We start from the raw sequence: 53,989 nt of genomic DNA, 5'->3' as shown, positions 1-53,989 counted from the left end.
CCAGGCGGTCTGGTTCCGCTCCATCGGCGCCCTGCCGGACGACCCGAACCTGCATCGCGCCGCGCTCGTGTACGCGAGCGACTACTCGATCCTCGAGTCCATCCTGCGGCGGCACGGGCTCACCTGGGGCACTCCCGGCATCAAGGTGGCGAGCCTCGACCACGCCATGTGGTGGCACCGCTTCGCGCGCGTCGACGACTGGCTGCTCTACGTGCAGGAGTCGCCGAGCGCCACGGGTGGCCGCGGCCTTGCGCAGGGAAGAATTTTCACCAGGGACGGGATCCTGGTGGCTAGTGTGGCGCAGGAGGGAATGGTGCGCGCCCCGCGCGCCGAAGAGGCTCCGCAGACGACATAGAGCCCTCCGGATGGTCGGCCCTCAGGAGGAGGATCCGCCATGAGCATCGACGACATCCGCACCGGCCCCACCAGCGCTCCAGACACCGTCCGGAGCGAACCGGCCCCCACCAGTGGGGTCAGCCGCCGCGTGGTCTCGCTCGGCGGCATCGGCCTCGCGGCGGTGAGCGTCGGCCTTGCCGCCTGCTCCTCCCCGGCCACGCAGCCGGCCGAAAGTCCCAGCGCGGACGACGGCGCTGCCACCGGGTCCGACCCCTCCGGCGCGGCGCCGATCCTCGCGCTGGCCGACGTGCCCGTGGGTGGCGCCGTCGCCGTGGACATCGAGGGCGCGCCGTCCATCGTGGCGCAGCCCGAGGCGGGCACCGTCGTGGCGTTCACGGCCATCTGCACCCATCAGGGCTGCAAGGTGACCCCCGCGGACGCGAAGCTCGACTGCCCGTGCCACGGCTCGCAGTTCGACGCCTTCACCGGCGAGGTGCTGCGAGGACCCGCCGAGGCGCCGCTGGCCGCTGTGGCCGTCGCCGTCGAGGGCGACAACGTCGTCAAGGCGTAGGCCGGTCAGCCCCGCTTCGTGAAGGCCACCGGCTGCTCGAGATAGGGCGACCACGCCGCCCGCTCGAGGTCGCTGATCCGGCGCGGCCGCTCGGTCACCGCGTCCACGAGCACCAGGGTGGTCGCGGCGCGGGCGAACAGCACGTTCGGCTCGACGCCGACCGGCGACCGCACCTCGTAGCAGATCTCGAGACTGGCTCCCCCGAGCCGGCCGACCCAGAGCTGCACGTCGAGCGGCCGGCGCAGGTACGGGACCGGCGCGAGGTACTCGACCTCCTGCCGGGCGATCAGCGACAGCGTCGCGGCGCCCGGCCGCCCGTCGAGCACGGCTGGACCGCGCCCGCCGATGGCCTCGCCCTCGATGCCGAGGTCGAAGTCGTCCTCCGCTACCCAGAACGCCTGGATGCGCGCCTCCTCGAGGAGGCGCAGCATCTCGGCGTTGTTCACGTGGCCGTACGCATCCAGGTCCGACCAGCGGAGCCGGATGGGGACGTGGATGCGCGCCACGGCCTAGTCCCGGGTGAGCTTGCGGTACGCGGAGCGGTGCGGCTTCGCCGCGTCCGGACCGAGGCGCTGGATCTTGTTCTCCTCGTAGGCCTCGAAGTTGCCCTCGAACCAGTACCAGTTCGCCGGGTCCTCCTCGGTGCCCTCGTAGGCCAGGATGTGCGTCGCGATCCGGTCGAGGAACCACCGGTCGTGGGTGATGACCACGGCGCAGCCGGGGAACTCGAGCAGGGCGTTCTCAAGGCTGCCGAGGGTCTCGACGTCGAGGTCGTTGGTGGGCTCATCGAGCAGCAGGAGGTTTCCGCCCTGCTTGAGCGTGAGGGCGAGGTTCAGGCGGTTGCGCTCACCGCCGGAGAGCACGCCGGCCCGCTTCTGCTGGTCCGGCCCCTTGAAGCCGAAGGTCGACACGTACGCGCGCGCCGGCACCTCGGTCTTGCCGACCTGGATGTAGTCGCGGCCGTCCGAGACGACCTCGAAGAGCGTCTTGTTCGGGTCGATGCCGCCGCGGCTCTGGTCGACGTATGAGATGTCGACCGTCTCGCCGATGCGCAGGTCGCCGCCGTCGAGGGGCTCGAAGCCCACGATCGTCTTGAACAGCGTAGTCTTGCCGACGCCGTTCGGGCCGATGACGCCGACGATGCCGTTGCGGGGCAGTGTGAACGTGAGGTTGTCGATGAGCACGCGCTCACCGAAGCTCTTGTGCAGCTTCTTGGCCTCGATGACCTGGGCGCCGAGTCGGGGACCGACCGGGATCTGGATCTCCTCGAAGTCCAGCTTCCTCGTGCGCTCGGCCTCGGTCACCATCTCCTCGTAACGGGCGAGGCGCGCCTTGGACTTCGCCTGGCGGCCCTTCGCGTTGGAGCGCACCCACTCCAGCTCCTCGGAGAGGCGCTTGGCGAGCTTCGCGTCCTTGCGGCCCTGCACGTTCATGCGCTCGGCCTTCTTCTCCAGGTAGGTGGAGTAGTTGCCCTCGTACGGGTAGAGCTTGCCGCGGTCGACCTCGGCGATCCACTCGGCCACGTGGTCGAGGAAGTACCGGTCGTGGGTCACGGCGAGCACGGCGCCGGGGTACTTGGCGAGGTGCTGCTCGAGCCACAGGACGCTCTCGGCATCCAGGTGGTTGGTGGGCTCGTCGAGCAGCAGGAGGTCGGGCTTCTGCAGCAGGAGGCGGCACAGCGCGACGCGACGCTTCTCACCACCGGAGAGGTTCGCGACGGCCGCGTCGCCCGGGGGCGTGCGCAGTGCGTCCATGGCCTGTTCGAGCTGCGAGTCGAGGTCCCACGCGTCGGCGGCGTCGATGGCCTCCTGCAGGGTGCCCATCTCGGCGAGAAGGGCGTCGAAGTCCGCGTCGGGCTCGGCCATCGCGGCGGAGATCTCGTTGAAGCGGTCGATCTGCGCCTTGATCGGGCCGACGCCCTCCTGCACGTTCTCGAGGACGGTCTTCGACTCGTCCAGCTCCGGCTCCTGCATGAGGATGCCCACGGAGTACCCGGGCGAGAGCTTCGCCTCGCCGTTGCTCGGGGTGTCAAGCCCGGCCATGATCTTGAGGATGGTGGACTTGCCCGCGCCGTTCGGCCCCACGACGCCGATCTTCGCTCCAGGGAGGAAGGACATCGTGACGTCGTCGAGGATCAGCTTGTCGCCCACGGCCTTGCGGGCGCGCACCATCGAGTAAATGTATTCGGCCATGCCCCCAGTCTATTTGGCCGCGAACCCGGCCTGGACGCACTCCGCCCTCAGCGCAGGAGTGCGCTGAGGGCGGAGTGCGGTGATCGCGTGTCTCAGCCGACCTTCACCCAGTCATTGCATCGGCTTGTCTCGAAGGCAACGTCCGAGGACGTGATCGTCACGTAAGCGCTGCCATTACCGATGTAGTTGTCGATGATGTCCTCGAATCCGCCGAAGCCCGACAGGCGAGCCCAATAGCAGAAGTCCTCATTGCCGGTCGATCGATAGGTACCCGGCTCAACGTCCACTCCGACGCGCAGAACGCCAGCGTCGCCGTCGAAGCGCGGCGACCGAATCCTGGGCTGCGGGGATCCGGCAGCCTTCCATTCCGCATAAGTCACCGGGCGATTCATGGCCGGCCCTGCGTACCAGACGGTGTTCTGGCCTGCGAACCGGTAGAACTGGTCGCCGGGAATCCGTTGGCGAACCTGCGGCGCCGGGTACGCCTCCTCCCGCCATTCGCCGCCACCGATGCGGTAGCCGTGTCCTGCTCCGATGTTCGTCATGCGCACGATGTCGCTGGTCCAGGACAGCTTCATGAAGCCCTCGTTGCTGCGATCGGCGAACGGACGATAGCCGGAGTCACGCCACTCCCGGGCCGTCAGCTTGTGGTTGACGCCGTCAGCGCCCTCCACGAACAGCTCCGGCGAGGTCCCCCACTTGTAGTAGTAGCTCCCCTTGATCCACCCGGCGTTGCGCGCGCCGGGCTGACCGGCGCTGCGCCACTGGTTGTAGTCCAGGCGGTCCCACTGCCACGCGTTCTCATCCCCGGGCCAGAAGGTCACGGCGTAGATGGTGGGCGACCAGGGGTACTTCACGTAATCCGTGGCCGTTCTCTCGGGAGCACGGAAGCCGTACTCGTCGCGCCACCGCTCGTAGGACAGCGGCATCGGAGTCACGAAGTCGACGAGCTCGTAGATGGTTCCCGCGTAGGCGGTCTTGTAGAGAGGCCAACCGATCGGCGCGGGCTCAGGCTCGGGCTCAGGCTCAGGCTCAGCGACGGGCTCGGGCTCAGCGACGGGCTCGGGCTCAGCGACGGGCTCGACTTCGGCGGCGGGCTGAACCGGCTCTTCGGCCGTCGTCGTCGCTTCGACATTCGCCACGTTGTCCGGGTCGATCTCCTCGACGGCCGCGAAAGCGGCCTGACCACCAGTGAAGGCGAGCACGGCTGCGGTCATCACCCCTACGACGCTGACGACCGTTCTATGGCGGCGGCTTCTCGGGTTCGCCTCGTCGGCGGTGGACGTCGGTGTCACAGGTACTCCTTCTCGGTGGACGTTGCTCATACTCGCGCGCATGCGGAGAGCACGGTAGGAGTGACCCTATGGCGAATTACTCGATTGAGGAATAGCCGTAGTCACCTCGATGCAAGGTGCGAACCCGGCTACCAGTCGATCGCGCGGGTCTCCCCCACGAGGCATCGGCCGGTACCGAGGACGGGGGCAATGAGGCTCGCGTAGCCGGAGGCGCTGCGTTCGCCGATGATGCAGCCGTCGCTCGTGCGCACCGCGAACTGCACGGCGTCGGCGTCACGGCCGATGGCCGTCGTGTCGTCCGTGACCTCCATCGTGGCCCTGTCGAACCCGGCCGCGACGAGCGCGTCGACGAGGGACCGCCCGTCAGCGCCCGGATCAGCGGCGACAACCGCGGCGCTCACCGAGTCGAACAGGGGACGGTTCTCCTCCGCGGTTCCGCCGGGGACCAACGTCGGGGACGCCGCAGCGGATCCGGTCGGCGACGCCGCCGGGCTGAGCGTCGAGGGTCCAGCGGCACCGCCCGGAGCCCCGATCAGAGAGCAACCGGCGAGCGGCGCGACGAGCAACACGACGGAAGCGAGCCGCAGGATGCGTCGACGTGGATTGCCCCGCCGCGAGCGAAGCACCACGCCGGAGCGGCTTCCCTCGCCGGAGGTACTGAGGCTCGCGCGCCACTTCCGCACCCGGCCCTCGCAATCGCTCTCGCGGCCGTGCGCCGCCCCCCGATTCTAGAGTCAGGAGCCGCCCTCCCCCGGCGTCCCCCGCTCCGCGGGCGCCGTCGGATCCACCCCCGCATCGGCGCTCTCGACGGCTCCATTGCTGGTGGGAGCGGCCGACCTGCCGGCGGTTGCCGTGTCGCCCCCTGCTGTCGCACCTCCACGCAGCACTGCCGACGGCGCGGCCCGGGTGAACGCGGCCGTACCCCAGGAGAGGTCGTGACCGAGCGCCTCGGCCTCGACCTCGATCGTCGTGCCCGATCGCTCCCCGCTGCTCCAGTCGCGGATGCGCAGCCGCCCGGTGACGATGACTCGATCACCCTTGGCGACGGACGCCGCGGTGTGGACGGCGAGCTGCCGGAAGCCCGTGACGGTGTACCAGTTCGTCTCGCCGTCCACCCACTCCGCGGCGCGACGGTCGTACCGCCGCTGCGTCGAGGCGAGGCGGAAGCTCGTGATGGGCAGGCCCTCTCCGGTGACGAGGTGGCGTGGCGCCGTCGCCACGAATCCGGTCAGTGTGATGGTGTCCGTCATGACCGCTCCCGTCCGATTCGCTCATCGCCGATGGGCGGACCGGGGAGCAACGCTCGTGCCAGTCGGCCGCTCCCCGGTCCGTGCGGCCCATGGTTGCGGAGCGCGGGACGCGCCCGGCGGGAGCGCCCGAGTCGGTGGACCGACCCGTGCGCCGCCGACGGTGTGAGGGGACGGCGCATCCCTTCGACGGGCTCAGGGACCGATTCGACCGGCTCACGGACCGAGGCGCGGGCTCAGGGAGCGTGCCGGCAGGAAGACGCGCCCTTCTGCCCAGGCAGGGGCGCCGTGCGCAGCTTAAAGCTGGGCAGGAACCTCCTGCCTAGGCAGGAGCGTCGGTGGCAGCGGGATGACCGCACGCCGCTCAGTTGCGTGGCGACCGGCAGCAGAGCCGGGTCAGTGCTCGCGGAACTCCAGGTCGCCCGCCATGCCCTGCAGTGCGGACTTCGCGATCTCCAGCGTGGGGTAGACGCCGTGCTCCTGATCGCGCTTGAGAAGCCGGACGACGTAGCCGTCCTCGCGGGAGTGAATGGACCCGACGGCGCCCGCCGGTCCGAATGCCACCCAGGTCTTGCCCGACACGTGCGTGCTCATCGTCATTCCACAGCCCTCCATTGGTCCCGTGTTACCGACAGATTACGCCCACCTGTGATCGGGCTGAGCGAAGCGGAGGCGTTTCGCAGAAACGCCTCCGCTCGCATGCGGACTACGAGGCCAGCACGTACTGCGCGAAGGACTTGCGCACCTTGTTGACCTTCGGCACGGCCACGGCCATGCAGTAGCCCTGGCCGGGGTTCTTCGCGAAGAAGTCCTGGTGGTAGTCCTCGGCGTCGAACCACTCACCCAGCGGCTCGAGCGTGGTGACGACGGTGCCGTCCCACATGTCGGCGGCCTTCTCGATGGCCTCCGCGAACAGGGCCTTCTGCTCCTCGTCCGTGTAGAACATCGCCGACCGGTACTGGGTGCCGACATCGGCGCCCTGGCGGTTCAGCTGGCGCGGGTCGTGCAGCGTGAAGAACACGTCCAGGATCACCTGGGCGGGGATGACGGTCTCATCGAAGACGACCTTCACGGCCTCCGCGTGCCCCGTGCGGCCGGTGCACACGTCCTCGTAGGAGGGATGCGCCGTCGCGCCGCCCGTGTAGCCGGAGATCACGTCCTTGACGCCGTCGAGGGTGCGGTACACCGCATCCAGACACCAGAAACATCCACCCGCGAGCACAAAGGTCTGCATGGAATCAGCCTACTTTCGTCTATTCCGGCGGGATTTCCCGCCTTGGTAATCAACGCGAGAACGGGGGCTCGCATTCCGTCCCGACGCCGCCGACATGGATGCCGTCGGGCCGGGCAATAGGGTTACAGGTATGACCTATGTCGCAGCTGACAACCGCTACGAAGCCATGCCCTACCGCCGCTCCGGGAAGACCGGACTGCAGTTGCCCGAGGTTTCCCTCGGTCTGTGGCACAACTTCGGATTCGACCGCCCCATCGACACCCAGCGCGCGATCCTGCGCCGGGCGTTCGACCTCGGGGTCAACCACTTCGACCTCGCCAACAACTACGGCCCGCCCGCCGGCTCCGCCGAGACGAACTTCGGGCGCATCTACGCCGACGACTTCCGCCCGTACCGCGACGAGCTCGTCATCTCCACCAAGGCCGGCTACTACATGTGGGAGGGTCCCTACGGCGAGTGGGGCTCCCGCAAGTACATGCTCGCGTCCCTCGACCAGAGCCTCGGCCGGATGGGTCTCGACTACGTCGACATCTTCTACTCGCACCGGCCCGACCCGAACACCCCGATCGAGGAGACGGTGGGCGCGCTTGCCACCGCCGTGCAGCAGGGCAAGGCCCTCTACGCCGGCATCTCGAGCTACAGCCCCGAGCAGACCCGGGCGGCGGTCGCCGCCATCGCGGAGCACAAGGTGCCGATCGTCATCCACCAGCCGCGCTACAACATGTTCGACCGTCGGGTGGAAAATGGCCTCCTCGAGGCGCTCGACGAGACCGGGATGGGCAGCATCGTCTTCTCCCCGCTCGCCCAGGGACTGCTGACCGACCGCTACCTCGACGGCAACGTGCCCGCCGACTCCCGCGCAGCGCAGAACCACTTCCTGTCGAGCACCTCGATCAGCGACGCGTACCTCGAGAAGGCGCGCGCGCTCAACGAGGTCGCGCGCCAGCGCGGCCAGTCCCTCGCCCAGCTCGCCCTCTCGTGGGTGCTCCGCCACCCGCAGGTGACGAGCGCGCTGATCGGGGCGTCGAGCGTGCAGCAGCTGGAGCAGAACATCGCGGCCGTCGAAGCGCCGCCGCTGTCCGCCGAGGAGCTCGCGGCCATCGAGCCGAACGCGGTGGACGGCACCAGCCTGTAACCCCTCCTCCGCCCGTTCACTGAGCGACGCCGCCGGCCCCTCCCAGGGGGGCCGGCGGCGTTTCTCGTGTCACTCAGGACCCGGCGCTCACCGGGCTGGAATGTCGGTGGTGGCTCGTACCGTTGAGTCATCACCACGACACCGCCGGGCCGGCGGCACGAACGGAGGACCCATGGCAACACTCACCCTGCCGCCCCGCGTCTCGTCCGCGCCGACCCTGGTGCAGCTGCACAACGGCCTGTGGCGGGTGCTCCGCTCGTCCGGCAGCGTGCTCGGCTACATCGAGAGCGTGCCCGACGAGCGCGGCGAGCGATTCCGAGCCAAGCGGCTCACCGCCGACAAGCGCGGCTTCGTGCCGCTCGGCGAGTTCTGGCGCCTGCAGGACGCGATCGACTGCCTGCGCTTCGCCTGACGCCACACCGCGCCGCCTTCCCGGGGAACCGCTGGCCCGCACGTAATCTGCGGGCATGGAGTGGTGGAACAATCTCGTGAACTGGGTGACCTCGGAGCCGGGCTCGACGATCATGACGAGCGCGGTTCTTCCCTTCGTCGCCATCGTGCTGGCCGGCGTCATCGCCGCCCTGATCGCCCGCGGTGCCATCAAGCGCCTGCTCGCGCGGCAGGACCGTGAGCTGAAGGCCGCGGCCATCGGCACGCTGGTGGGCGCGGCACGTCAGGCGGCCGTCTGGCACTCGCTGTCGCCGCAGGAGCAGCTGCTCGCGGACCGGGCCGCGGGGGACGCGGACATCCAGGTGCGCATGCTGCCCATCCGCGGTGCGGACGTGGCGGCCGACTGGGCCGAGCACGAGATCGCCGAGTTCAAGCGCGGCAGCGCCACCTTCGCCTACCAGTTCGACACGCTGCTCACGGAGTTCCGCAACCGGCTCGTGGAGTGGCAGCACCGCCCGGGTCGCGCCCGGAAGATCTTCCAGAGCGACATCGCCCGCTGGTCGATCGAGGTGAGCGACACCGAGAGGGAGCTGCAGAGCCGCCAGGACGCGTGGGTCGCGCAGCAGCAGGCCGAGCGCTACGAGTCGCAGCACCGCGGCGGCCGGACCGCCTCACCCGTCGTGTCCGCCGACTCCCGGCCCGCCGCGCAGCCGGCCGCCCAGCAGCAGAACGAGACGGAGACGATGACCCTGCCGGTCTCGCCCATCCCCCGTTCGCAGTCCGGCTCCCGCGAGGTCGAGGCGCCGGTCGCGGACTACGACCTGCAGCCGGTGCCCGCGTCCTCCCCTGACTCCTCGTCGCGGGATGCGGACGGGTCGCATAGCTAGCACCGCCGTTTCCCGCCAACCCGGCGCATGAGAAGGGGCCGCTTCCGATCCGGAAGCGGCCCCCTCTCACTGTCAGCGCTACCCGGGTCAGCGCCACCACTCGTCGAACATCGAGGCGGGAACGCGCCGCTTGTGCTCCGTCGCGAGATACCGGGCACCGATCGCCTCGGCGACGTCGTCGGGGACATCCTTGCCCTCGAGGTAGTCGTCGATGTCCGCGTACCGGAGTCCGAGGTTGGCCTCGTCCGTCTGTCCCGGGGTGTCGTCGAGCAGGTCGGCGGTCGGGGCCTTCAGGTACAGCCGCTCGGGCGCGCCGAGGTGCTCGAGCAGGGCCCGGCCCTGTCGCTTGGTCAGTCCGGTCAGGGGCAGCAGGTCGGCACCGCCGTCGCCGTACTTGGTGAAGAAGCCGGTGACGGCCTCGGCGGCGTGGTCGGTGCCGATGACCAGCAGACCTTCCTGACCGGCGATCGCGTACTGGGCGATCATGCGGGCGCGCGCCTTGACGTTGCCCTTGGTGAAGTCCGTCATCTCCGCGCCCACGGCATCCGCGTACTCGGCCTCGAAGCCGTCGACGGCCCGGTGGATGTTGAAGGCCACGGAGCGCTGCGGCCGGATGAAGGTGAGCGCGAGCTGCGCGTCGTCCTCGTCGGCCTGCACGTTGTAGGGCAGCCGCGCCGCGATGAACGTGGCCTGCACGCCCTCCTCGGCCAGCTCCTCGACGGCGAGCTGGGCGAGCCGGCCGGCGAGCGAGGAGTCCTGGCCACCGCTGATGCCGAGCACGAAGCCCGCGGCACCCGTGTGGCGCAGGTAGTCCTTCAGGAAGGTGACGCGCTTGCGCACCTCCTCGGCAGGATCGATCCGGGGCACGACGTCGAGGTCGGCGATGATACGGGTCTGCAGTTCACGCATATCGGTCACGTGCCCTCGGCAGGAATCGAACCTGCGACCAAGAGATTAGAAGGCTCCTGCTCTATCCGCTGAGCTACGAGGGCGTTGCGTCGCTACAACGATACCGCGGCCGTGTTTCGCGCCGATGTCACGCGTAGGTGCCGCGGACCAGGCCGACGATGCCGAAGATCGCGAGCCCGAGGGCGAGCAGCAGCGACACGGTCACGAGGATCTGGTGGACCCGGAGGAACCGGGTCGCCGCACCCGTGGACGTGCGGGCGCGCGGGTCGCGGGCGACGCGGCGGAGGAACGCGGGCCAGACGAAGAAGCTCCAGGCGGCGTTGACGAGCAGGAACAGGGCGAGGGCGATGGTCACCGACCGAGTGTACGCAGGCGCCGGGGGGCGCCGATCACGCTCGGTAGACTCGAGGGATGGCCAACAACGCTGAGCATCTCGTCTGGATCGACTGCGAGATGACAGGACTCGACATCGCTATCGACGAGTTGGTCGAGGTGGCCGTCGTGATCACCGACTGGGAGCTGCAGCCCGTGCACCCCGGCTTCAGCATCGTCATCAAGCCGGACGACGCCGCCCTCGCGAACATGGGCGAGTTCGTCACGAAGATGCACAGCGATTCCGGACTCCTCGAGGAGATCCCGGGCGGCGTCAGCCTGGCCGACGCAGAGTACGCGGTGCTCGAGTACATCCTCAAATACGTGCCGGTCGGCCAGCAGGCGCCCATCGCCGGCAACACGATCGGCACCGACCGCACCTTCCTCGCGAAGTACATGCCGCGCGTCGACAGCCACCTCCACTACCGCAGCGTCGACGTCTCCTCCATCAAGGAGCTCGCCCGCCGCTGGTACCCCCGCATCTACTTCAACTCCCCCGAGAAGAACGGCGGCCACCGGGCGCTCGCCGACATCCTGGAGTCCATCCGGGAGCTCGACTACTACCGTTCCTCGCTGTTCGTTGCCGCCCCCGGACCGACGACGGAGGACGTCCAGGCGATTTCCTCCGCCACGGTGAACAAGTGGGGCTCTCGGTTGTAATAGACTCTTCCAGTCGCGATGCTCGGCCCTCGGGTCGGGAGCGCACATGGTGGGCGTAGCTCAGTTGGCAGAGCGCTGGCTTGTGGAGCCGGATGTCGCGGGTTCGAGCCCCGTCGTCCACCCCATAGCCCGGTCCGACCTCGTGTCGGACCGGGCCTTTCTCTTTCCCGAGGTCGCGCTTCGGCTCCCGGCGGCGGTGCCGTCCGGAGCCGCTCAGGCTGGCTGTGCCAGGCTGAACCAATGCGCGAGGTGGACCGGGACGAGTTCGAGCGGTTGGTCGTCGCCGAGCTGGACGAGCTGCCCGACGACATGGTCGACGGGCTGGACAATGTCGTCTTCGTGGTCGAGGACCGTCCGGAGGACGGAACGCTCGACCTGCTCGGCCTCTACGACGGCGTGTCGCTGACGGAGCGCGGCCAGTACGGCTTCGGCGAGATGCCGGACCGCATCATCCTCTACCGCGAACCGCTGCTCGCCGTCAGCGAGGACGAGGAGCAGCTGCGCGACGAGATCCACGTCACGCTTGTGCACGAGATCGCGCACTTCTACGGCATCGACGACGACAGGCTGCACGAGCTCGGGTGGGACTGACGGCCCGTTCGTTAGCCTGACGGGATGGGGCGTGGCACGAACGAGGACCGGCGGGCGCGGCGGGTCGTGAGCGGTGCGCTGGGCGCCCTCGTGATCCTGGCGGTGGGACTCTACGGACCCGTCACGCTGCTCCCCCCGCTGCCCGCGGCCGAACCCGTGCTCGTCGACCTCGCCGCTCCGGCGGCCGATCCCGCCGAGGCGCCCGTGCTCCCCGCGGAGGGCGCGAGCGCGGCACTGCTCGCCGGCAGCACGACGCTGCTCGGCACCTCGGGCACGACAGAGCCGGTACCGATGGCCGGCGTCGCAAAGCTCGTCGCGGCGCTCGTGACCTTGGACGAGCATCCGCTTGAGCCGGGCCGGAACGGTGACAGCATCCCCGTCACGGCGGACGACTACCAGTCCTACCTCGACTACCGGGACGCCGGCGCGCGGGCCATAGCCGTCGTCGAGGGCGACACCTGGACCCAGCGCGAGATGCTGCAGGCCGTGCTGCTCGGCTCGAGCAACAACCACGCGGACGCCCTTGTGCGCTGGGCGTTCGGCTCGCTGGAGGCCTATCCGGCCGCGGCGGAGCGCTGGTTGCGCTCGCATGGGCTGCGGGACACGGTCGTCACCGACGCGACGGGTCTGGATGAGAGCAGCGTCGGCACGGCCGCCGACCTCGCCCGCCTGGCCGAGATCGCCGACAACACGCCGTTCCTCGGCGAGGTCCTGCCCGCCCCGTCGGTCACGACGTCGCGAGGGGTGGTCATCGCGAACGAGGCCGAGTACCGGGCGGCCGACGGCATCCGGGGCCTCAGCCGAAGCTTCACGGACGCGGCGGGGGTCTGCCTGCTGTTCGCCGTGCCCCTGCCCCTCGGCGAAAGCACGACGACGGTGTACGGCGCGTTCCTGCGCCAGCCCTCGTACGAGCGGCTGAACGCGGACATGGACGCGTTCCTCACGGATGCCCGCGCCAGCCTCGGCGAGGTGGTGCTCGCTGCCGCGGGCGCCGAGGCCGTCGCCTACCAGACGGCCTGGGGCGACCGGACCACCGCCGTCGTGGGCGAGGAGCTGCGCGCGGTGAGCTGGTCCGGGGCGCCGCCCACCGGCCGCGTCGACGCCGAGGAGATCCGCACGGTGCGCAAGGGCGACCGGGTCGGCGTGCTGGCCTTCGAACTGGACGGGAAGGCGGTCGAGTTGCCGCTCGTCGCCACCGCGTCGGTACCGGATCCGGGGCCGGGGTGGCGGCTGCTCCATCCCATCCCGATGCTCGCCAGCTTCTGGGAGTGGGTCTTCGGCCCGGGCGGGGTGCTGGCCCGCTGAACAACGAACCGCCCCTCCGCCGACCGGAACGGCCGAGCGAAGGGGCGGTGACGTGTGGGCCTAGAAGGCGTGCGAGTTGACCTCGTCGTTCGTCTCGAGCGAGTCGCTGCCCTCGGGATCGAAGACGTAGGTCACGTGCTGCTCGCCCTGGATCTCGCGGCTCTCCGTCGCGCGGTACCAGAAGATGGCATCGACGTTCTGCAGGAGGACGACGCGGCTGAGGCGCTCCTCGTACTTGCCGTCCTCGAGCTGGCGGGTCTCGGTCGTTCCGCCCACCGGGCCGTCGGCGAAGACGGCGAGGTACTTGTTGGTGTGATCGGTGCTGTCAGTCATACCGTCAACGCTACTCCGCGGCTCCGGTGAATCCCCCGGCCAGCACGACGTCGGCGAGCTCTCGCGGGTGCTCACGCTCGGCGAACCGGCGCTCCTGGATCGCCCAGCGCTCCCAGTACGGTGCGTACAGGTCCCCGTCCCGGGCCAGCGCCCGCCGCCTGCGCTCCGCCGCGTCCAGCTCCAGCCAGACGCCGAGGGTGGCGAGCGCGCGGTTGGCGCGGCTGAGGCTGCCGCAGCCCTCGACGATCAGCGGCAGGGCGGGATCGAGGTCGTGCCACTCCCCCGGGCGCTCCGCCTGCCAGTCCCAGCGCCGCCAGCGCGGATGCCGTCCCGTGAGGGTGTGCTCGCGCACGTGCTCCGACGCCGCCGCGAGGCCGTCCCAGCCCGGGTACACGTCGTCCAGCCGCACCAGCGACACCGCGCCGGGCCACGCCGCGACCAGGGCGGTCGCCAGCGTGCTCTTGCCGGAACCCGACCCTCCGTCGATGAGCACGACCGGCCGCACCGAGCCGGCCAGCGCTGCCGCGAGGACCCGCTCCACCGCCCCGCCCATCCGAAGCTCGGCCCGCGCGTCAGCGGCCAAGGAAGTTCCACGTCCCGGCGGCGACGGCCGCGGCGATGGCACCACCGGCGATGACGAGGGTCCAGGCGAGGAGCACGGCGTCGCCCCGCCCGAGGGTGGACGGTCGCGCCCAGGTGCGCTGGTTCGACGCGCCGAAGCCGCGCGCCTCCATGGCGGTCGCGAGCTTGCTCCCGCGCCGGATGGAGAGCACGAGCAGGGCGAACGCCTGCCCGGCGAAGCGGCGCAGCCGCCCCTGATCCGCGACCCCGCGCGCGCGGCGCGCCAGCTCGAGCGAGCGCCAGTCCTGCACGAACAGCCCCACGAGTCGGAGTCCGGCGAGCGCGCCGAGGACGAAGCGGCTGGGCAGGTGGGCGATCTGACCGAGACCGTCGGCGAGATCGGTCGGGTCGACGGTGACGAAGAGCACGATGGCCGGCAGGCCGATCGCGAGCACGCGCAGGAGCGTCGCGAGGGCGAGCTCGAGCGAGCCGTCGGACACCGTCGCGAGCGCGAACGTGAAGTGGATCTCGCCGCCGACCCTGCCGTAGAGCGCAATGGTCGCCGCGGCACCGGGGGCGGCGATCCACACCGGAAGGGTGCGCAGCAGGAAGGTCCGGGGCCGGAGCCCGGCCGCGAGGAACAGCGGGATCTCGAGCAGCAGCGCGACGGTCGCGGAGACCCAGTCGAGTGATAGCACGAGCGCAATGCTGAGCACGAGCGCACAGCCGAGCTTCGTGACGGGGTTGATCCGGGCGGCGCCCGCCCCGACCCTTCCGCTGGCGAGGGCGGTCATCGCCGTCGCCCCTGTGAAACCGCGGTAGGAGAAGCAGCGGTGGCAGCAGGTACCGCGGGTGCCGCCGTCAACCGCAGCTCGTGGTCCGCGAGGGCCTTCACGAGGAGGTGGTCGTGGGTCACGGCAACGACGGCCGACCCGTCGTCGAGGAGCTCGGCGAGGATGCCGACGAGCTCCCGCCAGGTCCGCGAGTCCTGCCCGAACGTCGGCTCGTCGAGCACGAGGACGTCCGGGCGGGTGGCGAGCACGGTGGCGACCGACAGCCGGCGCTTCTCGCCCCCGGAGAGCGTGAACGGGTTGGCGTCCGCCAGCCCGGCGAGGCGCAGCCGGTCGAGCAGCGCGTCCACCCGCTCGGCGATCTCCGACGCGGGCAGGCGCAGGGCGGCCGGCCCGACCTCCAGCTCCCGCCGCACGGTGGGCGCGAGGAACTGATGCTCGGGGTCCTGGAACACCGTGCCGATGCGGGTCAGCAGTTCCCGGGATCGCCACGCGTGCGGAGCGACTCCCGCACCGCGGGCGAGGGCGGCGGTCGCGCGCAGGCTCCCGCCGGCGGGCTTCAGCAGCCCGGCTAGCGTGAGGCCGAGGGTGGACTTCCCCGCGCCGTTCGGGCCGGTGACGGCGAGCGCGGTGCCCGCCGCGAGCGCGAAATCGATGCCCGACGCGACGGCACGGCCGGGGACGCGGGCGACCGCGAGCCCGTCCGCTCCGAGGAGGGCGTCCCCCGTCCGGATGCCGGGACGCCGCGGCATCCCGGGCAGCTCGTCCGTCACCCAGACGCCGGACTCCGCGAGCCGCGCCCCCTCCCGGCCGAGGACGTCGTCGGGCCGGCCGTCGGCGAGCACCCCGCCGCCGGGCTCCAGCACGACGACCCGATCCACGAGGCCGCGCCAGACGTCGACGCGGTGCTCGACGACGATCAGCGTCGCGCCCGTCGTCTCGGTCACCCGGCCGACGGCGTCACGGACCTCGCGCACGCCGTCCGGGTCGAGGTTGGCCGTCGGCTCGTCCAGCAGCAGCAGCCCCGGGCGCATCGCCAGCACCCCCGCGAGGGCGAGGCGCTGCTTCTGACCGCCGGACAGCTCGGCGGTGGGGTGGCCGAGCGGCAGGTCGAGCCCGACGTCGGCGAGGGCACGGGGCACGCGACGCCAGATCTCGTCCCGCGGCACGCGCAGGTTCTCGCAGCCGAAGGCGACGTCGTCACCGACCCGGGACAGGATCACCTGCGAGTCGGGGTCCTGCAGCAGGAGTCCCGCCCGCCCGCGGGCCGCCTCGGGAGGGCCGCCGTCGAGGACGAGGGAGCCCGCGGTCTCCCCCTCGTCCTCGCCGCCCAGCACACCGGCGAGAGCGTGCAGCAGAGTCGACTTGCCGGCGCCGCTCGCTCCGAGCAGGAGGATGCGCTCCCCCGGCTGGACGTCGAGGTCGAGGCCGCGCACCGCCCAGCTCGAGCGTCCCGCGTGCCGCCAGCCCCAGCCGCGCGCGCGTACCGCCGCCCCGATGGTTCCCATGGTTGCTCGCTCCTGCCCGCGTCAGCGCCGGGCGGACGCCTCGCGACCGGAGGCGAAGCGGTTGAGCGCCCCTGTCCTCGCAAGTCCCCGCGCGGCCAGCCAGGACAGCAGCCCGGCGATGAGGGCTCCCGAGATCAGCGCGGCGACCACGTAGATGACGGCGAAGGTGCCGCTCGCACCGGCGTAGTAGAAGATCAGGTCGTTGACGGCCAGGGCGAGGCCCGCTCCCATGCCGGCGAGCACGGCGACGTAGAGCCGCCAGTTCGCGTACAGGAACAGGGCGAACACGATCTCCGCGCCGAGCCCCTGAACGAGGCCGGAGAGCAGGGTCGACGCGCCCCACTGGTTGCCGACCAGAGCCGACACCGCCGCGGCGAGCAGTTCGCCGTACAGGGCGGCGCCGGGCTTGCGGATGACGAGGCCGGTCAGCACCCCGGCGAAGAGCCAGCCGCCGCCGAGAAGGGCCTGGAGGCCGGGGAGCGCGAGCTCCAGCGGGGCGCTCAGCGGGTTGTACGCCGCGTTCCAGACCAGGAAGAGCAGCCCGGAGGCGACGCCGAGCACGCTGGCCACGACGATGTCGACGACGCGCCAGCGTCGGCGACCGCGCGAGGAGGCGGTGGTGGCGGGGGGAAGGACGGTGGTGTCGTGCACGATTCGTGCCCCTTTCGAAAGAAAAAGCGGGCACGGGTACAGTCGCCGGCATCGGACCGGCAACTGGTCAGAGAATCATCTCCCTGCGCTGGCATGATCCAGATCAGGTTCGACGGTCGAAGATTGGGTATCTTCCTCTCAGCCCGGCTCACCGGACTCCCGTGTTCGGCACCAGTGTACGCGCCCGGCGCCCCCGCGGGTCGCGGCCGGACGGCCCGTCCGCCGACGCGGTCGCTGAGCCCACACGGTCGCTGAGCCCGCCGAAGCGGCGCGAGGCGGGTTCCGTCCCTTCGACGAGCTCAGGGACAGTGGACGCCGAAGCGACGAGAGGCACACGACGTCCCTTGCACGAGCTCAGGGACCGTGGGCTCGGGTCAGGCGCTCTTGCGGCGCGTCGGCTTCTTCGTCGGCTCCGCCTCGTCCGCGGACTCGTCCTTCGTAGCCGGGGTCTTCTTCGCGGCGGCCGTCGGCTTCTTCGCCGGGGCGCGCTTCTTCGGCGCGGGCTTCTCGGCCGGCTTCTCGTCGGCATCCGCGTCGTCAGCGTCGTCCGCAGCCTTCGCCGTGGATCCCCGGGTCGACTTCGCGGCCGGGGTGGCGCGGTTGCTCTCCACGCTCCGGCGCAGGGCCTCCATGAGGTCGAGCACCTCGCCGCCCTGGTCGGACTCTGTCTCGCCGAAGGTCGCCTCGGTGTCGTACGCGTCGCCCTCGGCGAGCTTCGCGTCGATGAGCTGCCGCAGCTGCGCCTGGTACTCGTCGGTGAACTTCCCGGGCTCGAAGTCGCTCTCGAAGCTCTTCACGAGCTGGGACGACATCTCGAGCTCACGCGACGAGGTCTTTACCTTCTCGTCGAGCGACGGGAACTTGGCCTCGCGCACCTCGTCCTCCCAGAGCAGGGTCTGCAGCACGAGCACGTCGCCGCGTACGCGCAGGGCGGCGAGCCTGGTCTTCTGCCGCAGCGCGAACTGAACGATCGCCGTGCGGTCGGTGCGGGCGAGCGTGTCGCGCAGCAGCACGTAGGCCTTCGGTGACTTCGAGTCCGGCTCCAGGTAGTAGCTCCGGTCGAACATGATGGGGTCCACCTGTTCGGTGGGCACGAACTCGACGACGTCGATCTCGCGGCTGCGCTCCTCGGGCAGCGACTTGAGGTCCTCGGGCGTGAGCACGACCGTGCGGTCGCCGTCGTCGTACGCCTTGGCGATGTGCTCGTAGTCCACGACGTTGCCGCAGATCTCGCAGCGCCGCTGGTAGCGGATCCGCCCGCCGTCCTGGTCGTGCACCTGGTGCAGGCTCACGTCGTGATCCTCGGTCGCGCTGTACAGCTTCACCGGCACGTTCACGAGGCCGAACGTCACCGCGCCCTTCCAGATGGATCTCATACGTCCAATGATGGAGTGTTATGGCGGGAAAAGACGAGCAGGTCGTGACGATCGACGGCCACCGTCTGACCCTCACGAACCTGAGCAAGGTCCTCTATCCGGAGACCGGCACCACCAAGCGTGACGTCATCGCCTACTACGCCGCCATCGCACCGCACCTCATCCCGCATGCTCGCAACCGCCCGGTGACGCGGAAGCGCTGGGTGCACGGGGTGGGCAGCGAGCGCGAGCCCGGACAGGTCTTCTTCCAGAAGAACCTCGACAACTCCGCGCCGGACTGGGTGCCGCGCGCATCCCTGCAGCACAGCAAGGGCACCTACGACTACCCCCTCGTCAACGACCTCGCCACGCTGACCTGGCTCGCGCAGATCGCGTCGCTCGAGATCCACGTACCCCAGTGGCAGTTCGGCCGCACCGGCGCCCCGCGTAATCCCGACCGCATGGTGCTCGACCTCGACCCGGGCGAGGGCGCCGGGCTGCCCGAGTGCGTCGAGGTCGCCAGGCTGGCGAGGCGCATCCTCACCACCATGGGGCTCGACCCCTACCCGGTCACGAGCGGCAGTAAGGGCATCCACCTGTACGTGGCCCTCGACGGTCGCCAGACCTCCGACCAGGTGTCCGCCGTCGCCCACGAGCTGGCCCGGGCGCTCGAAGCCGACCACCCCGACCTCATCGTCAGCGACATGAAGAAGACGCTGCGCGCCGGCAAGGTGCTGGTGGACTGGAGCCAGAACAACGGCAAGAAGACGACCATCGCGCCGTACTCCCTGCGCGGTCGGCACCGGCCCACGGCCGCGGTGCCGCGCACCTGGGAGGAGCTCGACGACCCGGACCTCCGGCACCTCGACTACCGGGAGGTCATGGCCCGGATGGAGGGGCGGGAGGACCCGATGGCCGCCGTCGAGTCTGGCGGGCTAGCCGCGCTCGAGCCGACCCGGGAGCACCTCGACCGCTTCGACGCGACCACGGAGTCCCGCGATCGCCTCGCGAAGTACCGCAGCATGCGGGACAAGAACCGCACGGCCGAGCCCGTGCCGGACGAGGCGCCCGGTCCGTCCTCGGGTCACTCGTTCGTCGTGCAGGAGCACCACGCCCGCCGGCTGCACTACGACTTCCGGCTGGAGCACGACGGGGTGCTCGTGAGCTGGGCCGTGCCGAAGGGCCTGCCCACCGACCCGAAGCAGAACCACCTGGCGGTGCAGACCGAGGACCACCCGCTCGAGTACGGCACGTTCGAGGGCAGCATCCCCGAGGGCGAGTACGGCGCGGGCGAGGTGACCATCTGGGAGGCCGGCGAGTACGAGGAGGAGAAGTGGCGCGACGGCCGTGAGGTCATCGTGACGCTGCACGGCACGAAGGGCGAGTCCGGCATCGGCACCGAACCGCGCCGGTACGCGCTCATCCACACGAACGGCACCGGTGGGCCGAACAACTGGCTCATGCACCTCATGGAACCCGCGGGCACCACGGCGCACGGTGGCCGGTCCTCCTTCGGGCACGCCACGTCGCGATCCGAGGCAGCACCGGAGCCGTCGGAGCGGGAGAAGCGACCGGAGCCGCTGGAGCGGACGGAGCCGCCGGAGCCGCAGAAGCGGCCGACGCCTGCACCGGCCCGGGTCCGCGACCTGACCCCGATGTCGGCGTCGCTCGGCTCGCTCGCCGACGTCACGGACGACGAGGAGTGGGCATTCGAGATGAAGTGGGACGGCATCCGCGCCCTCGCCTACGTCGAGGACGGCCGAGTGCGCCTGGTCAGCCGCAACGGCAACGACCTGACGGCCGCCTATCCGGAGCTGGCCGAGCTCGGCGCCCTGCTGCCCGGCCGCAGCGCGGTGCTCGACGGCGAGATCGTCGCCCTGCATCAGGGGCGGCCCGACTTCGGCAGGCTGCAGCTGCGGATGAATCTCACCCGCGCCGCGGACATCGAGCGCGCGCGGTCGCAGCAACCCGTGCACTTCCTGCTCTTCGACCTGCTCGAGGAGGACGGGGAGTCGCTCCTCGATCGCGGCTACGACGAGCGGCGGGAGGCCCTGTTCGCGCTGCTCTCGCCGCCGCCGCGCTCCGTCGTGCAGATCCCGCCCGCCTTCGAGGGCGACCTCGACGCGGCGATGGCGAGCAGCCGGGCGCTGCGGCTGGAGGGGATCATGGCGAAGAAGCGCCACAGCACCTACGCCGCCGGGCGGCGCTCGCGCGCGTGGGTGAAGCTCAAGCACAGCAGTCACCAGGAGGTCGTGATCGCCGGCTGGAAGCCGGGAAAGGGCCGCCGGGCGAGCAGCGTCGGCTCTCTCCTCCTCGGGGTGCCGAGCGACGACGGGTTGCGGTACGTCGGCCGGGTGGGCACCGGCTTCCGCGAGGCGGAGCTCGAGGACCTCGTGCCGCGCCTGACCCGGATGGAACAGGAGTCGTCCCCGCTGTCCGATGTGCCGAGGGTGGACGCGGCCGGTGCCCGCTGGGTCACACCGACGCTCGTCGGTGAGGTGGAGTTCGCGGAGTGGACGTCGACGGGACGGCTGCGGCAGCCGAGCTGGCGCGGCTGGCGGCCGGACAAGGACCCGGCAGACGTGGTCGAGGAGCGCCTTCCGGGCTGAGCGGCAGCCCGGTTGGCACCGCGGCCGAGTTGAGCAGTGCGAGCACGTGCCTGCCGAGCCGGGCCGCGGCCCTGAGAACACCGTGACCCCGGCTGCCGCCCGCCCTGATTCTTTCGGGCCTGATCACTGTGCTGAGGGCCGCCCTCTTGTGGGGGCATCCCGCCGTGGATACCCTGACCCCACAAACGAAGTCCGGCGCGCGGAGGGTTCTCAACGCATTATTGGAGAGTGCCAGCGGAACGGACCGCACGTCACGACTTCGGGGGGGACGATCGTGAGCCGGCACATCGGACCCCAGCACGAAGCGAGCGGGTTTGCCTGTCCCACCCCAAAGTGGAGCGGCGGGTAAGTGTCAATGTCGACAGACGAACCCGCTCGTCGTGCTGATTCCGCTGTCCCTTCGAACGCGCCCCGCCCATGGTGGGACCGTTTTCGTTACCCCTGTACCCTCGAATCGTGAGATTCGCGCACCTCGTCGCCGGAAACGGCGCCCCTCCCCGTCTGGCCGTGCTCATCGACGAGGAGTCGGCGGTCTTCCTCGACGAGATCCTCGAGGACGCGCCGCGTGACCTGCAGGACCTCATCGAGCGGGGCCCCGCCGAGGTGGACCGCGTGCGTGCGTTCGCCGACCGTGCCCGCGGTTCCGGGATGAGCGCCACAGCCACCGCCGAGGTGGAATTCGCGTCCGCCGTGCTCCGGCCGCCCGCGATCTACGCCGTGGGCCTCAACTACCGGGCGCACGCGGACGAGCTGAACATCGTCTCGACGTCCGCGCCCACCGTCTTCGCGCTCTGGCCGAACTCCCTCGCCGGGCACGAGGGCGTCACCGAGTGGCCGCGCTCCCTGAGCACCGAGGTCGACTACGAGGTGGAGCTCGGCGTTCTCATCGGCACGCCGGCCTGCAACGTGAGCGTCGACGACGCCCTCTCCCACGTGTTCGGCTACACCGTGGTCAACGACATGACCGCACGCGACCTGCAGTTCTCCGAGCAGCAGTGGAGCCGGTGCAAGAGCTTCGACGGCTTCACCCCCACCGGGCCCGTCGTGGTCACAGCGGACGAGGTCCCCGACCCGCAGAACCTGCGCATCAGCACCGACCTCGACGGCGAGCGGATGCAGGACGGCAACACCGCTGAGATGGTGCGCACGGTGGCGCAGCTCATCTCGTTCCTCTCCCGCTCCGCGACCCTGCAGCCGGGCACGCTCATCTCGACGGGCACCACGAGCGGCGCGGGCTACTCGCGCGACCCGCAGGTGTTCCTCGTCGACGGCTCCACGGTCACGGTGACGGTCGAGGGCATCGGCGAGCTGACCACTCACACCCGGGTGACCCGGGCGTAGGGTCGGACGATGAGCGACGCCTCGAACATCGACCCCATCCACGACCACTCCATCCCCGGTGACGCGGACTTCACCGCGGAGGACGACGCCAACGAGGACACCGCTGTCGGCCGATCCGGATCCGACTCCGAGGAGAAGGACGGCGGCGTCTCCTAGGCTTGTCGGCAGTACTCGTTCGACACGATCGGAGCATCGCATGACTCGATTCCTCTTCCTTCTCGGCGCCGCGATCGGGTACGTCCTGGGCGCCCGCGCCGGCCGCTCCCGCTACGAGCGCATCCGGCACACCGCCGAGGACCTCTGGGAGGACCCCCGCGTGCAGAAGGGTGTCTCCGACGCTCAGCGCTTCGTCACCGAGAACGCCCCCGTCGTGCAGGAGCGGGTGACCGAGGTCGCGAAGGACGTGTCGGCGAAGGTTGCCGAGACCGCCAAGGACGTGGGTGAGCGGGTGAGCGAGACCGCGAAGGACGTGGGCGAGCGCGTCGCGGAGAGCACGAAGGACGTGTCGTCGCGACTGAGCGACACCGCCCGCGAGGTGAGCGAGCTGCTCGCCGGTCGCGCGCGATCGGTGGCGGACACCGTGAGCCACACCGCCGAGGACCTGCGGGACCGGGTCGTCGAGACGACGACGGACGCCCGCACGAAGGTGACGGAGACGGCCGAGGACCTGCGCCAGCGCAGCAGCGACGCCGGCGCGAAGGCCGTGCTCTCGGCCAGCGAGCGACGCGACGACGCCCTCGCCGAGCTCGACGACGACCTCGACGAGGATCTCGCGAAGGACGACGACGTGAACACGGACGCGGTGTTCGTCGCGGACGAGGACGGCACCGTGGTGATCGACCACGACGACCGCCCCGCCTCCTGACCCGGAACCCCTCCCGGTCCCGTCCCTCCCTGCACGTCCCGGATCCCTCCTGGGCCGTGCCCGCTCCTGGCCCGTTCCGAATTCAGGTTCAGTTGCGACACGCCGCGTTTGAGCCGGTCCCGAACGCGGCGTGTCGCAGCACAGCCTGAATCGTGAACCCTGCGGATTCGGAACCCGGCGGGGCGGAGCGCGGCGGATGCTGAACCCGGCCGACGCTGGACCCGGCGGGGCGGAGTGCGCCGCGGCTACTCGTCGCCGCTGCTGAACTCGATGTCGCCGGACGGGGCCGTGCCCGCCGCCTCCCCTGCGCTGGCGTCGCCCCGCGCTGCTGTCGGACTCGCGCCGCCCGCCGAGGCGCCACTCAAAGCCGCGTCACCCGAGGCCGCAGCGGCGGACGCCTTCTCCGCGTGCCGGGCGTTGTACTCGTCCAGCATGGCGGGAGTGATGACTGTGATCGCCGCCGTGACGGGCTCGAGGCCGGCGAGTCGGTCGGTCGCCAGCAGCTTGTCCGCCTGCTCCCGCGACATGAGCCCGGAGTCGACGACGAGCTCGCTGATGCTCGCGTTCGTCAGCAGCGCCTTCTTCGCCAGCGCGGACGCCTCGGCGTAGCCGATGTACGGCGCGAGGGCCGTCACGACACCGACCGACGTCTCCACCTGGGCGGCGAGACGCTCCGTGTTGGCCGTGATCCCGTCGATGCAGTTCACCCGGAGCGTGCGCATCGCGTGCCGCAGCCAGGACACGGACTGCAGCAGGCTGTGCCCGATCACGGGCTCGAACGCGTTCAGCTGCAACTGCCCCGCCTCCGCCGCCATGGTGACGGTGACATCGGTGCCCGCGATGGCGAAGGCCACCTGGTTCACCGCCTCCGGAATGACGGGGTTCACCTTGCCCGGCATGATGCTCGAGCCGGCCTGCCGCGGCGGCAGGTTGATCTCGCCGAGACCCGCCTGGGGTCCCGACGAGAGCAGCCGCAGGTCGTTGCAGATCTTCGACAGCTTCATCGCGGAGCGCTTGAGGGCGCCGCTCACCGTCATGAACACGCCGGCGTCGCTCGTGGCCTCGATGAGGTCGGACGCGGTGACCAGCCGGAAGCCGCTGATCTCGCCGAGGTGGCCGCGCACCGCCGCAGCGTAGTTGGGGTCGGCGGTGATGCCGGTGCCGATGGCCGTGGCACCGAGGTTGATCTCGCCGAGCAGAGGCAGGGTCTCGGAGAGCCTGGCGTGGTCCTCGCCGAGCGTCGTGCTGAAGCCGCGGAACTCCTGGCCCAGCGTCATCGGCACGGCGTCCTGCAGCTGCGTGCGACCGATCTTGAGGATCGACGCGAACTCGACGCCTTTGGCCGCGAAGCTCTGGCGCAGGAGGTCCAGCTCGACCAGCAGGGTCTGCAGCGACAGGCACAGCGCGATCTTCAGCGCCGTCGGGTAGGTGTCGTTCGTCGACTGGCTGCGGTTGACGTCGTCGAGCGGATGCAGGTGGCGGTACTCGCCCCTGCCGTGCCCGAGCAGTTCGAGGCCGCGATTGGCGATCACCTCGTTGGCGTTCATGTTGGTGCTCGTGCCCGCGCCGCCCTGGATCACCCCCACCACGAACTGGTCGTGCAGTTCGCCGGCGAGGATCTCTTCGCACACGTCGTCGATCACCTGCGCCTTCTCCCGGCTCAGAACGCCGATCTCGGCGTTGGCCCGGGCCGCCGCCTGCTTCACCATGGCGAGGCTCCGCACCAGCTCGGGGTAGACGCTGATCGGGCGCCGGGCGATCGGGAAGTTGTCGAGGGCCCGGGCGGTGTGGATGCCCCAGTACGCGTCGGCGGGCACCTCGAGACTGCCCAGCGAATCCGTCTCGGTGCGGGTGCGACCGTGGTCCGCCGCCTGCGTCGGAGAGGGGGAAGGGGGAAGGCTCACGCACGCTCCGATGCTCGAAGATCCTGCCGGTCGGCGCCTCCGACTGTACTCGCCGCAGGGCGGTCGCCCACCGGCGGGGATGCCCCCGAGAGGCCCCGGCAACCGGCCCTGCCCCGGACGGGACGGCGGGGATACCCTGAGGGCATGGAGAGAGAATTCGATCCGGACGCCAACGAGGAACGCCCCGTGCCGCTCGTCGAGGACGAGGAACTTCCCGTGGCTCCCGCAACCGTCGATCCTGACGAGCGCATCGAGGACGACCCCGACGTCGACCCCGAGGCCCCGCTGTCCGCCACCCTGCCCGACTGACCGCCCGCGCCCCGCGACGCCCACGCCGCTCGCCCCCAGCCGTGTCCCTCGCCGCCGAGGTCCTGCTTCTCGAGTGGGAGGCGTCCGCCCAGCGCCTCGACGAGCGATGTCGAGGGCTGACCGACGCCGAGTACCTCTGGTGCCCCGTGCCCGGGTGCTGGAACGTCGAGCCGGACCCGGAGGGCTCGGGACGATGGACCTACCCCTACGAGTTCGCCCCCGCCCCGACCGCTCCCCTGACGACCATCGCGTGGCGGCTCGTGCACGTCACCGCGGGGAACTGGATCTACTGGGAGCACGCCTTCGGCCCCGGCACCCGGACCTTCCCGGACCTCGACGTGCCGTCCACCGCACGGGCCGCACTGGCCGACTGGCGGTCGAGCCGCGCGCCCGTGACCCGCTGGCTGTCGGGAGCGGATGACTCCGCGCTGCTGCAGCCGCGCCCGTCGCACCTCGGAGATCCGCTGCCCGCGGTCGAGGTCGTCCGCATCCTGATCGACGAGCAGGTGCACCACGGCGCCGAGGTGGCCCTGCTGCGTGACCTGTACCTGCGCCGGGACGAGCTCCGCGGTCCGGGCGTGAAGAAGGATCAACCCGAACGATAGGACGCCGCATGGCCGTGGCGTAGCGTTGACGGACTTCTCGACCTAGCGAATGGAGCCCCGGCATGAAAAGACTCATCCTCCTCATCGGACTCGGCATCGGATACGTCCTCGGCAGCAAGGCCGGCCGCGAGCAGTACCGCAAGATCAAGACGACCGCGAGCAAGACCTGGCAGAGCCCCGCCGTGCGCAGCGCTGCGGAGAAGGTCGAGGCTTTCGTGGGTGAGAAGGCGCCGGCCCTCGGCGGCGTCGCGCACACCGTACTCGGCGGTGGCGGCAGCAGCAGCACGAGCGGCAACGGAAGCAGCACCTCGGCATCCGGCGGGTCGTACACGGCTCCCGGCGCCGGCAGCACCGACACGGGCTTCAGCGAGACCGGATCGAACACGGCCGGCTCGACCCTGGGCGACCCGGTGTCCGACGCCGACCTCAAGTTCGACACCGACCTCGGCACCGAGGGCGAGCGCCCCGCCTAGCCGATCGTCAGCGCCGCGCCATCCTCGTGACGATCGCCCCGTCCGTTCTCGGACGGGGCGATGGTCATGAGATCTGGTGAATGGTGAAGCTCGTGAGGAAACCGATGGTGGCGAGCAGGCCGGTGAGCGCCCGCGCCCTGTCGAACGCCTCCGGGATCATGGTGTCGCAGATCATGGCGAGGATGGCGCCGGCCGCGATGGCGTTGATGACGGCCGTCAGGTCCGGGCTCGCCGTGTCGAGCAGGGCGAAGCCGAGCAGCGAGGCCACCGCGCAAGCGAGGGCAATGCCCGCCCAGAGCAGCACGACGTACCGCAGGCCGCGTTTGTCGCGCTTGAGGTCGGCCGTGCTCGCGAGCCCCTCCGGGATGTTCGAGATGAAGATCGCCGCGAGGATCGGCACGCTCACCCCGCCACCGCCGACCATGCTGAGCCCCAGCACCGCGCTCTCCGGCACCCCGTCGAGCAGGGCGCCGACCGCGATGCCCGTTCCGGACCCGGACGACCCCTCGCCCGTGCGCTCGCGCTTGCGCGCGCCGATGCGATCCAGCGCGATGTTCGCCGACACGTACGCCACGGCGCCGGCCAGGAAGCCGACGACGGTGGGGGTGGTGCCGCCGGTCTCCTCCGCCTCGAGCACGAGGTCGAAGGCGAGCGCGGAGATGAGCACGCCGGAGCCGAAGGCCATGATGCCCGCGACGACGCCCCGTGGAACGTGCACGAACCACGCGATCGCCGCGCCGATCAGCAGCGCGCCCCCTGCAAGGGCTCCGGCGCCGAAGGCGCTCAGCCATTCCGTCACGCGATCCTTCTTCCCTTCGAGGCGGGCAGCGGTGAACCACCGGTGCCCGAGCCGACCGATCCGCCCCGGTCGTCCGGGGCGGCGCGAACGCGCGAGCTAGCCGATCAGGCTCTCGATGGGCCCACGGGCGAAGTACACGAGGAAGCCGGCGGCGACCACCCAGAGCAGCGGCGAGATGTGCCGCGCACGACCCGACAGGGCCCGCACGATCACCCAGGAGATGAAGCCGACGCCGATGCCGTTCGCGATCGAGTAGGTCAGCGGCATGACGATGATCGTGAGGAACACGGGCAGCGAGACCGAGAAGTCCGTCCACTGCACGTGCTGGATCTGGGACACCATCAGGGCGCCGACCACGACGAGGGCCGCGGCCGCGATTTCGAGCGGCACGACCTGGGTCAGCGGCGTGAAGAACATCGCGGCGAGGAACAGCAGGCCGGTGATGAGCGACGCGAGTCCCGTGCGGGCACCCTCGCCGATGCCGGCCGCGGAGTCGATGAAGATCGTGTTCGACGACGACGACGTGCCGCCGCCCGCCACCGCGCCGACGCCCTCGATGATGAGGCCGGAGCGCAGGCCCGGGAAGTTGCCGTTCTGGTCCGACAGGTCGGCGCCGCGGGCGAGTCCGGTCATGGTGCCCATGGCGTCGAAGAAGTTGGTGAAGACGAGGGTGAAGACGAGCATGATCGCGGCGAGGGCGCCGATCCGCTCGAACGCCCCGAAGCTGAAGGCGCCGACCAGCGACAGGTCGGGCAGCGACACGACGGCGTCCGGCAGCACGGGGGCGTTGAGGTTCCAGCCCGCGGGGTTCGTGCCCTGCGACGGCCCGACCCGGAAGATCGCCTCGGCGATGATGGCGATGACCGTGCTGACGAGGATCCCGATGAGCAGCGCACCCTTGACCCGGCGCGCCATGAGCACGCCCATGATGACCAGCGCGATCAGGAAGACCACGGTCGGCAGCGTCGCGATCGAGCCCTGGTCGCCGAGCTGCACGGGCGGCGACGCCACGCCGCTCGGACGCACGAAGCCGGCGTCGACGAGGCCGATGAACGCGATGAACAGGCCGATGCCCACGGTGATCGCCGTCTTCAGCTCCGCGGGGACGGCGTTGAAGATGAGCACCCGGAGGCCGGTGGATGCCAGGAGCACGATGATGAGGCCGTTGATGACCACGAGGCCCATGGCCTCGGGCCAGGTCACCTGGCCGACGACGCTCACGGCGAGGAACGAGTTGATGCCGAGTCCGGCGGCGATGCCGAACGGCAGGTTCGAGATCACCCCGATGAGGATCGTCATGACGCCCGCGGTGAGGGCCGTGACCGCGCTGACCGCACTCGCGGCGAGGTATCCGCCCTCGACGTCGGTCGCCGCCTGGTCGGGGCTGAAGCCGCCGATGATCAGCGGGTTGAGGATGACGATGTACGCCATCGTGACGAAGGTGACGAGACCTCCGCGCACCTCCCGGCTGAGGGTCGACCCGCGCTCCGTGTAGCGGAAGCGGCGGTCGAGGGCATCGGCAAGGGTGCGGCGCGGCCGCTCAGTCGTCGAGATGATCTGCTCCAACGGGAAGAGGGCGGAGGGGATTCGCGGGCGGAGGCGCCTGCGGCAAGCCTATTCCGGGCGTGCTCGGGTTTACGCCACCGGGGGCGGGGGCGCGAGTGCGGCGGGGATCAGCCGCCGTGCAGCGCGGGGACGATGAGGTACACCCCGTACAGCACGGCCAGCCCGCAGAGGCCGAAGCAGATCGAGCCGGCGATCGTCGCCGCCTGGGGCCGGATGCCCGTGACGGAGACCTTGCGGCCCTCCTCGTCGTACTCCGTGCCTACGGCGAGCAGGCGCACGCCGAGCGCGAAGAGCGCCGAGATGAGGCAGGCGGCCAGCAGCGAGGCGCCCGCGACGATGAGAAAAGCCATCCAGTCGATCATGCGTTCTGCTTGGCCTTCCGTGCCTTTGCCGTGGCCTTGCGCCCACGCACCGCCTTGCCGGCCTGATCGATCTCGATGGCGTTACCCGCGCCGACGCGGTGACGGCGGGACCACACGTAGATGAAGATGATGACGCCCGCGCCCAGGAACGCGTCGATGATGACGCCGGTCGGCCCGATCGAGGCGATGAGGGCCGCGACACCGCCGACGGCGGCGGCCGCCGGAAGGGTCAGCAGCCAGCCGATCATGATCTTGCCGACCATGTTCCAGCGCACGGACGAGCCGCGGCGGCCGAGGCCAGAGCCGATGACGGAGCCGGATGCCACCTGCGTCGTGGAGAGCGCGAAGCCCAGATGCGAAGACGCGAGGATCGTGGAGGCCGTCGACGACTCGGCGGCGAAGCCCTGGGCCGGCTTGACCTCGGTGAGGCCGGAGCCCATGGTGCGGATGATGCGCCAGCCGCCCATGTAGGTGCCGAAGGCGATGGCGAACGCGCACACCGCGATCACCCAGAACTGCGGGCCGGTGCCCACCGTCTGGAAGCCGCCGGAGATCAGCACGAGCGTGATGACGCCCATGGTCTTCTGCGCGTCGTTCGTGCCGTGCGCGAGCGCGACGAGGGACGACGTGAAGATCTGGCCGGTGCGGAAGCCGCCGCGCTCGTTGGGGCCGACGGAACGGCGCGTGATGGCGTAGGCGATCTTCGTGGCGGTGAAGGCCACGACGCCGGCGATCACGGGAGCGAGGAGGGCCGGGAGGATGACCTTCGACATCACGACGGCGAAGTCAATGGACTGCGTGCCGATGCCGACCAGGGCCGCGCCGATGAGCCCGCCGAACAGCGCGTGGCTGGAGCTGGACGGGAGCCCGCGCAGCCAGGTGATGAGGTTCCAGGTGATGGCGCCGATCAGGCCGGCGAAGATGACCTCGGGCGTGATCTGCACGCCGCCCTCGCCCTCGCGGATGATCCCGCCCGAGACGGTCTTGGCGACCTCGGTGCTCAGGAACGCGCCGACGAGGTTCAGGATCGCAGCGACCGTGACGGCCACCTTGGGCTTCATGGCTCCCGTGGCGATCGGGGTGGCCATGGCATTCGCCGTGTCGTGGAAGCCGTTGGTGAAATCGAACACCAGGGCCAGCAGAACGACCAGCACGACGATGAACGCGAAGTCCATTACGTGGTCTCAGACTGTGAATACATCGTGGCCGATACTAGTGCCGCGTGAACTGCCGGTGAACCTTCGGGGGCGACGGGCGGGGGCCGTGCAGACTTGAGGTGCGCGCGCGGACGGTCCGGCGGAAGGGGACGGCATGGCGGAGAACCACCGCAAGAAGGACGGCAAGAAGCAGAAGAAGAACGCCGGGAAGGGCGCGCGGCCCGAGCGGACCACGGGCAGGCAGGGCGTGTTCGCCGTTGCCGACGAGGTGCGCCCGGAGTCCGTCGAGGAGCTGCGCGCCCGGGCGCGTCGGCTGGGCCTCACCGGCTACTACCGGCTTCGCAAGGCGGACCTGCTCGAGCGCATCCAGGAGGGTGAGACGCTCACCCGCGTGTGAGTCCCGCAGGGCCGACCCCGCCGGCGACCGTGTCCGCCGTGCGGTCGCGAACGCGAGCGGGTCAGGCGGGGAGGACCACCGAGGAGTTGTCGGGCCCGAAGGAGAAGCTGGCCTCCACGTACTCGCCGGCCAGGGCCGCGGGCAGCCAGTGCTTCGCGTCGTCCCACATCGACCCGAGCGGGATCTCGTCGATGGCGAACCACTCCGGTGCCAGCTCGTCCGACTCCCGTTCGACCCCGGCCCAGCTGCGGGTCACGAACACCGACGACTGCTGACTCCAGGCGGGCCGGTGCGGGAACAGGTAGGTCAGCACGCCGCGGGCGGCCAGGTCGGCGACCTCGACGGCGAGACCCACCTCCTCGAGCACCTCCCGCGTCATAGCCTCCCGGATGCCCTCGCCGGGCTCGACCTTGCCGCCGGGCGCCACGTACTTGCCGAGGCCGAGGCCCTTCTTCTTCCGGCCGAGCAGCACCTCGTCGCGCCCATCGGCCCGACGACGGATCAGGTAGCAGACGCAGACCTGCGGCAGACTCACGGGCGGGGACTCACAGGTGCGGGACGAACCGCTGCCATGCCCTGCGACGGCCCGACCGCGGATCCGACTCGACGCGGTCGACGGTGTCGATGATGAGCGTGCTTCGCGCCTCCGGCTCGTAGGCCGGCCAGCTCTCGTCCACCGTGCCGTCGTGGGCGAAGGACAGCCAGGCGCGCCGCATCCGCTCCCCCGCCGCGACGAAGGCCCGGCGACCGCCGAGCGTCGTGATCGCCCGGCCGAACCACTCGTCCATCCGGTCGAACAGCGCGAAGAGCTCGAGCCCGTGCGTCGCGTCGTACCCCGCGAGGCGCAGCAGCCGCGGCGCGATGTCGAAGCGGTAGAAGTACACGGGGGCGAAGCGGGCGTGCCGCTCCGCAACCTTGACGCTGGGGAACCAGAAGGCGTAGTCGCCGCCGAAGTCCAGGGCGGCGCGCCGGCGCGGGAGGCCGGGGTACTGCGCCTCGATCTCCCGTCGCGCGTCCGGGTCGGTGCGCGCGAACACCGCGGCGATGCGCTTCGGCGTGGTTGCGAGGATGTCGAGTCGCTTGCGGAACAACGATCCCTCGCGGTCGTTGGTGCCGATGATGAGCGGGACGGGCGCGGCACGCCCCGCCTTGAACGCGTCGAGCGGTCGTTCGGGCAGGAAGTCCCCGTCGATGACCGGGCAGAGGCTAATCGTGCCCGGGTACTCGTCCGGCGTGCGCAGCATGATCGCGTCCGTGACCTCGACGAGCCGGGACCACGGGGAGCCGGTGAGGAGCTCGACGGCACGAGCGGTGTCGGTCTCCTCCTCCCCCGGCTTCGCGCCGTCGAGCGCGGCGACGAACTCGCCGGCCCAGTGCGCGGTGAGCTCGGCCGGGTAGACGGCGTTCGGCGGGGGGCTCTGCGCGATGGCTCGCGCGAACAGGCCGCCCGCGGCGGGAACCGCGAGCAGGGTCGTCACGGCGTTGCCGCCCGCGGACTCGCCGAAGATCGTCACGTTGTCCGGGTCGCCGCCGAAGGCGCGGATGTTGTCCCGCACCCACTCGAGCGCGGCCACCTGGTCGCGGAGCCCGAGGTTGCTCTCGATGGGCCGCTCCTGGGTGGAGTACCTGCTGAAGTCGAGGTAGCCGAGCGCCCCGATGCGGTAGTTGAAGCTGACGTAGAGCACGCCGCCCTGCCGGACGAGGGCCTCGCCCTGCTGGGGGAACTCCCGGGAGGAACCGACGCTGTAGGCGCCGCCGTGGATGAACACCATGACCGGCCGCAACTGCGCCGCGCGCACGGCCGCGGAGGCGCTCGGCGACACACCGGCCGGGGCGATCACGTTGATGGTGAGGCAGTCCTCCCCCATGGGCGTGCCCTCCGGGGCACCCAGGAAGGCGCCCTTTCGCGACTGGGGCGCGACCTTGCCGAAGGAGTCGCCGAAGCGCGCGCCCACCCAGGGCACGACGGGCTGCGGCGCGCGGAAGCGCAGGTCCCCCACCGGCGGTGCCGCATAGGGGATGCCCCGCCAGGCGTCGACGGCCCGCTCCCGGACGCCGCGCACAACCCCGCCGGTCACCTCGACATCCAGCTCCGACGGGAGGTAGCTCATGGCGAGAGAAGTCACCGTCCGATGGTAACGGCCGTTAACCGGGGAGTCGGCTGCAGGCCTCCTCCCGGACACGTGAGGGTCAGGAGGGCCCCATGTCCCGCGCGTGATCGACGGCGGCCTCGATGCCTCCGCGCCACGGCTCGCCGTGCCCGGGCAGCACGACGGACGCATCCGTCGCCGCCAGCGCGTCCAGCGTCATCAGCGCCTCGACGCTGTCGGCCGTCGCGGCGCCCGACACGATCTGCGGCCCCGTAACGCCCGTGTACGGATCGAGGGTCACGAGGGCATCCCCGCTGATCAGCGTGTCGCGGTCGGGGAAGTGCAGTGCACAGTGCCCGAAGGTGTGCCCCGGCGTGAACACGACGCGCGGGCGGCCGGGTACGTCGGCCGTCGCCCCGGGTTCCCAGGTGCGCAGTCCCGTGATCCCCTCGACGTTGAGAGCGCCGGCCACGGCCATCCGGCCGAGGATGGGGATCGAGCCCGGGTGCAGGATCGGGTAGAGGAAGCGATTGTTCTCGTGCGCGTAGCGGTACGGGTGCTCCGCGATGTACTCCTCCTTCGCGTGCGCCCACACCGGCACGCCGAGCTCGCTCTGCGCCCGCCGCGCGAAGCCCAGGTGATCGAAGTGGGCGTGCGTCAGCGCGATGGCCGTGATGTCGGCCGGGTGCCGCTCGAGCACCGCAAGTGCCCGGAGCAACAGGGGCCAGGTGGTGGGCAGCCCGGTGTCGACGAGCGTGAGGGCGTCCCCGTCCTCGACCAGATACAGGTTGACGAACGCGTGCTCCAGCCGGTGGATGCCGGGAGCCACGTTCTTCGTGAAGACCGGCTGTCCGCGCCTCGGCCGGCCCGCTCGGCCGCTCGCCGCACCCCCGGCCCGTCCGCCGTCGTTCGATGCGCTGCCCGCCGTGTCGCCGCCGTTGTCCCAAGCCATGAGCTCTGCCTTCCGCGTGTGGTGTCGAGTTGGCGTCAACGCTACGCGCGTGCTCGCCGCGGGTCGCGGGCGTGGCGTCTCCACGGAGGCCGGGTCAGGGTGACCCCTAGGCTTGAGGCATGTCGAACACGCAGGACAACGGCAAGGACGAGCGCGAGGCCGAGCAGCACGCCGCACAGGGCGAGGGCTCCACCGCGTATGCCGAGCGGATCACGGGCGAGCGCGACGAGAAGGATCCGGACGGGCTGGTCACGCTGGACCAGGTGCCCGCGGGCGAGGACCTGGGCGAGGCCGGCGACGCTCCCCTGGCCGACCTCAACCGGCCCGGGAACCTGTACGGCACCCAGGAGTAGACCGCCCTAGGCGGCGCGCCGCCGAAGGCCGGTCCTGGCAGTTTCCCCACCCGGGGCTATTGGGGCATCCGACGCTCTACCGGGGCCGCTGGCGTGGGCGTAGTGTGCCGCCATGACCAACAACGAACCGCTTAGCGGAAACCTCAATGATGATGGACACGCGAACGGCACCGCTTCATCGGCGGCCCACCCGGTAGACGCCCAGGATCTCAAGACCAGCGGCGAATCCACCGGCCAGTACGACGACGTCGACTTCACCGGCAGCGGCGGCCACCATGCTGGAGCGGACACCGCTGGAGCAGACACCGCGGGGGCGGGCACCGATGCGTTCGGCGCCGGAACTGCGGGTGTCGGCGACGGTACGACCGGACTGACCACCGGAGCGGCCGGAGTCGGCAGCACTACCGGCGCCACGCACGACGCGACCGTCGGCTCCACCGGAAGCATCGGAAGCACCGGAGGCAGCAACCTCGGCGACCTCGGCGACCCGGCGCATCCCTTCGATCAGACGAACGGGATCGTCGAGGGGCTCGAGGGCAACTCCGACGAGGCGGACACCGGCGACACCACCCTTCCCTGACCCCGATTGCACGCGAAAGCGGCGCCCGTCCTTTCGAGGGACGGGCGCCGCTTCCGTTGTTCCGGGTCGCGGTGCGGCTCGCTAGAGCTCGACGGTCTCGTTCTCGCCGCCCTCGAAGCGCTCGCCCTTGTTCTTCGCCTTCACGAAGCTCAGCGCGGTCGCGATCTTGCCGGGCGTGTCCCAGTACTCGGCGGAGTCGGCGGACACCTTCAGCAGGCGCAGGCCGGGCGACTCGGGTCCGTCCGGGAACCAAGCCTCGAGCGCGGGGTTCCACAGCTCCTTGGCCTTCGCACGGTCGTCGAGCACCTCAGCGTGGCCGGAGACCGACACCCAAGCGCCCGACGAGCTGAAGGAGACGTTCACCTTGGTGGTGGCGCCGATCTCGGCGGTCTTGTGCGAGTCCGCGTCGGTCGCGAACCACAGGTCGCCGTCGAACTCGACCTCCTGCACCGCCATGGGCCGGCTCACCAGCGAGCCGTCGGGCTCCACCGTGGTCAGCATGGCCGTGCGGATGTCCTTGATCAGTTCCCCGACCTTCTTCACCGCGTCGTCGTGAGAGATCATGTCGTCGTTGCTCATCTGGCTCCTCCTCGCTTGGTCGTTCGTGTGCGTTCCGTTCGACGCTACGCCGATGCGCCACGGCCCCCAGCGACCCCACAGCGATCCCTCAGGAGGGAGAGCCCGCGGGGCGTATCGGCCACTGTCACGACACACTCCATCCGGTCCCTGAGCTTGTCGAAGGGACGCAACACCTACGGTCCCTGAGACTGTCGAAGGGACGCAACACACACGGTCCCTGAGCTTGTCGAAGGGATGCACCGACACCCCGTCGCGACCCCTCCTCCACACCCTCCTTCTCTCACTCTCTATCCACAAATGTCCAGGTCAGAAAGGGAATGTCGGTGGTCGGTGAGACCATAGACGCATGAACAGCCCGACCCTCGCGGACTTCACGGAGGCGGTCTCGACCGCGGTACCCGTGGCGTCCCTGGTTGGCCAGAACGACGAGAACCTGCTCGCCCTCACCCGGCAGATCGAAGCGCTCGGCCGCTACGCCGACGCGCTCCGGGTGACGGCAGCGGGAGAGATCGCAGCGCGGTCCCGGACGGAGGACGGGCCTGCCGGGCTCGCCGCCCGGAAGGGCTGCCGCTCGGCGAACGAACTCCTGCAGCGCCTCACCCAGATCTCCGGCGCCACGGGCGCGTCCCGTCTCAGCCTGGCCGCACTGACGCGACCGGGCACGCCGATCTCGGGTGCTCCGATGCCGGCGAAGTTCGACCACGTTCGCGCCGCCCTCGAGACTGGCGAGCTCGGCGTCGACGCCGCGATCGCGCTGACCAAGAACCTCGCGCCGCTGCAGGATCGGGTGCACCCGGAGGCTCTTGACGCCGCCGAGAAGGAGCTCGTGGCCGCGGCGACCGGTACCTCGCCTGACAGCAGCGTCCCGGCGTCGGCGGACGAGATCCGCATCCAGGCGTCCGTCTGGCGGGCGACTCTCGACCCCGACGGGCTCGAGCCGGACGAGGAGCACGCGATGGCCAAGCGCGGCTTCCGCCTCGGCCACGAGCGCAACGGGCTCGTTCCGGTGTCCGGCGGGCTGCTACCCGAGGCGGCCGGGCGGGTGAAGCGACTGTTCGACGCCTACCTCACCCCCACCACGGCGCCGGCGTTCCTCAATGACGAGGAGCTCGCTGACAAGGATGCGGTTAGAGACCCGCGGACGAAGGACCAGCAGCGCCACGACATCCTGATCGGGGTCCTCGACGCGATGGCCCGAAGTGGCGACACCCCGACCGTCGGCGGGGCCGCGCCGACCGTGCTGGTCACCGTGCGCGCCGAGGACCTGGAGACCGGTGCAGGGTACGCGGACGGGGTCGAGTCGCCCCTGTCACCCACCACGGTGCAGCAGATGGTGTGCAGCGGAGGAACGCAGAAGGTTCTCATCGGCAGGAACGGCCGCATCCTCAAGCTCGGGTCGGCGGAGCGGTGCTTCACCGCACCGCAGCGTAGGGCCATCACCGCTCGTGACGGTGGCTGCCTCATCCCCGGCTGCTCGATCCCGGCGGGCTGGTGCGAGGTCCACCACGTGATCCCCGCCGCGGAGGGCGGGCCGACCCATCCGGACAACGGGGTTCTGCTGTGCTGGTTCCACCACCGCACGATCGACACCTCCGGTTGGGCCATCCGCATGCGCACCGGAGCACCCGAGGTGCAGGCGCCACCGTGGCTCGACCACACCCGCCGATGGCGCCCCGCGACGAAGAGCCGAACCGCCCTCGCCGCCCGAGTAAGCGGCCACCGTCCCTGAGCCCACCACGGTCCCTGAGCTTGTTGAAGGGACGCAAGGCGGTTCGGTCACGTCCCTTCGACAGGCTCAGGGACCGTGTGGGCGCGTCGGTCGAGACTGAGCGGGCGCCATCCCCTCGACAGGCTCAGGGACCGTGCGGAGCCGTCAACCGAGGCACCGCCGATCCGTCCCTTCGACAGGCTCAGGCCCCGTGCGGGGACAGCGCAGGGACTGAACCGGCGCCGCATCCGGAGGTAGTCGCCGCTGTGGGGCGGCGGGCGTAGCCTCGCTGCATGACCGACGACAGAGCACTCAACGACGGCGTGGACCAGAACGGCACCGCAGGGGTCGAAGCACACTTCTCGGAGCAGGACACCCCGCCCAGCACGGCGGCGGGCGTCGTCTCGGACGGCACCGCGACGGACAACCTCTTCGAGGGCGGACTGCCCGGCGAGGGCGGCGTGGATGACGCCGGCGAGACGGTCGCGGGCGACACCACCGTGCCCGGCGCGGACGCGTCGGCCGACGAGGGCGCAACGAGCGACGAGGCGGCCGACGACTTCGGTGACGGCGTCACGGAGATGGGTCACTCCTAGCCCTTTCCGCGGCTGCCCTGCGGACCACGGCCGCTCCACACCACGGCAACCGGTGGCCGCTCGCCGCACTCGGAGCACCTGCACAGGACCGCGCGTAGCCCCGGCAGGAGGCCCGGCGTAGCGTCGTTTCATGACTAAGGAAGATCGAAACGACGACGCGACCGGCGCAGAGTTCCTCCCCCGCTACGATCCGGCGAGCGAGACCGACACGCAGGCGAAGCAGGACACGCCGGTCGCCGAGAGCGGCGCTACCGACGATGTCGACACCGACGAGGTGAAGGTGCTGCCCGGCACCGGCGGACCCGACGACGTGGGCGAGGTCGAGGTCGACCCTTCGGAGCTCAACATGAGCGGCGACTCGATCCCGGGCCACCCCAAGCCCGGCGAGCCCGACCCGGCTGCGTCCTGACGCACCCCGCCCCACGGCCCGAACGACTCGCACGGCCCGCATGACTCGAACCGACAGCAGAACCACGGAAGGATCCCATGACTGACACAGGCGGCGTATTCACCGGCGGCGGCGACGACCAGTCCCGCGACATCGCGCGGGAGGACGCGGAGGCCAAGCAGACCGTCACGAACGATGCGGTGGCCGGCGAGACCGTGCTCCCGGGTGAGAGCGACGGCTACGACGACGGCGACGTCGACACCCTCGGCTCCGACGGCGCAACGGCCGTCGTGGGTGGCGGTGTCGGCCTGACCGGCGACGAGGGCGCGTCCGAGGATGACGGCGACCCCGACCTGCAGGACGAGGTCGACGACATGGACGACGACTCCGACGACGGCACCGCCGCGCCGGGCGACCTCGAGGCCGAGTTCCCGGACAGCGCGATCGGCGCGGACGGCACCTCCGGCGAGGGGGAGCCGATCCTCGCACCGAACGAGCTGCAGGGTCAGGACATCGACCTCGACGACGGCCAGTAGCGGTTTCCGCTCAGCGAAGCAGCCGGCGCGGGAACTCCGTTCTCAGCGCCTCCCACTGCCCTCCGCCCCTCACGGGAGCGGAGGGCAGTGTCGTTCTCCCCGCCGTCGACCGGCGACGCCCCAGCCGATCAGGGCCGCAGGAAGCCGTCCGCGACGAGATCCCGGACCCGCGGCAGCAGGTCCGCCAGAAGATCCGCGGGGTCGACCTCGAGGAGCTGCGCCACCGCCGCGATGATCGCGCCGACACTGAGGTCGCCGTCGCACGCGCCGACGAGCGCGGCGAGCCCGGTGTCCAGCCGGACGGAACGTCCGAAACCGCCGCCCTGCTTGAGCACGATGACGGTCGGATGCTCCTGGCCGGGCCAGTAGTGCCGCTCCTCCGTCACGTCGCCCGCCACGGTGAGGGATGCCGCGGCGAGCGCAGCGTCACTCCGGCCGGCAAGCCAGTCTCGGGCCGCGAGGCTGGCCGCGATGTGCTCACCGAGCCCGGACGCGTTGTGCCCCAGGGATCCGTGCACGCGCTCGAGCACGCGCATCGGCCAGGCGCCGCGTGCCGTGTTCTCCCGGGCGGCGCGCAGGGTCACGTATCCGAAGCCCACCGATTCGACCCCGCGAGCGTCGAAGTCCTCCAGCCAGGCCCCGTACAGCCGGTCGAACTCGGGGCCCGGGCGGGTGCCGCCATCGCGGATCCAGGTCTCCGCGTACTGCGCGGCGTCCTGCACCTCGCGTTCGAGGAACCATGCGTCGAGCCGAGTGCCGGTGAGCCACTCGCGGACCCGGTCGAACGCGTCGCGGTCCCGGTGGTACTCCCAGTTGCCGAGAAGCTGCGCCACCCCGCCGGGAACCAGGTGATCGGCGGCGCCGCGCACCACCTCGCGGACCAGGGCGTCGCCCACCATTCCCCCGTCGCGGTACTCGTACTCCGGCACGCCCTCGGCGCGCGGCGTGATCACGAACGGCGGATTCGAGACGATGTGATCGAAGCGCTCGCCCGCCACGGGCTCGTACAGGCTGCCGAGCCGGAACTCGATGCTCTCGACCCCGTTGAGTCGGGCGTTGAAGGCGGCGATGTCGAGGGCCCGCTCCGAGATGTCCGTCGCGACCACCCGGCGCGCGTGCCGCGCCGCGTGCAGCGCCTGGATGCCGCAGCCGGTGCCGAGGTCGAGCGCCGCGTCGACGGGCTCGCTCATCATGAGGCCGCTCAGCGTCGTCGAGGCGCCGCCGATGCCCAGCACGTGGTCCTCACGGAGGGCGCCGCCGGAGGCCAGCTCGCCCAGGTCCGAGGCGATCCACCACTCCCCCACACCGACCGTGTCCACGAATCCGTACGGGCGGAGGTCGACGGTCGCGCGCACGGACCCGCCCTCTCCCTGCGCGACGAGCCCGCCCTTCCGCGCGCCCGCCAGCCCGAGGGCGGGGAACGCCGCCGCGGCGGCCGCGGCGGGAACGGCGTCGCCGAGCAGGAACAGGGTGACGAGCGTGGCGAGCGGCTCGCCCGCGTGCGGCAGCAGCGCGCGCCGCGCCGGCACCCGCTGCGCCCGGCCGAGCGCCGCCTGGGCAGCGTCCCCGAGCAGCCGGCCGACCGCGTCGACGCCGAAGCGGGCCGCCATCAGGTCGGCGCGCAGGGCATCGGCGCACTCGAGGGACGGCGTCGGGTTCTGCTGTTCGGGTGAATTCACGCCCACTAGTCAACCCGATTCGGTGACCGGCACCGTTACCGTTGACCCATGACCTCGCCCGTGCTGCTGATGCTCAACCGCCCGTCCCGAGAAGCGGAGCCGCACGAGCCGGGTGCAGCCGCCTTCACGAGCGTGGCCCCGTCGGCAGCACAGGTGACTGTCCGCGACCTCGGCGTCACGCGGGGGGACGGCATCTTCGAGTCGATCAGCGTCGCGGGAGGACGGGCGCAGGCCCTGGAGCCGCACCTCGCCCGCTTCGCGGTGTCGGCGCGCATGCTTCAGCTGCCCGCGCCGGACCTCGACGCGTGGCGGGAGGCGATCCTCGCCGCCATCGACGAGCACGACGACGTGCCCGAGTCGTACATCAAGACCGTGCTCACGCGCGGCGTCGAGGGCGACGGGCGTCCCACCGGCTGGGTCTACATGGAGCCGAGCGCCGACTTCCGGAGGGCGCGGGCCGAGGGCATCCGCGTCATCACGCTGAACCGCGGGTACGCGACCACGGTCGAGCGCGAGCTCCCCTGGTTGCTGCAGGGCGCGAAGACCCTCTCCTACGCCGTCAACCGCTCCGCCGGGCGCGAGGCCGCCGCACGGGGCGCGGACGACGTGATCTTCGTCAGCACCGACGGCTACCTGCTCGAGGGACCCACCGCCAACGTCGTCCTCCGCTTCGGCGACCGGCTGGTAACTCCGCCCACTGACATCGGCATCCTCGCGGGAACGACTCAGGCGGGCATCTTCGCCTTCGCCGAGGGACTCGGCATGGACACCGCCTACGAGCTGGTGACGCCGGACGACCTGCGCGCGGCCGACGCCGCGTGGCTGGTCTCCAGCGTGCGGCACGCGGCCCCGGTGCGGAGCGTGGACGGCGAGGACCGGGCTCTGGACCGCGAGCTGACGGACGCGATCAACACCTTTCTGCTGTCCCGCCGCGACTGAGGCTCGGACCGCAGGGACACGACCCGACCACAGTGCGGATGCACGGGTCGCCCGTTCTGCATCGCGTACCGTTTAACGGACGCGAAACAGATGGGAGTCGCCTCGTGACACCGCGTATGCCGACCAGCCTCGAGCTGATGCGCCAGGAGGCGCGCGACGAGCTGCAGGCCGTGATCGACTACCGCTGCCGCCTGGGCGACGACCCCTGGGAGTTCATGTGGCAGCTGCCGACGGTGGACGAGCAGGTCGTGGCGACACTGCGAGCCGAGGCGATGGAGCATCCGTCGCTCGAGGAGGAGCGGGCCCGGGTGTACCACCCGACGGCGCCGGCGACGGCCGCGATGCGCTTCGAGTACCGGGTGCTGCGTCAGATCGCGCTTGACTACCCGCCGCTCTCCACCGCCGTGTGGCGCACGCTCGGCCGCATCGAGCGCGCCGCATGAGCCACGGGCGCCGCCGGCAGCAGCCGACCCGCGCCAGAATGGCGCCCGAGCCGGTCCGCGTTCGTCCCTAGTGCTCGGTCCCGCTCGGTCCCGCTCAGTCCTTGAGCGGGTCGTTGCCCCAATTCATCAGCGAGTAGCGCCACTTCGTGTTCTCGACGTCCCCGCTCGGCTGCTGGGCGCGGTGCCGGTGCACGTAGCCCACCACCTTGCGCATCCAGGCGACGTCGTCCTCGCTGAGGTCGCCCTTCTTCGTACCGAGGATCTCCACGATGCGGCGCCCCGACCTGTGGCCGGTCGACTCGCCGTCGCCGCCGGTGTCGCCGACGGACTGCGACTCCTCCGTGTCGAGCCAGTCCGACAGCTCCTTCCGCGTCATATTGACCGCGTCCTGCCAGTCGGTCCAGATGTCGTCGAGTCCCTCTGTCTCTGCCATGGTCCAACCCTGGCACCGCATGCCCCGTAGCGCATGCGGGCGTTTCGGTACAAGGGGTCGGCTTCGGTTATTTCCTCGCCTGCTCGGAAACGTATCCTGAGCCGATGGCTTCAGTGGTTCCGGGCGTCGTCGCCCGGCAGCCGCCCGGAGAGCCCGCCCGCCGGACGAGCAAGAGAGCACCTTCCCACGTGACCGAGAACTACTTCGAAGACTTCACCCCGGGATCCGGACTCCGTTCTCCCGTTCGCTCCTGGCTGCACACCGATGCGCCGGCGCTGTCGCTCAACGGGAGCTGGCGGTTCCGCCTGTCCCCGACGCCGCGCGGTCTCGACGACAGCGCCGCCGCCGTCGACTTCGACGACGCGGACTGGGACGAGCTGCCCGTGCCGTCGCACTGGGTGCTGCAGGGCGACGGGCGCTACGGCAGCCCCATCTACACGAACGTGCAGTTCCCGATCCCGATCGATCCGCCCCGCGTGCCGCACGAGAACCCGACCGGCGACCACCGCCGCCGCTTCGACCTGCCTGACGGCTGGCAGGACCTGGATCGGGTCCTGCTGCGCTTCGACGGCGTGGAGTCCGTCTACCGGGTCTGGCTGAACGGCGAGGAGGTCGGCGTCGGCGCCGGCAGCCGGCTCGTGCAGGAGTTCGACGTGACCGCGCTCGTGCGGCCCGGCGGGAACGTGCTCGTGGTGCGGGTGCACCAGTGGTCCGCGTCCACCTACGTCGAGGACCAGGACCAGTGGTGGCTGCCCGGGATCTTCCGCGACGTCACCCTGCTCGGTCGCCCGGCCGGCGGCATCGAGGACGTGTGGGCCCGCGCCGAGTTCGACCACGAGACCGGCGCCGGCCTGCTCGCCGTCGAGGTGCGCGCCGAGGAGTCGGCCTATCCCGTCACGGTCGCCGTGCCCGAGCTCGGGATCTCGACCGTCTGGAACGCGCCCGAAGAGGTGGCACCGATCCCGGTCGAGGCCGTGGAGCCCTGGAGCGCCGAGGCGCCCCGCCTGTACGACGCGACCGTGTCGTCCGCCGCTGAGACGGTCTCCCTGAGGCTCGGCTTCCGCACCGTGCGCATCGTCGGTGACATCTTCACGGTCAACGGGAGGCGCGTGGTGTTCCACGGCGTGAACCGCCACGAGACCCACCCGGAGCGCGGCCGCGTGTTCGACGAGGACCACGCCCGCGCCGACATGGCCGCGATGAAGCGCGCGAACGTCAACGCCATCCGCACGAGCCACTATCCGCCGCACCCGCGGGTGCTCGATCTCGCCGACGAGCTCGGCTTCTGGCTGATCGACGAGTGCGACCTGGAGACCCACGGCTTCGAGCACCTCGGCTGGGCCGGCAACCCGAGCGACGACCCGCGCTGGGAGGCGGCGCTGCTCGACCGCATCGAGCGAACGGTCGAGCGCGACAAGAACCACCCCGCCATCGTGATCTGGTCCCTCGGGAACGAGGCGGGCACGGGCCGCAACCTCGCCGCCATGTCGACGTGGGTGCGGCACCGCGACCCGGGTCGCCCGGTGCACTACGAGGGCGACCACGCGGGCGCGTACACCGACATCTACAGCCGCATGTACTCGAACCTGCAGGAGACCGAGTCCATCGGCTCCGATAGCATCCCGGGAGCCCTCCTCGGCGCGACGCCGGCCGAGGGCGCGCGCCTGCGCGCCATGCCGTTCCTCCTCTGCGAGTACGCCCACGCGATGGGCAACGGGCCGGGCGGGTTCAGCGAGTACGAGGCGCTCGTGGACCGCTACCCGCGCCTGCACGGCGGGTTCGTCTGGGAGTGGCGCGACCACGGCATCCTCACGATGACGGAGGACGGCACGCCGTTCTACGGTTACGGCGGGGACTTCGGCGAGGTCGTGCACGACGGCAACTTCGTGATGGACGGCCTCGTGCTGCCCGACGAGTCCCCCACCCCGGGCCTCGCCGAGTTCGCGGCCGTCGTGCAGCCCATCCGGTTCGGCGAACTGCTCGGCTCGAACGACGAGGCCGACGGCCACCTGCTGCAGATCCAGAACAGCTACCACTCGCTCGACACCTCGCACCTCGAGTTCAGCTGGGTGCTCGAGCGCAACGGCATCCCCATCGACGGCGACGGGGTCGACATGCCGGTCATCCCGCCGGGCGAGACCGTCGAGGCAACGCTCGCCGAGGCGCTCGAGCAGATCGCTCCCCCGCTTCCCGAGGAGTCGCCGCTCACCGACCGCGAGCCCGGCGAGCTCTGGATCACGGTGCGGGCGTCCCTCCTCGAGGACACCGCCTGGGCGCCCGCGGGCCACGTCGTCGCGTTCGCGCAGTACGACGTCACCCCGCAGGCGCAGCGGACCGCTGCGGCGGAGGCCGAGTACGAGTCCGGGACGCTCAGCACGACGGACCTCCTGCGCACGAACGCTGTGCCCGCGACCGGGGATGCGACGGGCGCGAGCGGAACGGTGAGCCTCGGTCCCGCGGAGTTCGACGCGATCACCGGTTCCCTCGTGCGACTCGGCGGCATGCCGATCGACGGACCCCGGCTCGAGCTCTGGCGCGCCCCGACGGACAACGACCGCGGCGCGAGCGGCGGATCCTACGAGCTAGGCGACCCCGAGCTCACGTTCGGCCGCGGCGAGCCCGGGCCGTCGTCGGAGGAGCGGTGGCGCCGCGCCGGGCTGGATCGGCTCGTGCACCGCGTCGACGGCGTCGTGGCGACGGACACGGCAGTCACGACGACCGTGTTCACGTCCGCGGCGAACAGCGCGAGCGCGATCGAGGTCGTCTACCGCTGGACCCTCGTCGGGGAGGCCCTGCGCCTTCAGGTCGACCTCGTGCCCACGACGGACTGGGCGGTCACCTGGCCGCGCACCGGCGTGCGCTTCGCCCTGCCCCCGGAGCTCACCCACGCGGACTGGTTCGGCACGGGGCCGCTCGAGTCGTACCCGGACAGCTCGCGCGCCGCCCGGGTAGGCCGGTTCGGCAGCGCGATCGACGACCTCGGCGTGAACTACTCGATGCCGCAGGAGAACGGGCACCGCAGCGCCCTGCGCGAGCTCGTGCTGGAGGACCGGCACGGGCCGCGCCTCTGCGTGACCACGGAGGCGGACGCCCAGGGCCACCGCGCCGGGTTCACGGTCACGCGGCACACGGCCCATGAGCTGGACGTGGCACGGCACCCGCACGAGCTGCCCCCGAGCGAGCACGTGTACCTGTACCTCGACGAGCGCCAGCACGGTCTCGGCTCCCGGGCCTGCGGCATCGACGTGCTGCCGAAGCACGCCAACTGGCCGTCAGCCCGCTCGTTCGCGATCACTCTCGAAGCACTACTGGGGTCTCGATAGCGCCGACCCTCGGCACGCGAACCGGACAGGATCGTCATCCAGCCCGCTCCTTCGCGATCACTCTCGAAGCACTACAGGGGTCTCGATAGCACTCACGGGCCGCCGGTCGAGCCCGCCGTACCGGGTGGGCTCGACCGGCGTATAGCCTGGTCCGATGAATGGACACACGGTCGTGACCGGCGAGCGCAACTGGGCAGGCAACTACACGTATCGGGCCGCGGAGATCCACCGCCCCTCCAGCATCGACGAGCTGCGGGAGATCGTGTCGACGGCCCCGCGGGTGCGCGTGCTCGGCTCGCGGCACTCGTTCAGCGACGTTGCGGACTCCGAGCAGCTCGTGCACATCGGCGGGCTCCCCCGGCGCTTCGAGGTCGACCGCGACGCAGGCACCGTGACCTTCTCCGGCGGCATGACCTACGGCGAGCTCGCCCCGCTCCTCGAGGCCGAGGGTCTCGCCCTGCACAACCTCGCCTCCCTTCCGCACATCTCGGTTGCGGGCGCCGTCGCCACCGGCACGCACGGATCCGGCAACCGCAACGGCAACCTCGCCACCGCCGTGGCCGGCCTGGAGATCCTCACCTCGAACGGCGACCTGCTCCGCGCGGTCCGCACCGACCCCGACTTCGCCGGCATGGTCGTCAACGTCGGCGCCCTCGGCGCCGTGACGAGCCTCACGCTCGACGTCGAGCCCGCGTACAGCGTGCGCCAGCGGGTCTTCGAGCACCTGCCATGGGACGCGGTGTACAGCGACTTCGACGCCATCACCGGCGCCGCCTACAGCACGAGCCTGTTCACGCGGTTCAGCGACACCGTCGAGATGGTGTGGCTCAAGTCCCGGGTGACGGACGAGGCCGAGGACGTGCGCACCGAGTTCTACGGCGCCACCCCCGCCCCGGCCGACCGCCACCCGATCCCCGAGCTGTCCGCCGAGCGCTGCACGCCGCAGCTCGGCGTCCCCGGACCGTGGTGGGAGCGCCTTCCGCACTTCGTGATGGGCTTCACGCCGAGCAACGGCGATGAGATCCAGTCGGAGTTCCTCGTGCCGCGCGAGCACGCCGTGGACGCCATCCGCGCCGTCCAGAAACTGCGCGACCAGATCGTGCCGCTGCTGCAGATCTGCGAGATCCGCACCATGGCCGCGGACGAGCTCTGGCTCAGCCCGCAGTACGGCACCGACACCATCGGTCTGCACTTCACCTGGCGCCAGGAGCAGGAGGCCGTCGATCGCATCGCCGCCGTGATCGAGGATGCGCTCCGCCCCTTCAAGGCCCGCCCGCACTGGGGCAAAGTCTTCGCCGCCGGCGCCGCGGACATCGCGCCGCTGTACCCGAAGCTCCCGCAGTTCCTGAACCTCGTGGAGAGCCTCGACCCCCGCGGGGCCTTCCGCAACCCGTGGCTCGAGCGCACCATCCTCGGCGCCTGACCCGCCCCGTCCGCCGGCCCGGCTTCCCGCATCCGTGCGGGTGCAGCCGGGCCGCCGCGCCCCGATTCGCGTAGGGTCGGGACCATGAGTGCAGTTCCCGAATTCCTCCCCGGTTGGATCGCCACGCAACGCTGGTACGGAGGCAAGGGAAGAACCCCCACGCTCGAACGACGCGGTCACTGGTCCTTCCGCGACGAGGGCTGGTTCGCCCGCATCGAGACGCACCTGCTGCTGGACAGCTCCGGTGACGAGCCCGCTCTCTACCAGGTGCCGCTCACGTTCCGCGACGCGCCGCTCGAGGGCCACGAGGCCGACCTCATCGGCGAGGTGACCGAGGACGACGGCACGCATCTCTACGTCTACGACGGCCCGAAGGACCCCGCGTACGCGTGGGCGCTGCTGCGCCTCATCCTGGACGAGGCCGAGGCGCAGGTCAGCGAGGAGTCCGAGGGCTCCTCCGCCCGCGGCCACCGCCAGCCGGGCGTCGACGTCGTGACCGTGGTCGGCTCGCGCGTGCTGAGCGGGGAGCAGTCGAACACCTCGATCATCTACGACATGGTCGGCGCGGACGGCAACGCCGTGAACCCCATGATCTGCAAGGTGTTCCGCGCCATCCACCACGGCGAGAACCCGGACGTCGTGCTGCAGTCCGCCCTCGCCGGCGCGGGATCACCGAACGTGCCGCTGTCCGTCGGCTACGTCGAGGGCAGCTGGGCGGACCCGGGCCGGACCGAGAGCATGGCCACCGGGCACCTCGCCTTCGCGCAGGAGTTCCTGCCGGGCGTCCAGGACGCCTGGCGCGTCGCACTGCAGGCTGCCGAGTCCGGCCAGGACTTCGCGGACCGGGCCCGCACACTCGGCGCCGCGACCGCGTCCGTGCACGAGACGCTCGCCTCCGCGCTGCCCACGGTCGAGGCGACTCCCGAGGTCGTCGGCGGCATCATGTCGAGCCTGCGGTCGCGCCTTGCCACCGCACTGCGCGAGGTGCCGCAGCTCGAGGAGCACCGCTCGGCCATCGAGCGCGTGTACGCCGCCGCCGAGGCGGTCGAGTGGCCTCGGCTGCAGCGCATCCACGGGGACTACCACCTGGGTCAGGTGCTCGCGGTCCCGGACCGCGGCTGGGTGCTGCTCGACTTCGAGGGCGAGCCCCTGCGGCCCATGACCGAGCGATCGGAGCCGGACATCGCCCTGCGCGACGTCGCGGGGATGCTGCGCTCGTTCGACTACGTCGCCGGCTCGCTCACGCTGAGCGGTGCGGCGGACGCCGAGGCCGCCACGGCCTGGGCGCACTCCGCCCGCCGCGCGTTCCTCGACGGCTACATCGAGGAGTCCGGCCGCGACGTGCGGGCCAACCGTGCGCTGCTCGACGCGCTGGAGATCGACAAGGCCGTGTACGAGGCGATCTACGAGATCCGTAACCGGCCGGACTGGCTCGAGATCCCCACCCGGGCCGTGCGGCGCCTCGCGATGCGCTCCGTCCCGCAGACCTGACGCCACCGGCCGGGGCACCGGCGAATTACCGAGAGCGGGAATCAGCCCGCTGTCCGGGCTGTTGAGGAGGACATGGACTACGTACCCTCCGCCGGATCGATCACCATGTTCTCCACCTCCTGGTGCGGCTACTGCCGTCGACTGAAGACGCAGCTGGACCGCGCCGGCGTCGCCTACACCGAGGTGAACATCGAGGAGGTGCCCGGCACCGCCGAGCTCGTCGAGAAGGTCAACGGCGGCAACCAGACCGTGCCGACGGTCATCTTCCCGGACGGCAGCACCGCGACGAACCCGTCGCTCGCCGAGGTCACGGCCCGCCTGTAGGGCTCGATATCTGTTCAACTCCCACCGCGCGGCTCCGAGCCTCACGGTCCCTGAGCTTGTCGAAGGGACGCTCCCCTCGCAGGTGACGTCCCTTCGACAGGCTCAGGGACCGGAGGTTCACCACTCCGCGGCGGCGCGGGCGGCCTCGAAGGTCGCCGTGAGGAACTGCTGCACGACGGCATCCGGATCGTCGGCGAGACGCACCGTCTCGTAGGGCAGCAGGTACTCGCCGAGTTGCTCGTCGTAGAACGCTCCCGCCGGCACAGCGGCCTCGCGGTAGCCCGGCTTCTCCGGGTACATGTACGAGTAGTAGGCGCCCTCGGCGCCGCCGCCCGGCCAGAAGCCCGCGCTGCTGAGCTCCGCCGAGTAGCTCTCCACCATGACGGAGTCGGGACAGTTGGGCACGCCGCCCGGGTGCTCGGGTGCCGGACGCCCGGAGAACCGGGTGACGGCGAGATCCATGGCGCCCCAGAAGAAGTGCACGGGGCTCGACTTGCCGCCGAAGCCGCCGCGGAAGGTCTGCAGCGCGTGGTTCGCGTCGACGAGCTGACGCCAGAAGGCCGACGCGTGCTCGGGCATGTAGGTCGAGTGCAGGCGGTCCTCGGCGAACGGGACGGCGGGGTCGACCTCGTTCGGCGCGGCATGGATGCGCGTGTCGATGTCAAGCGACGCGCAGATCGACCGCACCCGCTCGAAGAAGTCGGAGACGGTCATCGACTCGAGCGGCAGGGACGCCGCGCGTCCGTCGTCGCGGCGCACCACGAGTTCGTGGGCCACGAAGTCGAACTCGATGTCGAAGGCGCCGACGGCGTCCGACACATGGCCCGTGCTCAGTCCCCGCGGGGTGACCACGAGGGTGACGTGCCAGTAGTGGTTCAGCGGCGTCGCGTTGATCATGCGGATCTTGCCGACGATCTGCAGCCACATGTGCAGGGTCTGCCTGGTCTCCGCCCAGTCCGCCACGCGGAGCACCGGCCGAGGCCGCACCCCACCGGTCCGCTGCATGTCGTCCGTTCGAGTCACCTCGGCCAGTCTGTCCATGGGTCGAGAGTAGTGGAGGCCGGGACCGGGACCGCGGCGGCCCCGGTCGTCCGAAGCCCGGGCTAGGCGCCCAGCGACTCCCGCAGCAGGGCGATGAGCGCCTGCAGCTGCACCGAGCCCGCCTCCACCTGCTCGACGTCCTCGCCGTCAAGGGCCCGGGACGCGAGTCCGGCCTTGCTGTCGATGAGCTCGGCGATCTTGGCGTCGATGGTCTGCGACGCGATGATGCGCCACGCCGTCACCGGCTCATCCTGACCGATGCGGTGCACGCGGTCGATCGCCTGCGTCTGCTCCGCGCTCGTCCAGGACAGCTCCGCGAGCACGACGTTCGACGCGGCCTGCAGGTTGAGCCCCACTCCGGCGGCGGTGAGCGACGCGACCGCCACCGACACCTCGGGGTCGTTGTTGAAGGCGTCGATCTGCTGCTGACGCAGCGCGGGCGACTGGTCGCCGCGGATGGAGATGCTCTTGATCCCCCGCTTCGCGAACGTCTCCTCCGCCTGGTCCATCACGTCGATGTGCTTCGCGAAGAACACGACCTTGCCGACCGAGCGCACCAGCTGCGCCGCGTAGTCGGCAGCCAGCCCGGCCTTCGCCTGGCCGATCTTGCGCACCATGGTGAACACGTTCTCGCCGGTCTTGGCGGCCTTCGACTCCTCGAGCTCGCCCTGCGCCACCATGCGGAGCATCGAGTCGAGCTCGCCTGCCGGACCGGCGAGCACGTCGGCCACGGTCGTGTTGCGGGAGGAGGCGAGGGCGCGGAAGCGGCGCACCAGCCGCTGCCCGAGCTCGGCCTCGGCCTGACGGATGGAGCGGCCGAGGTCCTCGTCGAGCTCGACCGGCAGGTCGGCGATCCGCTTCGCGGGCAGGTCGGCGGCGACGTCGATCTTGCGCCGGCGCACGATCCCCATGTCGATGACGGCGGCCCGCGCCTCGGCGAAGAAGCCGAAGTCCGCCGGGGTGAGCCCGTTGTCCTCGAGGTGGGCCATGAGCTCGCCCGTCGGCTTGCTCTCGTCGATCCAGCCGAGGAAGCGCCAGATGGCGCGGAAGTCGTCCACGTCGTTGATGAGGGGCGTGCCGGTGAGGGCCATCATCAGCGGGTTCGTCGCCCGCTCGCGGATCTTCTGCGCCAGCGCGAGCACGTGCTGCGAGCGCTGGGAGTGCAGGTTCTTGATGAAGTGGGCCTCGTCGACGACCATGCCCTTGAAGCCGAGGGTGCCGAGCCAGCCGATGTGCCGGTCGAGCACGTCGTAGTTGACGATGACGACATCGGCGAAGGCGTCGAGCGTGTTGCCGTCGCCGTGGATCACGGTCGCGCGGCGTCCCGGCGTCCAGCGCTGCACCTCGCGCGCCCAGTTCATCTTGACGACGTTGGGCACAACCACGAGCAGCGGGTACGCGCCGGCGACCGATGCCGCGAGGATCGACTGGGCGGTCTTGCCGAGGCCGGGCTCGTCCGCGAGCAGGAACGTGCGGTGGCCGAGGCGGACGCTCTCGAGGAAGCGGGCCTGGTGCCGCATCAGCTCGAGGCCCTCGGGCGAGAGCCGGTCGATGCGCGGCGACTCCGGAAGGTCCATGCTGGCGATCTGGCCGCCGGCGCCGTACTCGAAGGACTTGAAAAGCGGCCCGAGGAGTTCCCAGTTCGCCAGGCGGCGCGGGGTCGGCGCCGGGGCGAGCCGGTCGAGGTCGGGTGCGAGGAAGGGGTTCGCCAGGGCGCGGGCCTTCACCGACGGCGGCACGACCTGCTTCTGCGCGAGCTCGAGGTCGATCTCCGGCTCCTTCACCGGCAGCGCGTCCTCGGTGACGATCTCGATGCCGCCCTCGAACAGCATCTGCTTGCGCAGGCTACGCGCGGCGTCCGACACCACGGCGTCCGGGTCGAGGAGCGTGAGCACGGACGTGTCCCGCGCCGCCGTCTTGGCGAGGATCGAGGCGATGCCGTCAAGCCGCTTCAGCACCTCGGCGCGCTCGGCGTCGGTCAGGTCCGGGTCGGTCTTCGCGTGCGCGCGCTCCTCGCGCATGAGCAGCGCGATGACCTGGAACTTGGTGCGGTTCGCGGGCTTGAGCTTGCCGCGCTGGGCGGCGGTCTCCACCTCGCGCACGGCGCGGGCGAGCACGGGGATGAGCCCGTCGTTGTCGACGCTGCGGAAACGGGCGGAACGACGCTGGCCGGTTCGAGCCATGCTTCTCCTTGAGATTCAAAACCATCCCCGCCGCTCGACGGGGAATGGGCTGCGGCCGTCCTCGGCCGCGTGCGCGGAGATCGCATCCTGACGGACCGAATGCCTCCGTACGGCGGGCACCGTCTCTCGAGCAACCTGAACGATCCGGGTCGAGATGGTGATGAGGCGCCCCACCGTGCGCACAGACAGTTTACGCTACCCGGGCGGCCGCGGCGGCGCCGGTTCGCTGCGAGCGCCGCGTGTCGCCGCACCGGATATCGATCCGCGTACCGGCCTAGGCTGGGGGGATGAGCAGCGAGACGGTGGCTCCGCCGAGCCCAGCACCCCAGGGCCGGTACGTCGAGCAGGGCGAGTTCACCCGGGACACCAACTACATCGAGGACCGGATCACCCGGGACGCGAGGGACGGCTGGCCCGTCGAGCCCGGCCGCTACCGCCTCGTCGCCGCGCGGGCGTGCCCCTGGGCGAACCGCACGGTCATCGTCCGCAGGCTCCTCGGGCTCGAGTCCGTCATCTCGCTCGCCCTGCCGGGCCCGACCCACGACGAGCGCAGCTGGACCTTCGACCTCGACCCGGGCGCCGTCGACCCGGTCCTCGGCATCGAGCGGCTGCAGGAGGCGTACTTCCGCCGCTTCCCCGAGTACCCGCGGGGCATTACGGTGCCCGCCATCGTCGACGTGCCGAGCGGGATGGTCGTCACGAACAACTACCCCCAGATCACGCTCGACTTCTCCACCGAGTGGACCGAGTACCACCGCGAGGGCGCGCCCGACCTGTACCCCGAGGCGCTACGCGCCGAGATCGACGAGGTCGCGCAGCGCGTGTTCACCGAGGTGAACAACGGGGTCTACCGCTGCGGCTTCGCCGGCAGCCAGGACGCCTACGAGGCGGCGTACGACCGCCTCTTCGCCGCGCTCGACTGGCTGAGCGAGCGGCTGGAGCGGCAGCGCTTCCTCGTCGGCGACACGATCACCGAGGCGGACGTGCGGCTGTTCACCACCCTCGCTCGCTTCGACGCCGTGTACCACGGGCACTTCAAGGCGAATCGCAGCAAGCTCAGCGAGATGCCCGTGCTCTGGGCGTACGCGCGAGACCTCTTCCAGACGCCGGGGTTCGGCGACACCATCGACTTCGTGCAGATCAAGCAGCACTACTACGCGACGCACCGGGACATCAACCCGACCGGCGTCGTGCCCGTCGGCCCGGACACCTCCGGCTGGCTCGACCCGCACGGGCGCGAGGAGCTGGGCGGCCGGCCCTTCGGGGACGGCACTCCCCCGCCCCCGCCGCCCGCGGACGAGACGGTGCCTCCGGAGCACGGCGCCGGCGGATCCGGCCGGTCCTAGCCCTCAGACAACCGCCCCACCCGAACGCAGAGCACGTCGAAAGGAGCGCCGATGGCGCGCATCCCGATCAAGGTCCGGCTGTTGAGTGCGCTCGGGGCGCTGTCCCCCGGCTTCCTCGCGGGCTTCCGCGGGGGCATCGCCCGCGACGTCGACGTGGACGAGCGGTCTTTCCCGCAGCCCGGCGGCGCCGTGCGCATGCGGGTCTACACGCCGAAGGAGTACCAGCCCGGGCGCCCGCTCGTCGTGGTGTTCCCGGCGGACGGCGCCTCGGCATCGCCCTGGCTGCCGAGCCGCATCGCCGCCCGCCTGAACGCCGCCGTCGTGCACGTGCTCGAGCCCCTGTCGCCGTCCCTCCCGCCCGAGCAGCGGCTTGCCACCGCGGCGGCGGCCATCACCTGGAGCAAGGGCCACGCCGCGGGCTGGGGCGCCGCGGGCGATCACCTCGGCGTGATCGGCGACGGGCCCGGCGCCGACCTCCTGAACGCGCTGATGCCGCGCAATGTGGCCGAACGCGGGCCGTTCGTCATGCGCCAGGTGCTCGTCTCCCCGACCGACGACGTCGCTCCCCTCGACGACGCGAGCGGATTCCCCGGCACTCTCGTGCTGGTGAGCGAGCACGACCAGGCGCTCGACGCGACGACCGGCCGGGTGGACGCCCTGAAGCGTGCGGGCGTGCCGGCCCGCATCGTCGAGTACCCGGGTGCCGCGAACGGCTGGTTCCGCTACCCGGGCCTTCAGCCTGCGATCAGCGAGCGCGCCCTGGACGACACCGTGCAGTTCCTCCGGCGCGGGCTGCGCGAGGAGGACGCGTTCACCGTGATCCCCGCCTGGGACCTGCACTAGCCCGGGCGTCCTCCGCGGGTACCCGGATG

At 70.9% G+C, this 53,989-nt stretch carries 59 protein-coding genes, 2 tRNA genes and 1 riboswitch (2 of these 62 cut by a window edge); of the genes, 31 read left to right on the top strand and 30 right to left on the bottom strand.

Annotated features, from left to right (window positions below):
- Together DAI20_RS11555 and DAI20_RS11550 are read left to right on the top strand one after the other, a co-directional pair.
- Positions 1 to 355: the 3' portion of an acyl-CoA thioesterase gene (locus DAI20_RS11555; protein ID WP_108250954.1), read on the top strand. Its footprint begins 560 nt before the window's first position; only the last 355 of its 915 coding nucleotides appear in the window; its start codon lies beyond the left edge, outside the window; it ends in the stop codon at positions 353 to 355.
- A gap of 39 nt (positions 356 to 394) precedes the next feature.
- Positions 395 to 907, top strand: coding sequence for a Rieske (2Fe-2S) protein (locus DAI20_RS11550; RefSeq protein WP_108250952.1), 513 nt, complete (start codon positions 395 to 397; stop codon positions 905 to 907).
- 5 nt (positions 908 to 912) lie between these two features.
- On the opposite strand, the gene DAI20_RS11545 is transcribed toward DAI20_RS11550, so the two are convergent.
- From DAI20_RS11545 to msrA, 7 genes are all read right to left on the bottom strand, one after another.
- Complete coding sequence (locus tag DAI20_RS11545) at positions 913 to 1,413, bottom strand: acyl-CoA thioesterase (RefSeq protein WP_108250950.1); 501 nt, start codon at positions 1,411 to 1,413, stop codon at positions 913 to 915.
- A 3-nt stretch (positions 1,414 to 1,416) separates the two neighbouring features.
- The gene (ettA, locus tag DAI20_RS11540) at positions 1,417 to 3,099 is read right to left on the bottom strand and encodes an energy-dependent translational throttle protein EttA (protein WP_108250940.1); all 1,683 of its coding nucleotides are present in this window, start codon (positions 3,097 to 3,099) and stop codon (positions 1,417 to 1,419) included.
- Positions 3,100 to 3,191: 92 nt separating this feature from the next.
- Positions 3,192 to 4,394, bottom strand: coding sequence for an Rv1352/Rv1906c domain-containing protein (locus DAI20_RS11535; protein WP_159085018.1), 1,203 nt, complete (start codon positions 4,392 to 4,394; stop codon positions 3,192 to 3,194).
- A 128-nt stretch (positions 4,395 to 4,522) separates the two neighbouring features.
- Positions 4,523 to 4,963, bottom strand: a complete 441-nt coding sequence (locus DAI20_RS11525) for a DUF6993 domain-containing protein (RefSeq protein WP_240606048.1) — start codon at positions 4,961 to 4,963, stop codon at positions 4,523 to 4,525.
- A 165-nt stretch (positions 4,964 to 5,128) separates the two neighbouring features.
- Positions 5,129 to 5,644 carry a single-stranded DNA-binding protein gene (locus DAI20_RS11520; RefSeq protein ID WP_108250934.1) on the bottom strand — a complete coding sequence of 172 codons (516 nt, stop codon included), beginning with the start codon at positions 5,642 to 5,644 and terminating at the stop codon, positions 5,129 to 5,131.
- 393 nt (positions 5,645 to 6,037) lie between these two features.
- Positions 6,038 to 6,241, bottom strand: a complete 204-nt coding sequence (locus DAI20_RS11515) for a hypothetical protein (protein WP_306766475.1) — start codon at positions 6,239 to 6,241, stop codon at positions 6,038 to 6,040.
- Between the two features lie 106 nt (positions 6,242 to 6,347).
- Positions 6,348 to 6,875, bottom strand: coding sequence for a peptide-methionine (S)-S-oxide reductase MsrA (gene msrA, locus DAI20_RS11510; protein WP_108250932.1), 528 nt, complete (start codon positions 6,873 to 6,875; stop codon positions 6,348 to 6,350).
- Between the two features lie 130 nt (positions 6,876 to 7,005).
- On the opposite strand from msrA, the gene mgrA reads away from it, so the two are divergent.
- The 3 genes from mgrA (at position 7,006) to DAI20_RS11495 (ending at position 9,287) form a co-directional block, all read left to right on the top strand.
- Entirely contained in the window at positions 7,006 to 8,010 is a 1,005-nt protein-coding gene (mgrA, locus tag DAI20_RS11505) for an L-glyceraldehyde 3-phosphate reductase (RefSeq protein WP_108250930.1), read from the top strand.
- A gap of 172 nt (positions 8,011 to 8,182) precedes the next feature.
- Entirely contained in the window at positions 8,183 to 8,422 is a 240-nt protein-coding gene (locus tag DAI20_RS11500; protein ID WP_108250928.1) for a hypothetical protein, read from the top strand.
- A 55-nt stretch (positions 8,423 to 8,477) separates the two neighbouring features.
- Positions 8,478 to 9,287: a hypothetical protein gene (locus DAI20_RS11495; protein WP_108250926.1), complete on the top strand. Its 810-nt coding sequence runs from the start codon at positions 8,478 to 8,480 to the stop codon at positions 9,285 to 9,287.
- 87 nt (positions 9,288 to 9,374) lie between these two features.
- Here DAI20_RS11495 and nadE read toward each other — a convergent pair whose 3' ends face one another.
- The 3 genes from nadE to DAI20_RS11480 form a co-directional block, all read right to left on the bottom strand.
- Entirely contained in the window at positions 9,375 to 10,196 is an 822-nt protein-coding gene (gene nadE, locus DAI20_RS11490) for an NAD(+) synthase (protein ID WP_108250924.1), read from the bottom strand.
- Between the two features lie 10 nt (positions 10,197 to 10,206).
- Positions 10,207 to 10,279: transfer RNA gene (locus DAI20_RS11485), tRNA-Arg, on the bottom strand.
- A gap of 44 nt (positions 10,280 to 10,323) precedes the next feature.
- Positions 10,324 to 10,551: an SCO4848 family membrane protein gene (locus tag DAI20_RS11480; RefSeq protein WP_108250923.1), complete on the bottom strand. Its 228-nt coding sequence runs from the start codon at positions 10,549 to 10,551 to the stop codon at positions 10,324 to 10,326.
- A 56-nt stretch (positions 10,552 to 10,607) separates the two neighbouring features.
- Here DAI20_RS11480 and orn point away from each other — a divergent pair, with 56 nt between their 5' ends.
- From orn to DAI20_RS11455, 4 genes are all read left to right on the top strand, one after another.
- Positions 10,608 to 11,228 (top strand): oligoribonuclease, encoded by a 621-nt coding sequence (gene orn, locus DAI20_RS11475; RefSeq protein ID WP_108250921.1) that lies wholly within the window; start codon positions 10,608 to 10,610, stop codon positions 11,226 to 11,228.
- A 49-nt stretch (positions 11,229 to 11,277) separates the two neighbouring features.
- Positions 11,278 to 11,353 (top strand) — tRNA-His (locus tag DAI20_RS11470).
- Between the two features lie 115 nt (positions 11,354 to 11,468).
- Positions 11,469 to 11,819 carry a metallopeptidase family protein gene (locus DAI20_RS11465; RefSeq protein ID WP_108250919.1) on the top strand — a complete coding sequence of 117 codons (351 nt, stop codon included), beginning with the start codon at positions 11,469 to 11,471 and terminating at the stop codon, positions 11,817 to 11,819.
- A 24-nt stretch (positions 11,820 to 11,843) separates the two neighbouring features.
- The gene (locus DAI20_RS11455; protein ID WP_159085017.1) at positions 11,844 to 13,124 is read left to right on the top strand and encodes a D-alanyl-D-alanine carboxypeptidase family protein; all 1,281 of its coding nucleotides are present in this window, start codon (positions 11,844 to 11,846) and stop codon (positions 13,122 to 13,124) included.
- 60 nt (positions 13,125 to 13,184) lie between these two features.
- On the opposite strand, the gene DAI20_RS11450 is transcribed toward DAI20_RS11455, so the two are convergent.
- The 6 genes from DAI20_RS11450 to ku form a co-directional block, all read right to left on the bottom strand.
- Positions 13,185 to 13,457, bottom strand: coding sequence for a hypothetical protein (locus DAI20_RS11450; protein WP_108250915.1), 273 nt, complete (start codon positions 13,455 to 13,457; stop codon positions 13,185 to 13,187).
- A gap of 10 nt (positions 13,458 to 13,467) precedes the next feature.
- Positions 13,468 to 14,040, bottom strand: a complete 573-nt coding sequence (locus tag DAI20_RS11445; protein ID WP_240606047.1) for a nucleoside/nucleotide kinase family protein — start codon at positions 14,038 to 14,040, stop codon at positions 13,468 to 13,470.
- Complete coding sequence (locus DAI20_RS11440; protein ID WP_108250911.1) at positions 14,030 to 14,812, bottom strand: energy-coupling factor transporter transmembrane component T family protein; 783 nt, start codon at positions 14,810 to 14,812, stop codon at positions 14,030 to 14,032. Before DAI20_RS11440 ends, DAI20_RS11445 begins: the two co-directional genes overlap by 11 nt.
- The gene (locus DAI20_RS11435; protein WP_168927689.1) at positions 14,809 to 16,317 is read right to left on the bottom strand and encodes an ABC transporter ATP-binding protein; all 1,509 of its coding nucleotides are present in this window, start codon (positions 16,315 to 16,317) and stop codon (positions 14,809 to 14,811) included. Before DAI20_RS11435 ends, DAI20_RS11440 begins: the two co-directional genes overlap by 4 nt.
- Before the next feature lie 21 nt (positions 16,318 to 16,338).
- On the bottom strand, positions 16,339 to 16,968 hold the full coding sequence (locus DAI20_RS11430) for an ECF transporter S component (RefSeq protein ID WP_205781429.1): 630 nt from the start codon (positions 16,966 to 16,968) through the stop codon (positions 16,339 to 16,341).
- Positions 16,969 to 17,031: 63 nt separating this feature from the next.
- A riboswitch (TPP riboswitch) is annotated at positions 17,032 to 17,141 on the bottom strand.
- Between the two features lie 201 nt (positions 17,142 to 17,342).
- The gene (gene ku, locus DAI20_RS11425; RefSeq protein WP_108250909.1) at positions 17,343 to 18,344 is read right to left on the bottom strand and encodes a non-homologous end joining protein Ku; all 1,002 of its coding nucleotides are present in this window, start codon (positions 18,342 to 18,344) and stop codon (positions 17,343 to 17,345) included.
- 20 nt (positions 18,345 to 18,364) lie between these two features.
- Here ku and DAI20_RS11420 point away from each other — a divergent pair, with 20 nt between their 5' ends.
- The 4 genes from DAI20_RS11420 to DAI20_RS11410 all read left to right on the top strand — a co-directional run bounded on the left by DAI20_RS11420 (position 18,365) and on the right by DAI20_RS11410 (position 23,138).
- Positions 18,365 to 20,932 carry an ATP-dependent DNA ligase gene (locus tag DAI20_RS11420; protein WP_108250907.1) on the top strand — a complete coding sequence of 856 codons (2,568 nt, stop codon included), beginning with the start codon at positions 18,365 to 18,367 and terminating at the stop codon, positions 20,930 to 20,932.
- A 456-nt stretch (positions 20,933 to 21,388) separates the two neighbouring features.
- Positions 21,389 to 22,273, top strand: a complete 885-nt coding sequence (locus DAI20_RS11415; RefSeq protein WP_108250905.1) for a fumarylacetoacetate hydrolase family protein — start codon at positions 21,389 to 21,391, stop codon at positions 22,271 to 22,273.
- A gap of 9 nt (positions 22,274 to 22,282) precedes the next feature.
- On the top strand, positions 22,283 to 22,429 hold the full coding sequence (locus DAI20_RS18720; RefSeq protein ID WP_168927688.1) for a hypothetical protein: 147 nt from the start codon (positions 22,283 to 22,285) through the stop codon (positions 22,427 to 22,429).
- A gap of 40 nt (positions 22,430 to 22,469) precedes the next feature.
- Positions 22,470 to 23,138 carry a baseplate tail-tube junction protein gene (locus tag DAI20_RS11410; protein WP_108250903.1) on the top strand — a complete coding sequence of 223 codons (669 nt, stop codon included), beginning with the start codon at positions 22,470 to 22,472 and terminating at the stop codon, positions 23,136 to 23,138.
- A 245-nt stretch (positions 23,139 to 23,383) separates the two neighbouring features.
- Here DAI20_RS11410 and DAI20_RS11405 read toward each other — a convergent pair whose 3' ends face one another.
- Positions 23,384 to 25,042: an aspartate ammonia-lyase gene (locus tag DAI20_RS11405; protein ID WP_108250901.1), complete on the bottom strand. Its 1,659-nt coding sequence runs from the start codon at positions 25,040 to 25,042 to the stop codon at positions 23,384 to 23,386.
- 144 nt (positions 25,043 to 25,186) lie between these two features.
- On the opposite strand from DAI20_RS11405, the gene DAI20_RS18525 reads away from it, so the two are divergent.
- From DAI20_RS18525 to DAI20_RS11395, 3 genes are all read left to right on the top strand, one after another.
- Positions 25,187 to 25,351: a hypothetical protein gene (locus DAI20_RS18525; RefSeq protein ID WP_159085016.1), complete on the top strand. Its 165-nt coding sequence runs from the start codon at positions 25,187 to 25,189 to the stop codon at positions 25,349 to 25,351.
- A 41-nt stretch (positions 25,352 to 25,392) separates the two neighbouring features.
- Positions 25,393 to 25,956 carry a DinB family protein gene (locus DAI20_RS11400; RefSeq protein WP_159085015.1) on the top strand — a complete coding sequence of 188 codons (564 nt, stop codon included), beginning with the start codon at positions 25,393 to 25,395 and terminating at the stop codon, positions 25,954 to 25,956.
- Between the two features lie 62 nt (positions 25,957 to 26,018).
- Positions 26,019 to 26,429 (top strand): hypothetical protein, encoded by a 411-nt coding sequence (locus tag DAI20_RS11395; RefSeq protein WP_108250897.1) that lies wholly within the window; start codon positions 26,019 to 26,021, stop codon positions 26,427 to 26,429.
- A gap of 64 nt (positions 26,430 to 26,493) precedes the next feature.
- Here the strand turns inward: DAI20_RS11395 and DAI20_RS11390 are convergent, their stop codons facing one another.
- The 4 genes from DAI20_RS11390 to DAI20_RS11375 form a co-directional block, all read right to left on the bottom strand.
- Positions 26,494 to 27,228 (bottom strand): ZIP family metal transporter, encoded by a 735-nt coding sequence (locus DAI20_RS11390; RefSeq protein WP_108250895.1) that lies wholly within the window; start codon positions 27,226 to 27,228, stop codon positions 26,494 to 26,496.
- 96 nt (positions 27,229 to 27,324) lie between these two features.
- Entirely contained in the window at positions 27,325 to 28,794 is a 1,470-nt protein-coding gene (locus DAI20_RS11385) for an NCS2 family permease (RefSeq protein WP_240606046.1), read from the bottom strand.
- 107 nt (positions 28,795 to 28,901) lie between these two features.
- A complete protein-coding gene (locus tag DAI20_RS11380) occupies positions 28,902 to 29,144 on the bottom strand; it encodes a hypothetical protein (protein WP_240606045.1) in 243 nt (80 codons plus the stop codon).
- 8 nt (positions 29,145 to 29,152) lie between these two features.
- Complete coding sequence (locus DAI20_RS11375) at positions 29,153 to 30,331, bottom strand: inorganic phosphate transporter (RefSeq protein ID WP_108250891.1); 1,179 nt, start codon at positions 30,329 to 30,331, stop codon at positions 29,153 to 29,155.
- 136 nt (positions 30,332 to 30,467) lie between these two features.
- On the opposite strand from DAI20_RS11375, the gene DAI20_RS11370 reads away from it, so the two are divergent.
- Positions 30,468 to 30,710, top strand: coding sequence for a Rho termination factor N-terminal domain-containing protein (locus tag DAI20_RS11370; protein WP_108250889.1), 243 nt, complete (start codon positions 30,468 to 30,470; stop codon positions 30,708 to 30,710).
- A gap of 61 nt (positions 30,711 to 30,771) precedes the next feature.
- Here the strand turns inward: DAI20_RS11370 and DAI20_RS11365 are convergent, their stop codons facing one another.
- From DAI20_RS11365 to DAI20_RS11355, 3 genes are all read right to left on the bottom strand, one after another.
- Positions 30,772 to 31,245: an 8-oxo-dGTP diphosphatase gene (locus DAI20_RS11365; RefSeq protein ID WP_159085014.1), complete on the bottom strand. Its 474-nt coding sequence runs from the start codon at positions 31,243 to 31,245 to the stop codon at positions 30,772 to 30,774.
- 10 nt (positions 31,246 to 31,255) lie between these two features.
- A complete protein-coding gene (locus DAI20_RS11360; protein WP_240606044.1) occupies positions 31,256 to 32,836 on the bottom strand; it encodes a carboxylesterase/lipase family protein in 1,581 nt (526 codons plus the stop codon).
- A gap of 64 nt (positions 32,837 to 32,900) precedes the next feature.
- Complete coding sequence (locus tag DAI20_RS11355; protein ID WP_108250885.1) at positions 32,901 to 33,752, bottom strand: MBL fold metallo-hydrolase; 852 nt, start codon at positions 33,750 to 33,752, stop codon at positions 32,901 to 32,903.
- A gap of 119 nt (positions 33,753 to 33,871) precedes the next feature.
- On the opposite strand from DAI20_RS11355, the gene DAI20_RS11350 reads away from it, so the two are divergent.
- Both DAI20_RS11350 and DAI20_RS11345 read left to right on the top strand, forming a co-directional pair.
- Positions 33,872 to 34,105 (top strand): hypothetical protein, encoded by a 234-nt coding sequence (locus DAI20_RS11350; RefSeq protein WP_108250883.1) that lies wholly within the window; start codon positions 33,872 to 33,874, stop codon positions 34,103 to 34,105.
- A 112-nt stretch (positions 34,106 to 34,217) separates the two neighbouring features.
- Positions 34,218 to 34,685: a hypothetical protein gene (locus DAI20_RS11345; protein ID WP_108250881.1), complete on the top strand. Its 468-nt coding sequence runs from the start codon at positions 34,218 to 34,220 to the stop codon at positions 34,683 to 34,685.
- Between the two features lie 81 nt (positions 34,686 to 34,766).
- Here DAI20_RS11345 and DAI20_RS11340 read toward each other — a convergent pair whose 3' ends face one another.
- Positions 34,767 to 35,264: a pyridoxamine 5'-phosphate oxidase family protein gene (locus DAI20_RS11340; RefSeq protein ID WP_240606043.1), complete on the bottom strand. Its 498-nt coding sequence runs from the start codon at positions 35,262 to 35,264 to the stop codon at positions 34,767 to 34,769.
- Between the two features lie 346 nt (positions 35,265 to 35,610).
- On the opposite strand from DAI20_RS11340, the gene DAI20_RS11335 reads away from it, so the two are divergent.
- From DAI20_RS11335 to DAI20_RS11320, 4 genes are all read left to right on the top strand, one after another.
- On the top strand, positions 35,611 to 36,993 hold the full coding sequence (locus tag DAI20_RS11335; RefSeq protein ID WP_108250879.1) for an HNH endonuclease signature motif containing protein: 1,383 nt from the start codon (positions 35,611 to 35,613) through the stop codon (positions 36,991 to 36,993).
- Between the two features lie 272 nt (positions 36,994 to 37,265).
- The gene (locus tag DAI20_RS18520) at positions 37,266 to 37,568 is read left to right on the top strand and encodes a hypothetical protein (protein WP_159085013.1); all 303 of its coding nucleotides are present in this window, start codon (positions 37,266 to 37,268) and stop codon (positions 37,566 to 37,568) included.
- Between the two features lie 130 nt (positions 37,569 to 37,698).
- Entirely contained in the window at positions 37,699 to 37,977 is a 279-nt protein-coding gene (locus DAI20_RS11325; RefSeq protein WP_240606042.1) for a hypothetical protein, read from the top strand.
- 77 nt (positions 37,978 to 38,054) lie between these two features.
- On the top strand, positions 38,055 to 38,492 hold the full coding sequence (locus DAI20_RS11320) for a hypothetical protein (RefSeq protein ID WP_108250875.1): 438 nt from the start codon (positions 38,055 to 38,057) through the stop codon (positions 38,490 to 38,492).
- Between the two features lie 128 nt (positions 38,493 to 38,620).
- Here DAI20_RS11320 and DAI20_RS11315 read toward each other — a convergent pair whose 3' ends face one another.
- The gene (locus DAI20_RS11315; RefSeq protein ID WP_108251675.1) at positions 38,621 to 40,102 is read right to left on the bottom strand and encodes a DUF7059 domain-containing protein; all 1,482 of its coding nucleotides are present in this window, start codon (positions 40,100 to 40,102) and stop codon (positions 38,621 to 38,623) included.
- A 117-nt stretch (positions 40,103 to 40,219) separates the two neighbouring features.
- On the opposite strand from DAI20_RS11315, the gene DAI20_RS11310 reads away from it, so the two are divergent.
- The gene (locus DAI20_RS11310) at positions 40,220 to 41,110 is read left to right on the top strand and encodes an aminodeoxychorismate lyase (protein ID WP_108250873.1); all 891 of its coding nucleotides are present in this window, start codon (positions 40,220 to 40,222) and stop codon (positions 41,108 to 41,110) included.
- Between the two features lie 104 nt (positions 41,111 to 41,214).
- Positions 41,215 to 41,553, top strand: coding sequence for a hypothetical protein (locus tag DAI20_RS11305; RefSeq protein ID WP_108250870.1), 339 nt, complete (start codon positions 41,215 to 41,217; stop codon positions 41,551 to 41,553).
- A gap of 94 nt (positions 41,554 to 41,647) precedes the next feature.
- On the opposite strand, the gene DAI20_RS11300 is transcribed toward DAI20_RS11305, so the two are convergent.
- On the bottom strand, positions 41,648 to 41,986 hold the full coding sequence (locus tag DAI20_RS11300) for a DUF3140 domain-containing protein (protein ID WP_108250868.1): 339 nt from the start codon (positions 41,984 to 41,986) through the stop codon (positions 41,648 to 41,650).
- A 104-nt stretch (positions 41,987 to 42,090) separates the two neighbouring features.
- On the opposite strand from DAI20_RS11300, the gene DAI20_RS11295 reads away from it, so the two are divergent.
- The 4 genes from DAI20_RS11295 (at position 42,091) to DAI20_RS11280 (ending at position 48,547) form a co-directional block, all read left to right on the top strand.
- Positions 42,091 to 45,309, top strand: a complete 3,219-nt coding sequence (locus DAI20_RS11295; protein WP_108250866.1) for a glycoside hydrolase family 2 TIM barrel-domain containing protein — start codon at positions 42,091 to 42,093, stop codon at positions 45,307 to 45,309.
- Between the two features lie 154 nt (positions 45,310 to 45,463).
- Positions 45,464 to 46,732: a D-arabinono-1,4-lactone oxidase gene (locus DAI20_RS11290; RefSeq protein WP_108250864.1), complete on the top strand. Its 1,269-nt coding sequence runs from the start codon at positions 45,464 to 45,466 to the stop codon at positions 46,730 to 46,732.
- Positions 46,733 to 46,816: 84 nt separating this feature from the next.
- The gene (locus tag DAI20_RS11285) at positions 46,817 to 48,223 is read left to right on the top strand and encodes a maltokinase N-terminal cap-like domain-containing protein (RefSeq protein ID WP_108250862.1); all 1,407 of its coding nucleotides are present in this window, start codon (positions 46,817 to 46,819) and stop codon (positions 48,221 to 48,223) included.
- A gap of 72 nt (positions 48,224 to 48,295) precedes the next feature.
- A complete protein-coding gene (locus tag DAI20_RS11280) occupies positions 48,296 to 48,547 on the top strand; it encodes a mycoredoxin (protein WP_108250860.1) in 252 nt (83 codons plus the stop codon).
- Between the two features lie 117 nt (positions 48,548 to 48,664).
- Here DAI20_RS11280 and DAI20_RS11275 read toward each other — a convergent pair whose 3' ends face one another.
- The gene (locus DAI20_RS11275; protein ID WP_205781428.1) at positions 48,665 to 49,588 is read right to left on the bottom strand and encodes a DUF5996 family protein; all 924 of its coding nucleotides are present in this window, start codon (positions 49,586 to 49,588) and stop codon (positions 48,665 to 48,667) included.
- 62 nt (positions 49,589 to 49,650) lie between these two features.
- Positions 49,651 to 51,771, bottom strand: a complete 2,121-nt coding sequence (locus tag DAI20_RS11270; RefSeq protein WP_108250856.1) for a DEAD/DEAH box helicase — start codon at positions 51,769 to 51,771, stop codon at positions 49,651 to 49,653.
- A gap of 287 nt (positions 51,772 to 52,058) precedes the next feature.
- On the opposite strand from DAI20_RS11270, the gene DAI20_RS11265 reads away from it, so the two are divergent.
- Positions 52,059 to 53,117 (top strand): glutathione S-transferase family protein, encoded by a 1,059-nt coding sequence (locus tag DAI20_RS11265; RefSeq protein ID WP_108250854.1) that lies wholly within the window; start codon positions 52,059 to 52,061, stop codon positions 53,115 to 53,117.
- A 51-nt stretch (positions 53,118 to 53,168) separates the two neighbouring features.
- Positions 53,169 to 53,960 carry an alpha/beta hydrolase gene (locus DAI20_RS11260; RefSeq protein ID WP_108250852.1) on the top strand — a complete coding sequence of 264 codons (792 nt, stop codon included), beginning with the start codon at positions 53,169 to 53,171 and terminating at the stop codon, positions 53,958 to 53,960.
- Here DAI20_RS11260 and DAI20_RS11255 read toward each other — a convergent pair.
- Positions 53,929 to 53,989 carry the final stretch of a DUF6804 family protein gene (locus tag DAI20_RS11255; RefSeq protein ID WP_108250850.1) on the bottom strand. Its footprint extends 320 nt past the window's final position, so the window shows 61 of its 381 coding nt (coding positions 321–381); its start codon lies off the right edge, out of view; the stop codon is at positions 53,929 to 53,931. The two genes, DAI20_RS11260 and DAI20_RS11255, sit on opposite strands and share 32 nt — an antisense overlap.

Origin of the sequence: Planctomonas deserti, from assembly GCF_003067705.1 — a bacterium.
Classification (GTDB): Bacteria; Actinomycetota; Actinomycetes; order Actinomycetales; family Microbacteriaceae; genus Planctomonas; species Planctomonas deserti.
The sequence above is the reverse complement of the archived record's forward strand: the minus strand, read 5'-3'. Positions and strand labels throughout refer to the sequence as shown.

What these genes read in the sequence shown, in the direction of transcription:
- DAI20_RS11550 (WP_108250952.1), top strand. Translation starts at nt 395, where the DNA reads ATGAGCATCGACGACATCCGCACCGGCCCCACCAGCGCTCCAGACACC.
- ettA (WP_108250940.1), bottom strand. Translation starts at nt 3,099, where the DNA reads ATGGCCGAATACATTTACTCGATGGTGCGCGCCCGCAAGGCCGTGGGC.
- DAI20_RS11520 (WP_108250934.1), bottom strand. Translation starts at nt 5,644, where the DNA reads ATGACGGACACCATCACACTGACCGGATTCGTGGCGACGGCGCCACGC.
- DAI20_RS11515 (WP_306766475.1), bottom strand. Translation starts at nt 6,241, where the DNA reads ATGACGATGAGCACGCACGTGTCGGGCAAGACCTGGGTGGCATTCGGA.
- msrA (WP_108250932.1), bottom strand. Translation starts at nt 6,875, where the DNA reads ATGCAGACCTTTGTGCTCGCGGGTGGATGTTTCTGGTGTCTGGATGCG.
- mgrA (WP_108250930.1), top strand. Translation starts at nt 7,006, where the DNA reads ATGACCTATGTCGCAGCTGACAACCGCTACGAAGCCATGCCCTACCGC.
- DAI20_RS11500 (WP_108250928.1), top strand. Translation starts at nt 8,183, where the DNA reads ATGGCAACACTCACCCTGCCGCCCCGCGTCTCGTCCGCGCCGACCCTG.
- DAI20_RS11495 (WP_108250926.1), top strand. Translation starts at nt 8,478, where the DNA reads ATGGAGTGGTGGAACAATCTCGTGAACTGGGTGACCTCGGAGCCGGGC.
- nadE (WP_108250924.1), bottom strand. Translation starts at nt 10,196, where the DNA reads ATGCGTGAACTGCAGACCCGTATCATCGCCGACCTCGACGTCGTGCCC.
- orn (WP_108250921.1), top strand. Translation starts at nt 10,608, where the DNA reads ATGGCCAACAACGCTGAGCATCTCGTCTGGATCGACTGCGAGATGACA.
- DAI20_RS11465 (WP_108250919.1), top strand. Translation starts at nt 11,469, where the DNA reads ATGCGCGAGGTGGACCGGGACGAGTTCGAGCGGTTGGTCGTCGCCGAG.
- DAI20_RS11455 (WP_159085017.1), top strand. Translation starts at nt 11,844, where the DNA reads ATGGGGCGTGGCACGAACGAGGACCGGCGGGCGCGGCGGGTCGTGAGC.
- DAI20_RS11450 (WP_108250915.1), bottom strand. Translation starts at nt 13,457, where the DNA reads ATGACTGACAGCACCGATCACACCAACAAGTACCTCGCCGTCTTCGCC.
- DAI20_RS11440 (WP_108250911.1), bottom strand. Translation starts at nt 14,812, where the DNA reads ATGACCGCCCTCGCCAGCGGAAGGGTCGGGGCGGGCGCCGCCCGGATC.
- DAI20_RS11435 (WP_168927689.1), bottom strand. Translation starts at nt 16,317, where the DNA reads ATGGGAACCATCGGGGCGGCGGTACGCGCGCGCGGCTGGGGCTGGCGG.
- ku (WP_108250909.1), bottom strand. Translation starts at nt 18,344, where the DNA reads ATGAGATCCATCTGGAAGGGCGCGGTGACGTTCGGCCTCGTGAACGTG.
- DAI20_RS11420 (WP_108250907.1), top strand. Translation starts at nt 18,365, where the DNA reads ATGGCGGGAAAAGACGAGCAGGTCGTGACGATCGACGGCCACCGTCTG.
- DAI20_RS18720 (WP_168927688.1), top strand. Translation starts at nt 22,283, where the DNA reads ATGAGCGACGCCTCGAACATCGACCCCATCCACGACCACTCCATCCCC.
- DAI20_RS11410 (WP_108250903.1), top strand. Translation starts at nt 22,470, where the DNA reads ATGACTCGATTCCTCTTCCTTCTCGGCGCCGCGATCGGGTACGTCCTG.
- DAI20_RS18525 (WP_159085016.1), top strand. Translation starts at nt 25,187, where the DNA reads ATGGAGAGAGAATTCGATCCGGACGCCAACGAGGAACGCCCCGTGCCG.
- DAI20_RS11395 (WP_108250897.1), top strand. Translation starts at nt 26,019, where the DNA reads ATGAAAAGACTCATCCTCCTCATCGGACTCGGCATCGGATACGTCCTC.
- DAI20_RS11380 (WP_240606045.1), bottom strand. Translation starts at nt 29,144, where the DNA reads ATGGCTTTTCTCATCGTCGCGGGCGCCTCGCTGCTGGCCGCCTGCCTC.
- DAI20_RS11375 (WP_108250891.1), bottom strand. Translation starts at nt 30,331, where the DNA reads ATGGACTTCGCGTTCATCGTCGTGCTGGTCGTTCTGCTGGCCCTGGTG.
- DAI20_RS11370 (WP_108250889.1), top strand. Translation starts at nt 30,468, where the DNA reads ATGGCGGAGAACCACCGCAAGAAGGACGGCAAGAAGCAGAAGAAGAAC.
- DAI20_RS11355 (WP_108250885.1), bottom strand. Translation starts at nt 33,752, where the DNA reads ATGGCTTGGGACAACGGCGGCGACACGGCGGGCAGCGCATCGAACGAC.
- DAI20_RS11350 (WP_108250883.1), top strand. Translation starts at nt 33,872, where the DNA reads ATGTCGAACACGCAGGACAACGGCAAGGACGAGCGCGAGGCCGAGCAG.
- DAI20_RS11345 (WP_108250881.1), top strand. Translation starts at nt 34,218, where the DNA reads ATGACCAACAACGAACCGCTTAGCGGAAACCTCAATGATGATGGACAC.
- DAI20_RS11340 (WP_240606043.1), bottom strand. Translation starts at nt 35,264, where the DNA reads ATGAGCAACGACGACATGATCTCTCACGACGACGCGGTGAAGAAGGTC.
- DAI20_RS11335 (WP_108250879.1), top strand. Translation starts at nt 35,611, where the DNA reads ATGAACAGCCCGACCCTCGCGGACTTCACGGAGGCGGTCTCGACCGCG.
- DAI20_RS18520 (WP_159085013.1), top strand. Translation starts at nt 37,266, where the DNA reads ATGACCGACGACAGAGCACTCAACGACGGCGTGGACCAGAACGGCACC.
- DAI20_RS11325 (WP_240606042.1), top strand. Translation starts at nt 37,699, where the DNA reads ATGACTAAGGAAGATCGAAACGACGACGCGACCGGCGCAGAGTTCCTC.
- DAI20_RS11320 (WP_108250875.1), top strand. Translation starts at nt 38,055, where the DNA reads ATGACTGACACAGGCGGCGTATTCACCGGCGGCGGCGACGACCAGTCC.
- DAI20_RS11315 (WP_108251675.1), bottom strand. Translation starts at nt 40,102, where the DNA reads ATGGCGGCCCGCTTCGGCGTCGACGCGGTCGGCCGGCTGCTCGGGGAC.
- DAI20_RS11310 (WP_108250873.1), top strand. Translation starts at nt 40,220, where the DNA reads ATGACCTCGCCCGTGCTGCTGATGCTCAACCGCCCGTCCCGAGAAGCG.
- DAI20_RS11300 (WP_108250868.1), bottom strand. Translation starts at nt 41,986, where the DNA reads ATGGCAGAGACAGAGGGACTCGACGACATCTGGACCGACTGGCAGGAC.
- DAI20_RS11295 (WP_108250866.1), top strand. Translation starts at nt 42,091, where the DNA reads ATGGCTTCAGTGGTTCCGGGCGTCGTCGCCCGGCAGCCGCCCGGAGAG.
- DAI20_RS11290 (WP_108250864.1), top strand. Translation starts at nt 45,464, where the DNA reads ATGAATGGACACACGGTCGTGACCGGCGAGCGCAACTGGGCAGGCAAC.
- DAI20_RS11285 (WP_108250862.1), top strand. Translation starts at nt 46,817, where the DNA reads ATGAGTGCAGTTCCCGAATTCCTCCCCGGTTGGATCGCCACGCAACGC.
- DAI20_RS11280 (WP_108250860.1), top strand. Translation starts at nt 48,296, where the DNA reads ATGGACTACGTACCCTCCGCCGGATCGATCACCATGTTCTCCACCTCC.
- DAI20_RS11275 (WP_205781428.1), bottom strand. Translation starts at nt 49,588, where the DNA reads ATGGACAGACTGGCCGAGGTGACTCGAACGGACGACATGCAGCGGACC.
- DAI20_RS11270 (WP_108250856.1), bottom strand. Translation starts at nt 51,771, where the DNA reads ATGGCTCGAACCGGCCAGCGTCGTTCCGCCCGTTTCCGCAGCGTCGAC.
- DAI20_RS11265 (WP_108250854.1), top strand. Translation starts at nt 52,059, where the DNA reads ATGAGCAGCGAGACGGTGGCTCCGCCGAGCCCAGCACCCCAGGGCCGG.
- DAI20_RS11260 (WP_108250852.1), top strand. Translation starts at nt 53,169, where the DNA reads ATGGCGCGCATCCCGATCAAGGTCCGGCTGTTGAGTGCGCTCGGGGCG.